Raw genomic sequence first — 55,555 nt, 5'->3', positions numbered from 1 at the left:
CATCTGATAGTGATGCTGGGGACGCACATCGACCGAGGGGTCCCCCACGAGCACGCATCACTTCATCCGAGCACGGCTGCCGTGGGTGGTGGCCGGGATCATCCTCGTGGCGCTGAGCCTGCGCGGGCCCATCATCGCGCCCACGCCCGTGATCACGAACATCCAGGCGGACATCGGCCTCTCGTCGGTCGCGGCGGGGCTGCTCACGGGACTCCCGGTGTTCCTCTTCGCCGTGGTCACCCCGGCGGCCTCCACGGTCATCCGACGTGCGGGCCCCGAGGCTGCCGTCCTGCTCTGCCTCATCGGTGTCCTAATGGGCACCGTCATCCGTTCCCTCGGCTCCACGCCCCTGCTGTTGGTGGGCACCGTGGTCATCGGGGCGTCGATCACGATCGGCAACATCGTGATCCCGGTCATCATCCGCCGCGACGTCCCCTGGCGCCAGGTCTCCGTGGTCACCGCCGCCTACTCCGCGGCCCTCAACGTGGGGTCCATGATCACCGCGCTCGGCACCGCGCCGCTCGCCGCCGCCCTAGGGTGGCGCTGGGCCATCACGGCCTGGGGCGTCCTGGCGCTCGCCGGCATCGGCTACTGGCTCCTGCTTTCACGACGCCGCTCCGGCAGCCCCGGCGACGACGCCGCCTCAGCCGCCCACACGCCGTCGTCCCCCGACGCCCCCGGCCGCGGCGCGGCCCCCAACCCCCACGCGCCGTCGGCCCCCGAAACCTCAGAGGCCCCCGCGGAGATGCTGCCGCCAGCGGAACCCGACACCGCTCACGCGACGGGGCGTGTGCGGCGCATCGGCTGGTTGCTCGCGCTGGCGTTCTGCGGGCAGGCCATGGCCTACTACTCGGTGACGGCGTGGCTACCCGCGCTGCTCGCGGACACGCGGGGGTTGAGCTTGGCGAGTTCCGGGGCCTCGGCGTCGCTGTTCCAGGTGGCCGCCGTCATCGGGGCGTTCGGCGTGCCCCTCCTGGCCGCACGGGCGCCCGCGTGGGTTCCGGTGGCACTGATCGGAGCGCTGTGGATCACCCTACCCATTGGCCTGATGCTCGCGCCGGGGTGGTTCATCGCGTGGTCACTCATCGGCGGGGCGACCCAGGGCGGCGGTTTCACGGCGATCTTCTCAATCGTCGCCCGCGTGGCCCGCTCCTCCGCCGAGGCGGCGCGGATGTCCGCGCGGGTGCAGGGCATCGGCTACCTCGCGGCCACGATCGGGCCACCCCTGGCCGGAGGTTTGAACACCGCGACCGGGGCGTGGACGGCGCCCCTGCTGTTGGTGCTCGCCGCGACCGTGGTGTTCACGGTGGGCGGGGTGTTGGCGGCGTTCAGTGCGCGGTCGTGAACACCACGACATGACAGCGCGCGTTCCACGGCAGTTGATGTTACGGATACAGGACTGGGGCCCACTCACGAATGAGTGGGCCCCAGCCATCAGGTCCTGGATCTAGAACCTACGGAACGAGGTCTCAGCGACCCGGGTGGGTGGTGCCGTCCACGTTGGTGGTCCCGGTGTCGCGGCGACGATCCGTGGTGTGGTCGACGTGGCGATCGTTGTGGACGCTTCGCCGCCTCTCGCGGGCAACAGTGTGCTCTCTTTATATTCGGGAATAATCGGAGGCGAGTCCGAGAGCTTGATTCTCCTGGCCGGGGCCCGCCGGAACACCGGCGCGTACTGCATCACCCAGGTGAAGCGGCGATTTCCTTAGATTTTCCCGGATACACGCGGGCGAAGAGGATGAATCGGGAATAAATATACGATTTCGTCCTCGCGCCCCCAGCACCGATGATCGAGGAATGCAGAGGGCATTCCCCTACCCCCCTCCGTAACCTCACCCGCCCCGGACCAGCGCGCCCCCTTCCCCGGGTAGTTTCAAGATCAGTCGCCCCGGGAGGAGCTCACATGTCCCAGCGCATCGCCATCATCGGCGCAGGACTCGGCGGTCTGACCCTTGCCATCGATCTGCAGCGCAAGGGGTTGGACGTCCGGATCTACGAACAGACCGCTGTCCTGCGGGAGGTCGGCGCCGCCGTCCCCCACCACGGCCAGGCTGCGAACCAGTCCATCGAGGACGCGATCGTCCTATCCGACCTACTCTCCAGCACGACCGACTGGGACCATGCGCGTGCCGAGTACGAGCGGCGTCGTCGTTTCCGTACCCGCAAGATCGTGGACGCGTCCGTCACCGTGGGTGAAATGCTCCACCTGCCCGACGGCGCTCGCGCCCGGGAACGCAACACTCGCCTGGCCTCGCCGGACGCCTTAGACCGGGACCTGGACTGGATCCATTCGTTCCGTGCCGATGAGCAGGTCCCGGAAGCCCCGGCCGTGGGTGGGTGATCAGGAAGGGCGTCGCGCCCAGCGCGGCGCCCGCTCCGGCCGCGGTCCTACGCCCACCGCCAACGCCGGGAGCGCACTGAGCCACGGCACCCGCCGCACGACCTTCACGATCCACGACGGCGGCCGCAGGTCCCTGCCCCGGATCGCCGGCATGATCAGTGCCGCGTGCAGGATTCGCTGCATGCCCTGGATGACCACCGTGGGCACCATGCGGCGTCGCTGGATCCGCGCCAACCCACGCGCCTCCGCCCGCCCGGATGCACCGCCAGAACGCAGCAACGGAGCCAGAATGCGGGCCGCAGCCACCGCGTCCTGCACCGCCAGATTGATCCCGACGCCGCCCACCGGCGACATCGCGTGTGCAGCGTCCCCGATGCACAGGACCCCCGGGGCGTGCCAGCGGCGCAGCCGGTCCAGGCGCACGTCGAGGTGCTTCACGTCCGCCGTGGACCCGATCCCGGTCACCCCGGCGGCCGCCTCCGGGAGGAGCTGCGCGGCGTCGGCCCGGAAGGTGTCGAGACCGCGGGCGCGCACGGCGTCGTCGGCACCCTTGGGGCCCAGCTGCGCGACCTGGATGTAGCCGTCGCGCGGGATGCCGATGGCCACCCGCCCCTTCTCCCACGTCACCCCGGTGACCTCGTGCTCCGGGAGGTCCACGTGGGTGACCCTGGAATGCGGAATGGCCTCGAAACGATCGAAGAGACCGAGATCGTCGAGCAGGGCCAAAGTGGTGGGATGCACGGTGTCCCCGCGGAAGTCGCGGAGGAAGTCCGCGTGCTTCTCCAACACCGTGACCGCCACACCCGCACGCGCCAGTAGGAGACCCAGCACCAGGCCGGCCGGACCGCCGCCGACGATGGCGCACGTGGTGCGAACGGTGGGCGGCTCCGCGGGCGTCGTCACCCCGCCAGCGCCTTCACGAATCCCCAGAACGTTTCCGCGCTCGCGGTCAGATTGTGCGCGAAGGCCTCCAGGTCCTCACTCGAGTCCCGGCGGTAGTTCACGCAGAACTCGTAGCCGTCCGTATGGGTCGTGTACGTGACACCGAAGCCCTCGGGTGTGGTGGGCGCGAACGCGTAGCGCACGATCGGGTCCGGACCGCCGATGGACGTGGTGGACAGGAAGTCGTGGCGCATGGCCGCGATCCCCGGGGAGTCGAAGAACTCGGACAGCTCCCCCGTCTTCCGGGCCATCATGGCGAGTCCCAACAGGTGGCGATCCACACCGCGGGCGTTCTTGCAGGCCTTGACCCAACCACGATGTGCGTCCAGGGCCTCCGTGAACAGCTCCTCGGTCGCCTCACCGGCGAGGAGGGCGCGGGCGAATGCGGTGGCCTGCGGGGTCACGGGGCGGAGGCACTCGGTGCGTCCCGCCTGGAACTCACGCATGTCCACCGATTCATATACACCGCGCGCCGTCCCGTACGTCGCAAGCTGGGCGAGCAACATGATGAATTGCTGAGCGGCGTCGTCGCTGATCTTGAACGGGAGTTCGGCGCGGTGCAGCCGCGGCACGAACACCCGGTGCACGCCCAGCAGCGCGGCCTCCGTGCGGTATTGGGCGACCCGCGCCACGAGTTCGTCACGCAACTGCGGCTCGAGCTCCCACGTAATCGCGGCGGGTTGCGGGGCGTCCGGCAGCGCGGCCTCGTCCGGGATCGTCACGTCCTGCATGGCTCCCGCGACGGCCAGGATCGTGGCCCCGTCCACGGTGCTGTGTTCCACGTGCATGGCCAGCCACGGATCCTCGAGGCACACCTCGTACGTGATCGGTTTGTAGGCCCACGCTTGCCCCACCTCGAACGCGCAGCGCTCCAGGTGCTCCACGACCTCGGCCCGCGCCCCCACGACATTGACCAGGAACACCATGCGGCTGATCCGGTCGTAGATCTCCGCGTTGTGCTCGTTCGAAGTCAACTTCTCCAACAGGGGCGCGGCCGTCTCACTGCCCAGGTAGGACAGCGCCCCGAACGGCAGCTCGGTCTCCCGCGGTTCATCCCGCTCCACGACCGCGCGCAGCCCCGCGGCCACCGTGCGCAGCGGCAGCGGTTGCCGGTCCTGGGTGCTGATCGTCAGCGCGTACAGCCGGCCGCGGTGGATCACGCCGATCTCCTCCGCTGCCTCGGCCGACCCCGACGACGCCGTTCGCTCCGGTCTGCGGATCTCGTCCCGTTCCGCGCGAGGATGCCGCACTCCGCCCGTGAGACATTCCCACTGGGACATACTCACGTCGTTACCGCGGGGGTCCACCTCCTGCGGGGTCTCCCCGCGCACCTGCCGTAGATGCACCCACGCCGCCCGGTAGACGAGTTCGGCCGCCCGGCCCAGCCCCGGGGCGCCGAAGTCCCCCGTGATCTGGAATCCCACGTTGGTGGTCAGCGGCAGGGGTGTGCGCACGCTCAGATATCCGTCCAGCCACTCCCGGGACAACCAACTGCGCCCCTCGGCGTCCTCCGCACGGGCGAACTCCTCGAGTGCCGCTTGTAACCGCGAGCCCTCCCCGGTCCGGAACGCTTCCGCATCACGCCGGGTCCGCTCGAGCGCCGCGCCGTCCACGAGGGGTTCGACGGCGTTCAGCATCCGCTGCAGCGTCTCTTCCAGCGGGGGCACGGGAAGGGGTTTGACACTCATGAGGCATCCTTTCGGTCGCGGGAACAGGAGGGTCGGGTCAAGGGGAGGGTCGGCGCGACGGCGCCCGTGCGGATCCGCCGCGGTGTTCCATGGGGCCGAGGTCTACAGCTCCCCGTAGCGGGCCAGCGCGCGGGCCAGCCGCTGCACGCCCTCGTGGATTACGTCCGGGGCATGGGTCACGAAGGACAACCGCATGGTGGACTCGTCCGGGTCGTGCGCATAGAAGGAGGCACCCGGGACGAAGGCCACGCCTTCCTCCACCGCGAACGGTAGCAATCGGGCGGTGTCGATCCCGTGCCCCAGGCGGACCCACAGGAACATGCCTCCGTCCGGGCGGGTGATGTGAGCGTCCCGCGGGAGGACGGCCTCGAGTTCCGCGTACATGGCCCGCGCCCGCTCGGCGTAGACGGGACGTACGCGCTCGAGGTGCGCCTCGACGTCGGCGGTTGCAAGATACCGCGCCACGGCCAACTGGTCCGGCACGGGCGACTGCAGCCCGATCGCCTGCTTGGCCACAGTGAGCGTGAACTGGATGGGCCCCTCGGAGCGCATCCACCCGATCCGCACCCCCGGGGCGATGATCTTGGACACCGAGTTCAGCAGGATCGTCTGCGCGGACATCCCCGGAAGGGATGCGATGGGGGCCATGGGTTCGCCCGTGTAACACAGCTCGCCGTACGGGTCGTCCTCCACGAGCGCGGTGCCGGTGCGCAGTAGGACGTCCGCGACGGCGCGGCGTCGTTCCACGGGCATGCAGATCCCGGACGGGTTCTGGAAGGACGGGATCAGGTAGACGAAGGTGGGGTTGTGCTCGGCGATGAGCCGCTCGAGCTCCTCCGGCACCACGCCGTGCTCGTCCGTGGGGACGCCCACCATGTGCGCACCGTTGAGATCGAAGGCCTGCACAGCCGCCAGGTAGGTGGGCCGTTCCACGAGGATCACGTCCCCCGGGTTGACGAGCGCCTGGGCCACCACGAACAACCCCTCCTGAGAGCCCGTGGTCACCTGGACCTGGTCCGCAGTGGTGGGCAGGTGCCTGCTGACCCGACGCGCCGCTTGCTCGCGAAGTTCCAGCTCACCCTCGCTCGAGGCGTACTGCAGCGCGCGTGCGGGGTGGTTCGCGAATACCCACTCGTAGGCGGCCTTGATGTCATCGACCTCGAAGTACGCGGGATCCGGGACACCACCGGCGAACGAGATCACACCCTCCTTGGACACCACCTCCAACAGGTCGCGCACGGGGGAGGAATCCACCCCGCGCAGACGGTCGGCGATACGGAACGAGAAGGGCTCGAGGGTGCTCATGCGGCCAGTATCCCACCGGCCCCGGAACGGTGAGGGTCCGGGATCACTCACCCAGGGGCGTGCGCGCGCACCAAGCTCTCAGGAGGGCGAGCACGTGACGGTCGAACGCGGCGTCGGCATCCGCGTCGGGGAAGACCGGACGGCTCATCTCGATGGCGATCCATCCATGGACGCCCGCCCAGAGTGTGGCACCGATGACCTCCACGGGGAGGTCATGGAAGATCCCCTTGTCGATGGCCCCGCGGACCAGCCGGTACATGGGTTGCATGGCCGTGTTCGCGAACTCCGCGCGGCTGGATCCCCCGGTGGAACCGTCCCTGCGGGCGCCGATGCAGTCCCCCGCCTTGCCCAGGATCACGTTGTACAGCGCCGGGAACTCCAGGGCCCAGCGTCTGCCGGAGCGGGCGAGTGCGCGCATGTCCGCCACGGCTTCGCCGGTGCGCACGGCCATCTCGTGCGCGCTGAGGTAGCTCACGATCGCTTCCTCCCGCACGGCATCGATCAGGGCGTCCCTGCTGCCGAACATGGTGTAGATCGCGGTGGTGGAGCAGCCGTGCTTGGCGGCCAGTGGCCGGAGGGAAACGGACTCGACACCACCGGCCAGGATCTGTTCGGCGGTGTTCTTGATCAGTGCTTTGCGAGTGGTCTCGTCAAATTTTCGGGGTCGGGCCACACGTGCGATCGTACTGGTCAGAGCCTTGTTAGTGCATTAATTATCTAGAATTGTGGGCATCTTAGGGGACAACTGTATCCCAGTTCGCGACCCCTCGAGGTGCCCCGTGATTCATCCCTCGTGAGCCGAACGACGATTGCGCCGGATCCGCTTGACGACCCACCACACCAGGAACAGCAGGACCGCGATCACCACGATGCGTGAGAACACCCCGGCGTACTGTTCCGCGATGTGCCAGTTCTCTCCCAGGAAGTACCCGGCGAGCACGAAAATGGTGTTCCAGATCAGGGACCCGGCCGCGCTGAGCACCACGAACAGCCCGAACGACATCCGCTCGATCCCCGCAGGAACGGAGATCAGGGATCTGAAGATGGGGATCATCCTCCCGAAGAACACGGCGGCCTTGCCGTGGCGGTCGAACCACTCCTCGGTGCGATCCAGGTCATGCAGATCCACGAGCGGCATCTTGTCCACGATCACGCGCAGGCGGCGTCGTCCCAGTGCGGCGCCGATCCAGTACAGCGCGATCGCGCCCACGACCGACCCCAGCGTGGTCCAGAAGATGGCCCCGCCCAGGCTGAAATTGCCCTGGCTGGCCGTGAAACCGGCGAGCGGGAGGATCACCTCGGACGGCAGCGGCGGGAACAGGTTCTCCAGGGCCACGAGCAGTCCGGCGCCGGGAGCGCCGATGGCTTCCATGACGTCCACCACCCACCCCGCGATACCGGAGAGCTGAGCACTCTCGTCGGCTGATGTGGCGGCCAGGATGGCAGGCAGGGACATGAAGGTGTTCTCCGCACGTGGTCGTCAGGGGTGTGTCCGCCATGCTACGGGAGGAATCTTGGGGTCCGCTTGGAGCTATCGGGGCGGTGCGCGATTGAATGGGGCCATGCGTCTGTGGTCAGTTCACCCGTCCCTGCTGGACCGTCGTGCTCTGGTGGCGTGCTGGCGGGAGGGTCTGCTCGCCCAGAAGGTCCTGCTCGGTCAGACCAAGGGCTACACGCGCCACCCCCAGCTGCAGCGCTTCCGCGCCACGAGCGATCCGGTCCTGTCCGTGGCCACGTACCTGCACGGCGTCGCCGACGAGGCCGACCGCCGCGGCTACAACTTCGACCGCACCCGCCTGGCCCGGGAGGCGAGCACACAGCCCATCACGCTCACCGTGACCACCGGTCAGCTGCGCTACGAGTTCGAGTTTTTGCTGCGCAAGGTCCTCGACCGCGACCCCGAGTGGGCGCGATCCGCACTGGACGGCATCGATCCCGACGCTGCTCCCCACCACCCGTTGTTCGTCCCGGTTCCCGGGCCGGTCGCCGAGTGGGAGCGCGTGAAGTAACCGGTTCGGTCCACCGGCGGCCTCGCGGACCGGTGCGGTGGTATGGCGTGGGGCATCGCACAAGCAGCCCTGTGGCGTCCTCGTCGGGACCGGTTCGATGGTTTCGACGGTGAGGCGAGGGGCGACGCATAGCCGGCGCAGCGGCGTCGTCGTCCGGGCCACCGTGGTGTCCGAAATCCGCTAGCGCCCGGCGCCCGGGCGTGGGACCGTGGGACGCATGCCCCCTCAAGACTCCTCGTTCGACGAGCGCTACCGGGCTGTCGAGTCCCGGGACGGGCGCTTCGACGGGCAGTTCGTGACCGCGGTGCGCACCACCGGGATCTACTGCCGCCCGAGCTGCCCCGCGCGCACGCCCCACCGCGAGAACGTGCGCTTCTACCGCACGAGCGCGGCCGCCCACGCCGCCGGGTACCGCGCCTGCAAACGCTGTGTCCCGGAAGCCGTGCCGGGGTCCCCGGAATGGGATCTGCGCGGGGACGTGGTGGGGCGCGCCATGCGGCTCATCACCGAGGGGGTCGTGGACCGCGAGGGCGTGCTGGGACTCGCGCGGCGCGTGGGATATTCCACGCGCCACCTCACCCGCGTGCTGACCGAGGAACTCGGCGCCGGACCGCTCGCGCTCGCCCGCGCCCACCGGGCCCAGACGGCGCGCGCCCTATTAACGCAGACGGACCTGCCGGTCGCGGAGACCGCGTTCGCCGCGGGATTCTCGAGCATCCGACAGTGCAACGAGGTGATCCGCGAGGTGTACGACATGACCCCGCAGCAATTGCGGGCGCGCAGCACGAGCACCGGCCCCTCGGGACACGGCGCGGCGAGTGAGCCGGGCGAGATGGACCTCGCGTTGAGCTATCGCGAGCCCCTGGACGTGCGCGGGCTGTTCGTGTGGTTCGCTGTCCATGCGGTGGACGGCGTGGAGGTCGGGACCCCCACCTCCTACACCCGCGCGCTGAGCCTGCCCGGCGGCCCGGCCTGGCTGCGCGTGTACGAGCGCGCGGGGCGGTTGCGGTTGCGCACGCGAGTCACGGATCTCGCGGACCTGCCCGTGCTGATCGCCCGGGTGCGTCGGCTCTTCGACCTGGACGCCGATCCGGAGGCAGTGGCCGCCGCGCTGTCCCGCGTCCCGGTGTTGCGCCCGCTGGTCGAGGCCGCCCCGGGGCTGCGGGTCGCCGGTTCCGCGGACCCGCACGAGACGTTGATCCGCACGCTCATCGGTCAGCAGATCTCCCTGGCCGCGGCCCGCACCGTGTTGGGTGCCCGCGCGCGGGACATGGGAGAGCCCGCGCCCTCCTTCGCCACGGGCATCCGGTACATGTTCCCGACCGCAGCGGCCATCGCCGAGCACGGCGTCCAGTTCCTGGGCGGGCCGGCCGCGCGGGTCCGGGCGGTCCTGGGTGCTGCCCGCGCGCTCGCCTCGGGTGATTTGCAGTTGTCCCCCGGCGACGACGCCACTCAGCAACGCGCCGCGCTCCTCACCCTCCCCGGGGTGGGGCCATGGACCGCGGACCACGTGCGCATGCGGGTCACCGGGGACCCGGACGTGTTCCTGATCGACGACGGGGCCATGCGCGCCGGTGCCCGACGGCTCGGGCTCCCGGACACCAAACCCGCACTCGTGGACTGGGCAGGGGCCGCTGCCCCATGGCGCAGTTACGCCACCACCCATCTGTGGGGTCCGCTGACCCCTCCCGCTTCCTTCTCGGAAAGTGTGCAGTCATGACATATGTCGTTGAGAGCATTGACACCCCTGATGGTTCCTTCACGGCAGTGGCCCGGGAGGACGGAACCGTCGTGGCCTCCGGATGGACACGCTCGACCGAGCAGCTACTCGCACGGATCTGCCCGGCCTTCCGTCCGGAGGAAGCGCAATCCGGTGACGTGCCCGCACTGGAGGCGGTCCGCGCGTTCTACGACGGCAACCTCGACTCCGTCATGACCGTGCCCGTGGACCTGCACGGCACCGAGGGCCAGCAGGCCGGGTGGGCCGCGCTGCGCCGCATCCGCCCCGGGTCCCCCCTGACCTACACCGAGTTCGCGCGGGAGCTCGGCAATCCCCGGGCCGTTCGGGCGGCGGCGTCGGTGTGCGCCCGCAATCCCGTGGCGCTGTTCGTCCCGTGCCACCGGGTGCTGCGTTCGGACGGTTCCATGGGTGGGTTCGCGTGGGGCGAGGCGATCAAGCGTGATCTGCTGCGGCGAGAGGCACGCTCCGCGGCATGACAGACTGGACGGGTGGAACGGGAGAACACCGAGCAACGCATGACCTGCAGCGTGGTCATCCCCGTTCGTAACGACTCTTCCTACCTGGAGCGCTGCCTCCGGGCCCTGCGTGAGCAGACCCGCACCCCGGACGAGATCGTCGTGGTGGACAACGGTTCCACCGATGATCTCTCGACAGTCCTGGACCGCCACCCCGAAGTACACCGAGTGTGGGAACCCGTCCCCGGAGTGGCCGTCTCCGCGGCCGCGGGCTACGACGCCGCCCGCGGGGACCTCATCCTGCGCTGTGACGCGGACAGCCTCCCCTCCCCCGGCTGGGTCGAGCGACACACCGCGGTGCTGTCACGGGCCCTGCGGGATCCGCAGGGGAAGGCCACCGTGGCGGTGTCCGGGATCGCGCGGTTCGGACCGCGGTACGAGTTGGCCGGACGCATCCTGGGTGCGGCATACATCACGGCCTACCGCCTGGTGGCCGGCACGGCGCTGGGCCACTGGGCCTTATGGGGGTCCAACATGGCCTTCACCCGGGCGTGGTGGCAGCATGTCCGGGAAGAGGTGCACCGGGATCCACGGGTACACGACGATTTCGACCTCAGCTTCCGCGTCCGTCGCGATCAGCGCGTGATCATGGACCCGGGCAATGTCGCGATCGTGTCCTGGCGGGCCTTGGTCTCCCCCGCTCGGATCCGCCGGCAGCTGCGCATGGCCATGGCCACCGTGTTCCTCAACTGGCGCGGTGAACGACCGTGGGTGCGTATCCGGCGACGCGTTCTCTCCGGCCACCTGGGTCGTGGGGGCAGCCGATGACGTCCGAGCAGACGCACAGCGTGGGCGGCGTGGTCGCATCGGCCATGTGCTTCACGGCGATCATCGGGGCGGGTTACTACGCATTGGACGGGCGCCGGGTGGACATGGCCGTCCTACTGCTCGCGGGACTCGGACAGGTGATCGCGTTTCTGTGGTTCCGCACCCAGTACGCGCGGGCCGTGTGCTCGCTCATCATGCTCACCGCCGCCATGAGCGCGGCCGAACAGCTCTACAGCAGGATCTGGTGGTGGGACATCCTCATCCACTTCGTGACGCTGTACGCCCTGGTGTGGATGGTATGGAATCGCGTTCTGACCCACCACCCCCGGGTGCGGGGCCGGGTGCGCGATCGTCCCGCGATGCGGTTCACGTGGTGCGCGGTGGCCGGCTTCGTGATCGCTGTGGTGTGGGAGGTCATGGAACTGTTGGGGTTCCTGTTCGCGACACCGGACATCCACATCCCACCCCTGGACACGCTGGGGGACATCGTCATGGGGGTGCTGGGGGCTGCCTGCGTGGGCTTCCACAGGGAACCGCACTGAGCGTCGTCGTCCCCGGCGGGCCGCGAACGGTCGCGTGCGGTGAGTCCCGACCCCCCAAGTGCCGGGACTCATCGCACGCTTGCGGCGTCGGCGAACAGTATGGAGCCCCGCTGGGGAGCGGGGCGTTCGATCCGGACGCGCGGTCACCCGCCGTTTGCTGGACCAAGGCGGGGGCCGGGGTGCAGTGCTCGGGCGACCGGGCTTAATCATAGTTGTTCACATTTTAGTTGTCCACAATTAGATAGAGACACCAGTTGCCCTTCGCGGCCGCGGCGCGGTACCGGGCCGGTCACGCCCAGCGCGGACGACGTGGCACGGTACCGGGCCGCGGTGGAATTCTGGGACGCATGACCCACGAACACGCTCCCCACCGCACGCCCAAGACCGCTGCAGGCTGGGACGAGCGCTACGGCGCCACGCACATCTGGAGCGGCGAGCCCAACGGTGCCCTGATGGCGCTCACGTCGGACCTCGCTCCCGGCACGGCGCTGGACGTGGGTTGCGGTGAGGGCGCCGACGCCGTGTGGCTGGCCCGACGTGGCTGGACGGTGACGGGGCTGGACGTCTCACGCGTCGCCGTCGACCGCGCTCGGGCCGCGGCAGAAGCCGCGGGGGTCGAGATCACGTGGCTCGTTGAAGGGTTCGGCGAGCGCCCCCTCGGCCCGTTCGACCTGGTGTCCGCCCAATACCCCGCGGTGCCCAAGCGGGGCGACGACGCAGCGGTGCGCGCGTTCGCGGACGCCGTGACACCGGGCGGGCGGCTGGTGTTCGTGCATCACGAGCTGGATGAGACACCTCACGGTTTCGACCCCACCGACTACGTGATGCCCGAGGACGTGGTGACGTATCTGACCGGGCAGGGATGGCAGATCGAGACGAACGAGATCCGCGAGCGACGCCTGGAACGCGGTGCCGGGTCCGGCCACTCGCGGGACCGGATGGTCGTGGCGCGGCGGGGCGCGTGAACACCTCCGGCGTGGATCGCGCCTCGGTGGGGCTGCGCTCGCAGCGTGGTCCCGTCCTGCTGGCCGTAATGCTCTCCACGGCTCTGGTGGCCCTGGACGCCACGATCCTGGCGACCGCGGTGCCGAGCATCGTGGGTTCCCTGGGTAACTTCGCCCAGTTCCCGTGGCTGTTCTCGAGCTACATGTTGGCGCAGGCGGTGAGTGTGCCGATCTTCTCCAAGCTCTCGGACATGTACGGGCGCAAACCCGTGATCCTCACCGGCGTGGGGCTGTTCCTGGTCTCCTCCGTGCTCGCGGGATGCGCGTGGAGCATGCCGTCGCTCATCGTCTTCCGGGTGATCCAGGGATTGGGTGCGGGAGCCGTGGCGCCCATGGGCATGACGATCGTGGGGGACATCTACACCGTGGCCGAGCGCGCCGCCGTGCAGGGGTACGTGGCCGGGGTGTGGGCGGTCTCTTCGGTCGTGGGGCCCACATTGGGTGGGCTGCTGTCCCAGTTCTTGAGTTGGCGGTGGGTCTTCTTCGTCAACATCCCGGTGGCCCTCGTGGCGGGGTGGCTGTTGCTGCGCAGCTATCACGAGAAGATCGAGCGCGAGGAGCACCGGGTGGACTTCACCGGTGCCGCGGTGCTCGCGATCGCCCTGTCCGCCCTCATCCTCGGCGCACTGGAGGGCGGCAACGCGTGGGAGTGGCTTTCGGTACCCACCCTGGTGTGCGGCGTCGTCGGCGTCGTGGGGCTGGCGATCTTCGTGGCCGTCGAGCGTCGCGCGAGCGAACCGATCATCGACCTCGCGCTGGTACGACGCCGCGTGGTCGCAAGCACCACCCTGGTCTCCCTGGGGATCGGCGCGCTGCTGGTGGGGATGACGAGCTACGTTCCCACCTATTTGGAGCGCACGGCCGGGGCCACACCGATCGCGGCGGGAGCGGCCGTGGCCGCCGTGAGCATCGGCTGGTCCGTGGCTGCGTCCACGGCGGGGCGGATCTACATGCGGTGGGGCTTCCGGCGCACCATGTTTCTGGGCGGTGCGATCGCGACCGTGGGAGCGGCCCTGACCGCCGCGCTGTCGCCGTGGCCGAGCGTGATCGATATGGCCGTGTGCGCGTTTATCATCGGGCTGGGGCTCGGTTACACCGCGGCGCCGTCGCTGATCATGGCCCAGTCCTCGGTGGAGTGGAACCAGCGCGGGTCGGTGACGGGTCTCAACATGTTCGCCCGCTCCGCCGGCTCAGCCGTGGGGGTGGCGATCTACGGCGCCATCGCCACCAACCTCATCCGTGCCGGTGGCGGTGAGGGCGATCCCGCCACCGTGATCCACGCCTCCGGATGGGTCTTTGTGGCGGCGGCGGGTACCGCCGTACTCATGGCCACCGCGACACTCGCCGTCCCGCGGGACGAGCCTGACTCGGTGAAGTGAGCCGCGGGTACCGGCGGGTCGGTGGGGCGTCCACACGGGCCCGGTACGCCGTCGCCGCCGGGGTTCGCACGACGTCGGCACCCCGGGACCCATGGTGGCCTCGGCGCCCGGGGGTGCGACGTCGCCCCCGGGTTTGCCACGCAGCAGCGACGTACCCGCTCCGTATGCCACCTTCTCCCCCACCACCCCTCCCTCCCCTACCCTGGCCCCATGACCTCCTCCATCCGTCACCGCTTCACCGGCCACATCGCCGGGGTCGGCACGTCCTCCGGCACGCGGCTAGTTCTGGGGTGCTGGTCCCACACGCCGCAGGGCCCGTTCGCGGACGTCATGGTCGCCCACCCGGACGGACGCCGCGAACTGCTGGCACCCAACGACTGGGTCGCGCATTTCGTGTCCGACACCTACACCTTCGACACCGTCACCCGCGTCCCCGTGAACGTGCAGCGCACGGGCTTCTCCCGCGCCTCCCGGTGGACGGTCACCGCGGGGCCGCTTACATGGCACTTCAGCGTGGGGCCGCGAGCGCCCCTGGGGTACCTGCTGCAGGCGGTCCCCCGACCGATCAGCACCTCGCTGCCCTTCGCCCGGCTCACCGATCAGGTGGCCCACCGCGTGATGCCCGGCGTGCGCACCCTGGGTACGGCCGGCAACGACCGCACCGAGTGGTACGCCGCCTACGACCTCCACACCATCACCCACTCCCGCGCCACCTGGGACGACCAGGACCTGGGCTGCCTCACGGACATGACCCCGGCCCCGGACTTCGGTTTCAGCTCCACCCCGCGCCGGCCCAGCCTCACCGCCCTGACCAGCACCGTCCGGGTGCCCGACGCCGCTGCGGTCACCTCCCCTGCGCGGACCCCGGAACTCGGGTGAGCGCCGTCGACGAACCGGCAGAACTGCGTCGACTGAGACCGGAGGACGCGCTGGCGCTACAAGCGCTGCTCGAGGCGACCCCCGATTACACCCGCCGGATCAGTGGACACGCGCCCCTCCCCGGCGACGCCGCCGAGATCCTTTCCGCGCTCCCGCCCGGCCTCGCACGCGAACAGAAGTACGACGTCGGGCTGTTCCGCGGGCCTGCTCTGGTAGCCATGGCCGACGTCATCCGCAATTTCCCCGAGGAGCATCACGCTCACATCGGTCTGCTTCTCGTGCGGCAGGACCACCAGGGAGAGGGCCTGGGGCGGGCGATGCATGATGCCGTCACGAACCTCGTGAGCGGCTGGCCCGAGGTGACCACACTGCGCCTGGGGATCGTGGAGACCAACGCGGCGAGCGCCGTCGGCTTCTGGAAGGCTCGGGGATACGAGCCCACGGGCGAGACCGCGCCGTACGAGAACGACGAGGTGCGCAGCCGTGTGACCTTGTGGGAACGACCGGTACACCCGACCCCGCCATCCCATGAGAGGACCGCCACATGACCCGGAACTGGTTCGAGCAGGGCGGAGGGAACTACGCCGCGCACCGCCCCGATTACCCCGCGGAGCTGGGCGCGGAACTGGCACGGATCGCCCCGCGGCGGGGCACCGCGGTGGACGTGGGCTGTGGGACAGGCCAGCTCACGGGCTTGCTGGCCGAGCACTTCACGCACGTGATCGGCGTGGACCCTGGTGAGGATCAACTCGCTCATGCCGCCCCCGCACGCGGCGTCGACTACGCGCACGGGACGGCGGAGGATCTGCCCGTGGCCGACGGCCGCGCCGATCTCGTGACCGCGGCCCAGGCCGCACACTGGTTCGACCTGCCGGCCTTCTACACGCAGGCACGCCGCATCGCGGCCCCCGGCGCCGTCCTCGCACTCATCAGCTACGGCGTGGTGGAGGTGGAGCCGGGCCTGCGGGAACGTTTCGAGCGGTTCTACTGGCGCGAGATCGGTCCGTTCTGGCCGCCCGAGCGCCGCCTCGTGGAGACCGGGTACCGGGACATCGACTTCCCCTTCCCGCAGGTCCCGGTGGCCGCGCTGTCCATCCGGCGATCCTGGCCGCTCGATGCCCTCCTGGGCTACTTGGGCACGTAGTCTGCGGTGCGCAACGCCGCGGAGTCCGGGCACGACGACGTTCTGCGCCATTACGCCGCCGACCTCACCGAGGCGTGGGGCGAACCGTCCCGGCCGCGCGACGTCGTCTGGCCCATCACCGTGCGGGCGGGCAGGCTGGACGGGGAGTCCCGATAGGTGCCGCCCGTGCGCTTGGACCGGGTCTCCCGCAGCACCACGTTGTGCCGGCGCACCTGCTCCTCAGCGTCGCGCGACCCGCGCCTCGAGTCCCGCCTTCACCGAGGGCCACTCGTGCTCGAGCACCGAGTACACCACGGTGTCCCGCAGCGCGCCGTTGCGCTCCAACCGGTCCGCGCGCAGCACACCGTCCAGCCGAGCACCGAGGCGCTCGATCGCTGCCCGGGACTGCTGATTGGCCCAGCTCGTCTCATAACGCACGCACCGGCACCCGAGCTCCTCGAACGCGTGGGTCATGAGCAGCAGCTTGGACTCCGCATTCGTCCCCGTCCGGTGGGTGGACGCCCGGTTCCACGTGTGGCCCACGCTCACGCGCGGCACACCCCACTGCGGGTCGTAGAACGTGGTCATCCCGAGCACGACGTCGTCGGCCTGCCGCACGGTCACGAAGGGCAGCATGAATCCCTCGTCCTGCCACGTGAGCCACTTTTCCACGGCCGCGGCCATGCCGTCCGGGTCCGCCACGCTCGTGTACCAGCGCTCCCACATGCGCCCGTCCTCGGTGGCCTCGATCAGCCCGTCCAGGTGCTCGCGGCTGAGGGGTTCCAGGCGGACCAACCGCCCGCGCAATGTCACCGGTGTCCACGTCATGGGATCACTGTCTCACGACGACGCCGCGCGGCCCGCGGGTGCAGCCCCTGACGGGTTCACAACCCCGCAGGACAGCGACTGCCTCCCTACAGGTGTATGCCCACCCCCAAGGGTGCTGACAGTATGGGAGAACCACGTCGCACTCCATGACCGCGGCGTGCGTCAGCTTCGTAGGAGGATCGTCATGTCCGCACGCGATAACAACGCCCCCCAGGTCCCGGGAGTTCCCGGGACCGGTGAGCCGACCATCGAGGAACCCACCGCTCCCCGTCAGCCGCTTCCGCCCAAGCCCGATCAGGGTGCCCCCGAGCGGGTCACGCCCACGGGTGCGCCCACCGATGCCCCGATGTCCGCGATGGCCCAGCAGGGTGAGTACCTCACCACCGCGCACGGCGCGCGCCTGACGAACTCCGACCAGTCCCTCAAGGCCGGGGCCCGCGGTCCCGTGCTGCTGCAGGACCACCACTTCCGGGAGAAGATCTCCCACTTCGACCACGAGCGCATCCCGGAGCGCGTGGTGCACGCCCGCGGCGCGGGTGCCCATGGCACGTTCCGCGGCTACGGCTCGGCCACCAAGCTCAGCCGCGCGGGCCTGTTTGCCAAGGACAAGGAAACCTCGGTGTTCGTGCGGTTCTCCACCGTGCTGGGCTCCCGCGGTTCGGGCGATCTGGCCCGTGACACCCGCGGTTTCGCCGTCAAGTTCTACACGGACGAGGGCACCTGGGACCTCGTGGGCAACAACATGCCGGTGTTCTTCATCCAGGACGCCATCAAGTTCCCGGACGTCATCCACGCCGGTAAGCCCCACCCGGATCGCGAGATCCCCCAGGCCCAGTCCGCCCACGACACGTTCTGGGACTTCGTGTCCCTGCACACCGAGGCCCAGCACCACACCATCTGGAACATGTCCGACCGCGGCATCCCGCGCTCGTTCCGCATGATGGAGGGCTTCGGCGTCCACACGTTCCGTCTGGTGGCCGAGGACGGCTCCACCGTGCTGGTCAAGTTCCACTGGAAGCCGCGTCTGGGCGTGCACTCCGTGGCGTGGGAAGAGGCCCAGCTGATCAACGGTGCGGACCCGGACTTCCACCGCAGGGACCTAGCGGACGCCATCGAGGCCGGGGCGTTCCCGCAGTGGGAGCTGGGCGTGCAGGTCTTCGAGGACAACGAGGAGCAGAGCTTCCAGGGCATCGACCTGCTCGATCCCACCAAGCTCGTGCCGGAAGAGCTGGTTCCCGTGCAACCCGTGGGTCTGATGACCCTGGACCGCAACCCCTCCAACTACTTCGCGGAGACGGAGCAGGTGGCGTTCAATCCGAACAACCTGGTCCCGGGCATCGACGTGACCAACGACCCCTTGCTGCAGGGGCGTCTGTTCTCCTACCTGGACACCCAGATCACCCGCCTGGGCGGACCCAACTGGAACCAGCTGCCCATCAACCGCCCGCACGCGGCGGTCAACGACATGCTGCGTGACGGTTTCCACCAGAGTGCGGTGCACTCGGGTGTGGCCCCCTACCGGCCCAACTCGCTGGACGGCGGCAACCCGGCGGAGACTCCCGAGGACGAGCACGCGTTCATCGACTACCCGGCCCCGGTCCCCACGTCCGTCAAGGAGCGCGTGCGGCCCCAGTCCTTTGAGGACCACTTCAGCCAGCCACGCCTGTTCTGGCTCTCGCTGAGCGAGGTGGAGCGCGAGCACACCGCGCAGGCCTACGCGTTCGAGCTCGGCAAGTGCTGGGACGAGAACATCCGCACCCGTCAGCTGCGCCACCTGTTCGCGATCGACCCCGCGCTGGGCAAGACCGTGGCCCAGGCGCTGGGGCTGCCCGAGCAGGAGCCCACCGAGGCTCCCGCCCAGGACGTCCAGGCCTCCCCGGCCCTCACCCAGGTGGGCGAGACGTGGCCCGTCGAAGGCCGCCAGGTGGGCATTCTCGTGGGTCCGGACACGGACGCCGACCAGCTCGCCACGCTCGTCTCCGAGATCGACGGCGCGGACATGGTCCCGCTCGTCATCGCACCCCAGGGCGGTGAGGTGGCCCCGGGCATCGTGGCGCACCGCACCCTGCTCACGGCACGGTCCATCGAGTTCGACGCCGTGGTGGTCGCCACCGCCGGCGCTCCTGTGAACCCCGTGGCCGGTGGCCTGGACGCGAAGGCCGGTGCACCCAGCCCGGGTGACATCGACCCCCGCGTGAGCCTGCTGCTCAACGAGATGTGGCGCCACGCCAAGGCGATCGCCGCGTTCGGCCCCGGCACGGACGTGCTGGACGCCCTGCAGATCGCCCAGACGCCTGGCGTCGTGAGCGCGGACTCCGCCAAGGACGTGCTGAGCACCGTGGTGGAACTGCTCGGCAGCCACCGGGTCTGGGAACGTTTCCCGACCATGGGTATGTTGGCCTAATGAATAGGAAGTAGTCGTACTATTTCCGCCGATTGCCCGCGGACCGCTCCACCGCGGTCCGCGGGCAATCCCCGTCTTCAGAGACACCCCACCCGCGCCGAGCACCCACCTTCCCGAGCGGAGAACACCATCATGACGACCGTCCCCACCCGAACCGTGGCCCCGACCGCTCGCGGACCCGTGAGCACGGCCCTCCTGGAGATCCTGACCGGCCCGGAGGAGACCCCGGCGAGCGGGTACGCGGCGCTGTCCGAAGCGACGGCCACTGCGGTTAACGCGTCGCAGGACGTCCTCGCGGACGAGGACCTGCAGCTGTCCCTGTTCCTGCTCTACCTGTTGCACTACGGGCCCGCGGAATTCGTGACCGCGGACCGCGAGTGGGATCCCGAGCTGCTGCGCGTGCGCACAGTGCTCGAGACCGGTTTCGAGGCTGAGCTGCGCCGTCGCGTGCCCCTCCCCGATCCCCTGCCCGGCGACTCCGCGCAGCTCGTGGACACGATGTTCGCGATGACCGGCGGGGACGCCAAGCCCACCCTGGCCACGTGGCTCGCCCGGCACCCGAGCGAGGAGATCCTGAGCGAGTTCCTGGTCCACCGCTCCATCTACACGCTGCGCGAGGCGGACCCCCACTCGTGGGGCATCGCCCGGTTGCGGGGCCGCGCGAAGGCAGCGCTCGTGGAGATCCAGTCGGACGAGTACGGCGGGGGCCGTCCCGAGCGCGTGCACGCCACGATCTTCGCGCAGACCATGCGAGGTTTCGGCCTGGACGACACCCTGGACCACTACCTGGACCTCGTGCCCGCCCCCACGCTCGCGTCTATGAACCTCATGAGCCTGTTCGGACTGCACCGCCGGTTGCGCGGGGCCATCGCGGGTCACCTCGCGGCGTTCGAGATGACGTCCTCGATCCCCAACAAGTACTACGGTCGGGCGTTCCGCAAGCTCGGCTACGACGCGGACGTCACCTGGTACTACGACGAGCACGTGGAGGCCGACGCCGTTCACGAACAGATCGCCGCGCGTGACCTCGCCGGGGCGCTCGCCCAGGACGAGCCCGAGCTGCTCGAGGACGTCCTGTTCGGCGCGGCCGCGTGCCTGTTCGTGGACGGGCTCATGGGTGATCACATGCTCGAGTGCTGGTCGGACGGGCGGACCTCCCTGCGCGGGAACATGCCGGGACTGCAGACCGTGGGTTCCGAGGCCGCGGCCGCCGAGCGGGTGGCCCTGTGAGCGAGCAGGATCCACGCACCACGGACGACGGGAGCCCCGTCCTCTCGGTGGCGCACGACGCCGAGGATCCCGTGGTGATCACCCCGTGCCCGGACGGACCGCTCTTGGTGCGCGGTGACGTGCTGATCGCCCCGGAACCGGGGGCCGAGCCGCAGAAGCCGCCGCGGCGCGTCGTCGCGCTGTGCCGGTGCAACATGTCGTCGATCGCGCCGTTCTGCGACGGTTCGCATAAGCTCGCGAACTTCCGCACCCGCCCGCCGCGGTACAACATCGGCAACCCCCGCGAGGATCCCGGCGAGGAGGACTGAGCCGGACATCAGAGACCTGAATACGCGATCGGCCCGTGGCATGTGCCACGGGCCGATCGCGTAGTGGTTCAGGTCAGTTCTCGGTGGCGGGCTCGTCGCCCTTGTTGTCCGTCATGGCGCCCACGCCCTCGTCGGCGGGTTCGGCGTCCGCCTGGGTCTCCCGACCTAGGGCCGCACTCTCTTCCTGGGGGCTCATCTTGATGGATTCCTCGCCCGCGTTGGCGGGATTCTTCTCTGCCACGTGCTGTCCTTTCGTCGGACGTCTCGGTCGGCGGAATCGCTGACCCTCCCATCCTCGTCAGCGTACTGACGATTGACAAGGGAAGACGTCCCCCGGCCGATGTCAAGCGGATGTCATCGCACTACACGTTGTGACGCACGGCGCAACATTCCTTGGGTGAGCGCCCGCCCGGTTCCTAGGCTGAGTCACCTCACCCCTTCCACTGCACAGGAGTCGCACCGTGCGTACATTGATCTTGCTCGCCCTGGTGGGTTTCGGGGCGCAACTCGTGGACGGTTCGCTCGGTATGGCCTACGGCGTGACCTCATCCACCCTGCTGTTGGCCGTGGGTCTGACCCCCGCCTCGGTGTCCGCGACAGTGCACCTCGCGGAGGTGGGCACCACCCTGGCCTCCGGGCTCTCGCACTGGCGCTTCGGCAACATCGATTGGCGCGTCGTGGGCTTCATGGCGGTTCCCGGCGGGATCGCCGCGTTCGCGGGCGCCCATCTGCTGACCCTCTCCGGGGAGGCCGCCGCACCGGTGATGTCCGTGATCCTGTTGCTGCTGGGCTGCTACGTGGTGTGGCGGTTCTTGCGGCTCGGCGGGCGGCGCCCGAACTTCACGGGCAAGGTGCGCGGATTCTTCCTGATCCCCCTGGCCACGGTCGCGGGCTTCATGGACGCGATCGGCGGCGGTGGGTGGGGCCCCGTGGGCACCCCCACCCTGCTGGCCTCCGGCAAGATCGCCCCGCGCAAGGTCATCGGATCCATCGACACGTCCGAGTTCGTGGTCAGTCTGGGTGCCTCCGTGGGGTTCCTGATGGCACTCGGCAGCCAGGGCATCGACTTCGGCATGGTCCTGGCTCTGCTGATCGGCGGTGTGGTGGCCGCGCCGATCGCCGCGTGGCTCGTGCGTTGGCTCGCCCCGCGCATCCTCGCCGTCGGCGCCGGCGGACTCATCATCTTCACGAACACGCGTACCCTGTTGCGCCTGGACGCCGTGCAGGCGCGCCTCCCCGGCGACGCCGCGTACTACGCGATCCTCGGCGTGCTCGCCCTGCTGTGGATCGTCGCGGTCGTCTGGGTCGTGCGCCGCGAACTCGCCGACCGCCGCTCCGCGACCCTGCGCACCGAGGTGCGCGTCCCCGAGAACGTCTGAGGGCGACGTCGCGCCGAGGGGACGTGACGTCCCCCTCGGCGCCGTGGGGCTCGTGGCTCCCGCCCGTGCGTCACGTCAGGGCCTCAGTGGGCCGCAGGACGCCGGGGACGTGCCGTGCGCTCTCATCGGGCGCAGTGCGACGCGCTCGTCAATCCTCCACCACGGTCACGGTGACCTCGATGTTGCCGCGCGTGGCGTTGGAATAGGGGCAGACCTGGTGCGCGGCGTCCGCGAGCTCCTGGGCCGCGTCGTGCTCGAGTTCGGGGATGATCACTTCCAACTGCACGGCCAGGGTGAACCCGCCTGCGCCGTTGTCGCCGATCTGCACGCGGGCACCCACGGCGGAATCCCCGAGCGAGACCTTCTGCTGGCGGGCGACCATCTGCAGGGCGGAGTGGAAGCAGGCCGCGTACCCGGCGGCGAAAAGCTGCTCGGGATTGGCACCGTTCCCGGATCCCCCCATCTCCTTGGGCACGGCCAGGTCAAACTGCAGCGACCCGTCCTTGGTGGCGACGCTGCCGTTGCGGCCCGCGCCCTGGGCAAGCGCTTCCGCGGTGTACATAGCCTTCATGATGATTCCTCGTCCTTTCCGTGGCCGGTGAGCCCCGGCCCTGAACGCCGGGTGGTACGACCGCAATCGATGGTAGGTCGCGGTATTTAGATTGTCCACAATCTAGACGTTCACTTTTCATGCGGGACGGGCCGGTGAGGGCCACCCGGAATCCCCCGTTACCTTTTTCGTGGCGCCTGAGTTCGAGAGGATGAGGGCGTAGGTAGCCAGCCGGTCCCGGCATGATTGTTGCCCCCAGTCGACCATGATCCGGGGGTGTAGTCACCGGGACCGGTCCTGGTTCACACGGACCGCTGAAGCGCCCTGGGTTTGGTTCCGAGATTCCTGAAGAAGGCCTCGGCTTTTTTCGCAGCGGAGCTCGACCGCCCCACGACGAGATGATCCGATTCATGGACATGAACACTCCGCCAAGGGTGAGGATCACCGCCCGGACCTGGTGAAACGTGACTTCACTGCCGCCCCGCACCAGCTGTGGGTCGCAGACATCACCTACGTGCGCCTCATGTCGGGATTCTGCTACGTCGCATTCATTACTGATGTCTGTACAAGACGGAGATCATCTAATCCAGGGGCGTGTGGGACTCGGCAACGGCGGTGGAGATCGCGATACTGGAGTGGGTCCACTGGTGGAACACCGCTCGACTTCACGAGTCCCTGGCCTACCGGACTCCGGCCGAGGTCGAAGCTGCTTGCACCGAGATCGAGGCGACCGCACCCGTGGTGCCCTAACCTCGGAACGAAACCCAAGGCGCTTCAGTTCTCGCAGGCGAAGATCTCCCACCACAAGATCCCGCGCCATGTGCACGTGGTGGAGGAGTTGCCCATGACCGAGCGGATCACGATCTCGGCCCAGACCGTGCGCGCGGCGCAGGCCCCCGCGCGTCAGGGTTCAACCTTGGTTCTGCGCGATGCAACCGGCGGGGAGGTGGAACTCCCGGACGAGGTCCAGAGGACACTCCTCCATGCACTCACGGCCATTGCCGAGCACGGTTCGGTCAGCATTGCTCAGATGCCCGACGAGCTGACAAGTACGGTGGCCGCGGACATCCTGGGGGTCTCTCGCCCCACCCTTCTCCGTTGGACCCGCGAGGGGCTGATCGAATCCTTCAAGATCGGATCACATACGCGCTTCCGTCGTTCCGATGTCCTCCGATTGCGGGAACAGCGGGAAACGGAACGTCGCGACGCCTTCGAGAAACTCCGGGCACTCGACGCGGCAGACGATGTCGAGCTTTTCGAGGACTGAGATCATGCGTTCGTGAGCGACACGTGGGGTACCCCTGTTTTCAACCGGGGTGCCCCACGTGATGTCACGAGATTTGGACCATGACGCAAAGAGTTTTCGTCGATGCCAACGTCCTCTTCAGCAAGACCCTGATGGATTGGCTCTTCTTGTTGCGCCTTAAAACCCCGCGATGTTCCAGGTCCACAGCACGGAGGACGTCTTCGCGGAGGCCATCGCGAACATGCGCAAGAAATGCCCTACAGCTCCGGGACATAGAACCGCCCAGCGGGCGCAGCTGATACGCAAGAACATGGATGAGGTCCTGTAGGGCTTCCCGTCCGATCTCGACTTCACCGGTACGGATGGCCACGATTACCACGTCTCCGCAGGGGCCGTTTTCGGAGGCGCAGACATCATCCTCACGCCCGACACCTACGTGCGGCCCGGGGAGCCGGTGACCTACGAGGGCACGCAGGCGCTGCGCCGCTTCTTCGGGATCGAACGCGACTGACCTCCAGCACACTAGAGGCCCACGCGCCATGCTCTGACGACGGCGGGGTAGCAGTCCTCGCGACATCGACCCGTCGCACGACGGGCCGCTGCGGTGCCGCCTCTCAGTACTCCGTCCGCAACCACTCGTCGAAGCGCTGCGAGGTGACGAACGCGTCCTGTGGGATCAGGCCACCGTGGGCGATCGCCCGGCCGAGCAGCGGCGCTTCCTTCAGCACACTGGGCGTGCGGCCCGCGAGGTCACCGCCGGCCGCGAGGATGCGGCGCGCGAAGTTCGCCATGGTGTCCACCTCCGGGCCGCGCACCGCGAGGATCTCGTGACGTGCCTCGCGATGGGCGGTGGCGACCTCGGCGACGAACCGTGCGACCTCCTCGCGCCGCGCGGGCGCCATGAGAAGGGTGGGCACCAGGGCCACCGGGCCGCGGGCGACCAGGCCGGTGGTTGCGGGAATGAAATCGAACCACTGGGTCGAGCGCACCGTGGTGGAGGGGATCCCCGCCTGCTGGTACACGCTCTCCTGCGCGGCCTTGCCCTTGTAGTAGCCGAAACCGCCGTTGACCCGCGGATCCACGGCACCCGCGATGGACAGGCACACGACTCGGCCCACGCCCTGCTCGCGCGCCGCCTTAACGGTCTGGGACGCGGCCCGCGTGAAGAACGGGACGGACTTGCGGGCACCGAACGTCTTGATGTGCAAAGCGTCCACGACCACGTCCACACCCGCCAAGGCCTGCAACAACCCCCGACCGGCCACGACGTCCACCCCCGTGCGGCGGCTCGCCCGCACCACGATGTGGCCGTCGGCCTCGAGAAGGTCGGCGACGTCGGACCCGAAACTCCCGCTGGCACCCAGCACGGCAATCTTCATGGGGCCAGCGTAGGCGTAGAGCGTGCAAGGTTCACAGGGTCTTGAACAGCTCCAGGGCGTGGGCGCGGGAAGCCTTGAGGTCCACGATGGATTCCACGCCCTCCTGCCGCCCGTTCCAGCGGTCCACGTACACGAAGTCCGGGTCGAACTTCTTCTGCTGGGTCTCGGGGTTGAAGATCCGGAAGTAGGGCGCGGCGTCGGTCCCGGAACCGGCCACCCACTGCCAGTTGTGAGGGTTCGAGGCGGGGTCCGCGTCCACGAGGGTGTCCCAGAACCACTGCTCCCCCAGCCGCCAGTCGATCAGCAGGTTCTTGGCCAATAGAGACGCGGTCACCATGCGCACCCGGTTCTGCATGGTCCCGGTCTCCCATAGTTCGTGCATGCCCGCGTCCACCAGGGGGATCCCCGTGCGCCCGCGCTGCCACGCGGCGAGCGCGTCGTCGTCCAGCGGAGGCCATGGGAAGCGCTCGAATTTGGGGTTGATGGGGCGGGTTGCCATGTCCGGGTGGATGTAGAGGTTGTACCAGGCGTACTCCCGCCATCCCAGTTCGGTGAGGAACTTCCCCGGGTTCTCCGCGCCGGACAGCGCCCTGTACCACACGGTGTGCGGGCTGATCTCCCCCCAGCGCAGGTGCGGAGACAGGCCCGACGTCGCCGGTTTCGCCGGGACGTCCCGGTCCTGCGTGTAGGTGGGCAGGCGCTCGTCGAGGAAGTCGTCGAGGCGGTCGTGGGCCGCGCGCTCGCCCACGGTCCACGTGCGGGCCAGCCCTGCCGACCAGTCCGGCGCGGTAGGTAGGAGCCCCCAGTCCTCGAGGGCGTCGGAGGCAGGGGTGGGCTCGGCGGGCACCACGGACGACGGCGCCGGATACGGTTCACGCGGCGGCGGCCCGCTCGTGCACGCGCGCCAGAACGGGGTGAACACTCGGTAGGGGTCACCGGCCTGCGTGGTGATGGCCCACGGTTCGAACATCAGGTTCCCGGCGTAGGAGTGCGCCTCCACCCCGTTCTCCCCAGCCCAGTCCTTGAGCCCGGCGTCCACCGCGCGCTCGGGCCCGCCGTAGCGCCGGTTCCACAGCACACGGTCCGCACCGGTTTCGCGGACGACGTCGCGCACGACCTCCCCCGCCGCCCCTCGCCGCAGGGTCAGAGGCGTCCCCAGGGCGGCGAGATCCGCCGCCAGCGACGTGAGGGAGTGATGCAGCCACCACTTCGCTGCACCCCCGAGGGGCCGGATGCCCGGGGATTCCTCGTCCAGCACGTAGAGGCACACCACAGGCTCACCGTGAGACACCGCCTCGTGCAGGGCGGGGTGGTCGGTGACCCGCAGGTCGTCGCGGAACAGCACCACGGTGGTCATGCGAACTCCTCGATGGGACGTGCGTGGGACGTGCCGGATTCCAGGCCGGTCAAGGGACACCTGTCAGCCTGGCACACCCACCGCTGAGGAGGGACCGGGCACCGGCCTGTGTGGCATCGGCGCCGTGCGCAACACGTCCGACCCCCTCCCACCCCGCGACGCCGTGTGGCTGATCGTGGCACTGGCCGCGCCGGCCCTGGGGCTGCTGCGCACCACGATCGCCCTGAGCGTCGGGCCTACGGCAACAGCCCGCCGTAGCGCCGGTTCCACGGCACGCGGTCCGCACCGGTTGTGCGGACGACGTCACGCACGGACTCCCCGGCCGTCCAGCACTGCGCGGGGCCCGGAGCCTGCTCCCCGTCAATCTACAGCCCCGGCACAGGCACACCCCACGCGCAGCACAGGCCGGTCGGACCGTGGATCCAGCCCGGCTCCGTAGCGTCGGGGGGTCGACGCGCCACTGAACGCCTTCCGAAGGAGCATGTAATGAACCCGATCCGTCGACGCCGCGGCATCCGCACCTACCCGGCCACCTCCGAGACCTGCGTTATGCAGTCGCAGAACACCGACCGCGACCACGCGGGCCGCCACCACCCCGGGCACCGCGACACCGGCGGCCCTGACACCGGCCACCCCCGCGATGAGGGTCACGACGCCTCCGGGGCCCTCCCCGCAACCGCAGCCGGCACGTTCGAGGGACGGGTCCTGGACCGCCCCCACGAGGACGTGGAGGACCAGGGCCTCGCTTTCGACCTCGGAACGCTGATCGACCGCCGCCGCGCGCTCGGCATCTTCGGGGCCGGCGCGAGCGTCTTCGCACTGGCGGCGTGCACGGGCACCACGACGTCGAGCTCGTCCAGTTCCGCCTCCGCGACGGCATCGGCGTCCGAGACCGCGAGCGCCACGCCATCGCCCTCCAAGACCTACGACGAGGAGATGCCGCAGGAGACCGCTGGGCCCTACCCCGGTGACGGCTCCAACGGTGCGGACGCGCTGGACGTCTCCGGGGTGGAGCGCAGCAACATCACCGCGAGCATCGACGGCGGCGCCGCGGTGGACGGCGTAGCCATGACCCTGACGATGAACATCGTGGACATGGTCAAGGACAACGGTCCCATGACGGGCGCGGCCGTGTACGTGTGGCACTGCGACCCGGACGGCAACTACTCCATGTACTCGGAGGGCGTGGAGGACGAGACGTACCTGCGCGGCGTCCAGGTGGTGGGCGACGACGGCAAGGTCACCTTCACGTCGATCGTCCCGGGCTGCTACGCGGGCCGCTGGCCGCACATCCACTTCGAGGTCTTCCCGGACATCGGCTCGATCACGGACGCCACCAACGCGGTGCTGACCTCGCAGATCGCGCTGTCGGAGGAGATGGCCAACACGGTCTACAAGGACTCCCGCTACCCGGACTCCGCCACGAGCATGTCCCAGGTCACCCTGGAGACGGACAACGTCTTCTCGGACGGGGTGGACATGCAGATGCCGAAGGTCTCGGGCAGCGTGGCAAAGGGGTACACGGTGACGATCGACGTCCCCATCGACACGAGCACCGAGCCCACGGCCGCCGCAGCACCGGGCGGCGCGGGCGGTCCCGGCGGCGTCCCGGGCCAGTAATTCCGTCGAACGAGTGATCCCGCAGGTCCCGCCGCGGACGACGCCGCCGCACCGCCGGTTCCCCGGCACCCGTGCGCCGGGGCGCGGGGCCGTGTGGAGCGGCGTCGTCCACGGGTCAGGTGTCGCCGCCCGGGCGTGGGAGCCTGCCGGGGCGGGGACTCAGGGCAGCAGCCCGTAGACGATCCCGCTCACGGCCACGATGCCGGCCACGGTGACGAACACGTTGGAGATCTTCCCGCGGTAGGGCTCCAGCCCGGGGAGCCTGCGGATGGCGTACATGGGCATGAGGTAGAGGATCACGGCGATCACGGGCCCGGCGAGGGACTCGATGAGCGAGAGGATGCTGGGGTTGGCGATCGCCACGAACCACGTGGTCACGAAGATGAACACGGCCACGGCCGTCCGCAGGGCCTTGTCGCTGATTTTCGTGCCGTCCCGGTCCACCATGGAGCGCACGATGCCGGTGGCACCCTCCGCCGCACCCATGTAGTGGCCGAAGAACGAAGAGGCGATCGCCGCGAGCGCCACGGCCGGGCCGAGGTAGGCGATGAACGGGCTGTCGTGCTCGTTGGCCAGGTAGGAGAGCACGGGCAGGTTCTGGTCCTTGGCGGCCTGCAGCCCGTGGGGGCCCAGGGCAAGCACGCAGGACCACACGAAGCCCATGGTGAAGACCACCAGCAGCAGGGTGCTGCGCTTGAGCACCACCGAGGCGCGCTCGCTCGCACGGGAGCCGTACTCGTGCTTCATGGCCACCGAGAACTGGGAGATGGCCGGGGAGTGGTTGAACGCGAAGACGAGCACCGGGATGACCAGCCACTGGGTGATGATCAGCATGATCCGCTGACCGGTGAGCATGACCGCCATCATCGGTACCACCAGCAGACCGGAGCAGCCAGCGCGGCGGTGGCTGCGGTCACCGAGGATCCTCCGGCCGGTGTGGACGTACGGTCGTGGTCATGCTCCGGCACCAGGGTCTCCGTGCTGTTGGGGGAAGGGTAGAGCGGAAGGATGCGGACACCCTGTGAGCCGGGCCATAGCTATACGCGACGTGCCCTCGTTGTTCCACAACCCCGCCGTGGTGGGCGCCTCCCGTACCATGGTGGGCATGGATCCCGAGTTCCGCCTGGACACGCAGCTGTGCTTCGCGCTGTACACTGCCTCGCGCAAGGTGACCAGCGCGTACCGTGAACCTCTCAAGGCCATCGGGCTGACCTACCCGCAGTACCTGGTGATGCTCGTGCTATGGGAGCAGGACCACCGCTCGGTCCGCCAGCTGGGCGAGACCCTCGCCCTGGACAGCGGCACCCTCTCCCCGCTGCTGCGCCGCGTGGAGGCGGCGGGCTTCGTGACCCGCCGCCGCAGCGAGCAGGACGAACGCTCGGTGGTCATCTCTCTCACGGACGCCGGGCGTGCCCTGCAGGAACCGGCCGCGGGGATGCAGCGCGAGCTGCTGGACGAGCTGGACATGTCCCCAAGGGACAGGAAGACCCTGCACATGCTGGCCCAGAAGCTGTGCCACGTACTGTGACGGCTTCCGGGTGCACCCGTGCAGGGTCGCTCAGCCCGCACTGAGGATCACAGCACGCCGTACTCCTCCAGCAGCTCTCCCACCTCGCCCTGTTCGAGGCGCTTGCGGAGCCGGCGGCGGATGGGCTCGGGCCCGGGGACCCGCACCTTCTCGCCGTCACGCAACCGGGTCAGGGCGTCGAGCAGGACGCGCACGTCGTAGGTGCTGCCCCACGTCTCGGGAACTCCGCGCTCCACGCCCATGAGCTGGTACACGGCCTCCATGCCGGTGCGCACCGAGTACTCGGTGGTGAAGATGCAGTCGCGGCCGGTCTCGGCGAACTGGCCGATGAACGCGAAGTTGCGGGCACCCTCGGGCACCACCCGGGGGCGGTCCCCCGCGTGGCGGGGCATGAAGAAGCTGGTCACGTACGGCATCATCACGGGAACCGTCTTGGCGCCCGTGGCCGCGAGCTCCGGGATCTCCTCCACGGGAACGCCCATGTGGTAGAGCCACTCCTGGGTGATCTCCTCGCCCGTGCACTCGGCCATGGTCTTCTTCACGAAGTCACCGGGAGTGTCCACGAACAGCGAGTAGACCCACACCACGACCTGGTCCTTCGGCTGCTTCTTGAAGTGCGGCTGGCGGTTCACGGTCCAGCTGAGCAGCCATGAGGAGTCCTCCGCCGTGACGATCCCGCCCGTGACCACCCGGCCGCTGAACGGGTCCCGCTGCGCGATCTTGCGGATGTACTCGGGGATCCGCTCGTCCAAGGTGGTGACGGTGGCGGACTCCCACTTGGTCTCGTCGATCGATGAGCAGAACACCTCGGGGCGCCCGAACGACGGGTCCTTGGCGGCGATCCGCTTCCACAGGTCCCAGGCCGAGGCGGGGCCGCGGTCTAGCGTGGCGGCCGTGGCGTGGTCGCCGTCGTTCGAGTTGTCCACGAGGGATCCGATGGTGGTGAACACGAGGTCGTGCTCACCCAGTTCCTGGGTCTCGGTGGAGCCCTCGCGCACCCAGTGGATCGCGGTGGCACGGATCTCGCCGTTGCGGTGGGCGAAGTCGATGTCGCGGACATCGGTGTCGTACTGGAAGGTGACACCGCGCTCGGTGAGGTAGGAGATCAGGGGCAGCACGAAGGACTCGTACTGGTTGTACTTGGTGAACTTCAGCGCGGAGAAGTCCGGCAGCCCGCCGATGTGGTGCACGAAGCGGTGAAGGTAGAGCTTGAACTCCAGCGCGGAGTGCCACTCCTCGAACGCGAACATGGTGCGCCAGTACATCCAGAACGGGGAAGCCAAAAACTCCTTGCTCATGACTTCCTGGATCTGCTTGCCCTCCATCTCCTCACGCGTGGCCAGGAAGATGTGCAGGAGGTCCTTCTGGGCGCGCTGAGGGAGGTCGAACTTGCCCTCGTGGCCCGCGTCCTGGCCCTGCTTCACGGTGGCGCGGCGCAGGGAGTAGTTGGGGTCGTCCCGGTTGAGCCACGCGAACTCGTCCAGCACGGACGCGCCCTCGATCTCCAGGGACGGCACGGAGCGCATCATGTCCCACAGGCACTCCATGTGGTTCTCGAGCTCACGCCCGCCGCGGATCACGAACCCCTTCTCGGGCACGTCCAGCCCATCCAGGGCACCGCCGGGCAACCGGCCCTTCTCCACCACCGTCACGTTCTCGCCGGGCACGCCGGCGTCCCGGACCAAGAACACTGCCGCCGCGAGTCCGGCGAGACCGGATCCCACGATCCACGCGCGGGTGTCCTGTGCGTGCTCCGCCGGGCGGGGCCGCATGAAGGCCTCGTAGTTGCCTGCTGTGAACTGCATATCGTTCCTCCTTCCGCGGGGGCGTCACCTTGGCGCTCCCTGCGTTCATAATTGAGCATACTCAATTTTGAGTGCAATACAATTATTCGGTGGAGAAAATTCAGAACCCGACGCCCCGCCGCAGAGCACGCCCCCTGGAACACGTGGCCGCCCGCGTGAGCCCGCGCGGCCCCGGGCGCCGCGAGATCGCCAAGGCGCAGAAACGCGCCCGCATCCTGGCCGCCGCCCGCTCGCTCATGAGCGAGAAGGGCTACGCGCAGATGTCCATGAGCGAGGTCGCCTCCCGCGCGGACGTGGCCGCGGGCACCGTGTTCCAGTACGCCGCCACCAAGGCGGAGCTGCTGATGATGGTCACCGAGAACATCTGGGCGGACCACATCAACGACACCCTGGACGCCACCCCCGACCCCGGCCACCGCTCCCCCGCTGCGGTGGTGGACGCCATCATGAACTCTCTCGACCCCATCTTCGACATGGCCGTCCACTGGCCCGAGACCACCGTGTGGATCGCTCGCGAGATCCTCTTCGGGGAGGACCTCCCCCACCGCCGCGAGGTGCTGGGGCTGGTGGAGAAGCTCGAGAACCACATCGCTCGGATGCTCGCGGGCTGCCGTTCCGCCGCGCACGCCGGTACTACACCTCTGGACGTGGGCGCGCGGATGATCGTGACCAGCGGGCTCGCGGAGCTCAACCGCGCCCGCCAGGGCCGCGCCGAGCTGCGCCTGGTGCTCGAGCGAATGCGGGAGATCGTCGCCCTCGTGGCCGCGGGCGTGGACAGTGCACTTCCTCCCGCGCACGATGCCGCTGCCCCCGCCTTCCCGGCGACCGCCCGGTAGTCCGTACCCGGGAAGGCGAGGTTGCGCGCGGACCCGGCGGTGCGGCGTCGCCGTACGGGCGTGGAAGGACCCCGGCTCGCAGATGGGCGGGGGCTCTTGGGGCGCAGGGATCAGCTGCGGGGCAGGGTGATCAGCGCGGTGTGGTCGTCCAGCGGCGGGCGGTGGCGGCCGCCGCCCCGGACGAACAGCGCGTAGCCCACGCCCAGGAGCACGAGCCACACGACGCCCACGATCAGCGCCACGCGGGTGTCCGGGAACCAGCCGAGCAGCACGATCATGAGCCACACCCACACGGTGGCGAAGGTAGCGATCGAGGCGCTGATGAGGAACACGTCCTCGGGGATCACAGCGTTGAGCACCACGCCGATGCCCAGGGCGATGCTCATGACCACCACGGTGAGCCACGGGACGCCGTTGCGGGAGACCCTGGTGAAGGCCCAGGGCGCCTGGCCGTGCTCCGCGAGGCCGAAGAGCATGCGGCCCGCACCGGAGGAGTCGGCGTTGATGGCGGAGATGGCTACCACGATCATCTCGAAGACGAACGTCCACCCCGTCACGAATCCGGCGAAGGGCCCCAGGTAACGAACGGCGTACTGCCCGAAGGAACCCGGCACGGGGTGACGGACCGCCATCTCACCGAGTGCTCGCATGACCATGTACACGGCCGCGCCCGCCAGGAGGTAGGCGAGGATCACCGCGGGTCCGGCCTTCTGGATGGCCGTCGCGAAACCGTAGAACAGTCCCGTGCCGATCGCCGATCCCAGGGCGATGAACTGGATGTGGCGCATGGTCAGCCCACGGGACAGGGCCGGGCCTCGCTCGCCCGCACCATCGGAACGCCCGACGGGTGGAACGGTGGTGGTCCTACGCATGATCTTCTCTCGAGTTCTCGTCGTTGAGTGCGCCCCACCGTGCCGTCATGGCGTCGTGGACGAGTGTGGTGATCAGTCGAGCGGCGGTGCGCGCGGCGCGCCCGTCCGCATCGAGTGCCGGTAGCAGTTCGACCATGTCCATCAGCGCAAGTTTCTCGCTGCGGGCCACGCGCCGACAGATCTGCCGGATGACCTCACGCCCCTCGCCCACTGCGCGCTCGTGCTCATGGGCGAAGGGCGCGCCACCGGGCCCGACGGCGTGTTCGTGCCCGAGCTGCACGAGCCGTTGCGCCCCCCGCCCGGGCCAGAAGTATGCCGCTGCGAACATGCTTACGGTGCTGGAAGGCTCCGGCATCGTGGCGTACGCCCTGAACGTCGCGCAGCAGGAGCTCGCCGCGGCCGTGGACATCCCCGTGGTGCTGGGCAACGACACCGTGGGCTCCAACGGCAACTTCCACGGCACCCCCGTGGCCTACGTGCTGGACTTCATGGCCATCCCCATCGCGGACCTGGCGTCCATGTCCGGGCGCCACACGGACCGCATACTGGACCCGGCCCGCTCCCACGGCCTGCCCCCGTTCCTCGCGGAGGACCCGGGCACGGACTCCGGGATGATGATCGCCCAGTACACCCAGGCCGGACTGGTCTCGGACATGAAGCGCCTCGCGGTGCCGGCCTCGGTGGACTCGATCCCCAGCTCGGCCATGCAGGAGGACCACGTGTCCATGGGCTGGCACGCCGCTCGCAAGCTGCGCCAGGCCGTGCTGAACCTGCGCCGCGTGCTCGCCATCGAGCTGCTCACCTCCACCCGCGCGATCGCCCTGCGCGCGCCCCTGGAACCGGGCGCGGCGGCGTCGGCGGTCATTGCGGACCTGGACGGCCGCGTGGGCGCGCCCGGCGAGGACCGCTTCATGGCACCGGAGATCGAGGCCGCCGAGGAGTACGTGGCCTCGGGGCGCCTGGTGCGCACGGTCGAGTCCGCGGTGGGCCCGCTGAACTGACCGGCACGCGCGGAGGCGGGGCACGACGTCGCCCGCGTGCCTCCCCCACGCACGGCCAGTACGTAGGGTGAGGGACGCCGCGTTTGCGGGGAGGTTCTGCCCCTGAATATCGCGTTGTCGGGGGGCAGAACCTCTCCCTGCGCGTCGCGCCACCCACCCCGAACGCCCGGCCCTTTCCCCTCTTCAGAGCGAGTTGTATCGTGGCTCACACGCGTGAAGGGAGCGCCCATGCCCGTCTACGAGTTCCGGTGCGAGGCCTGCGGGCCGTTCGACGCCCACCACGCCATGGCGCAGGTGCCGCGTTCCCAGGTCTGCCCCGCGTGCGGCGCGGACGCACGGCGCGTGTTCTCCGCCGTGGGCCTGTCCCGCGCGAACTCTGCCCGGGCACGCGTGATTGACGACGCTGCCCGCACGGCTGACGCGCCAGACGTCGTCCGATCCCTGCCCCGCCAGCCCGGCGCCCCCGGCGCGGCCCCGGCCGTGACCCGGGACCCCCGGCACGCGAAGCTGCCGCGGCCGTAGCTTCCCCGCACTGCCGCGCGGGAACCGCCCGCGGGGCTCTCCAGAAAGGTCACGAACCATGCCAGAAGTGATTTTCCCGCTGGACTCGACCAAGCCCTTCACCGAGCAGAAGCTGACCGGCCACAACCGCTGGCACCCGGACATCCCGCCCGTGGCCACGCTCAAACGTGGCGAGAGCTACCGCATTGACTGCCGCGAGTGGTTCGACGGCGCCATCAAGAACGACGACTCCGCGGACGACATCCGGGACGCACCCCTGAACCGGGTGCATGCACTGTCCGGGCCGTTCCGGATCGAGGGTGCAGAGCCCGGTGACCTGCTGATCGTGGACATCCTGGACGTGGGGCCCATTCCGCAGGAGGAGGGGCCGCTGGCCGGGCAGGGCTGGGGCTACACCGGGATCTTCGCGCAGAAGAACGGTGGCAGCTTCCTGGTGGACCAGTTCCCGGACGCCTACAAGGCCGTGTGGGACTTCCGCGGCGGCGAGTGCACGTCCCGGCACATCCCCGGCGTGAAGTTCACGGGCATGGTGCACCCGGGCCTGATGGGCACCGCTCCGTCCGCGGACCTGCTGAAGACCTGGAACAAGCGCGAGGGCGATCTGATCGCCACCGATCCGCAGCGCGTGCCCCCGCTGGCTCTGCCACCCGAACCCGACGCCGCGATCCTGGGTTCGCTGACCGGCACCGACTTCGACCGCGTGGCCGGCGAGGGCGCCCGCACGGCTCCCCCGCGCGAGAACGGCGGCAACCAGGACATCAAGAACTTCACCAAGGGCTCGCGCGTGTTCTACCCGGTGTACGTGTCCGGGGCGAACCTCTCCATGGGGGACCTGCACTTCTCCCAGGGGGACGGTGAGATCACGTTCTGCGGCGGCATCGAGATGGGCGGGTTCATCGACATCCACGTGGACGTGATCAAGGGCGGCATGGACACCTACGGCGTGAGCGAGAACGCCATCTTCATGCCCGGGCGCAACGGTCCCGTGTACTCGGAGTGGCTGGCGTTCTCGGGCACGTCCGTGACACTCGACGGCGAGCAGCGCTACCTGGACTCCCACCTGTCCTACCAGCGCGCGATCCTGCACGCGATCGACTACCTCGCCAAGTTCGGCTGGTCCAAGGAGCAGGCGTACCTGCTGCTGGGCGCCGCCCCCATCGAAGGTCGCTTCTCCGGGGTGGTGGACATCCCCAACTCGTGCGCCACGGTGTACCTGCCCACGGAGATCTTCGACGTGGACATCCGCCCCTCTGCCAGCGGCCCCACGCAGGTGGATCCGGGCATGGGCGCGCCGCGGGCGATGAACCAGGGCTGATCCGCGCGGTTCGCCGCTCCTGATCCGCCCCGACGACATCTGGGGCGGGAAGTGCCCGGCTTCCATGCCACCGGACAGTCATTTCCCGCCTCAGATGCACGACGCCGCCGGGAGACTCCCGCGCGCCTCATGCCGCGGCGTCGAGCTCCCGCAGCACCTCGGCAGGAAGGTGCACTCCCGCCGCCTCCACGTTCTCGCGGAGGTGGTCCGGGCTGGCCGTACCCGAGATGACGAGTGACTGCGGCGAGCGCGCCAGGACCCACGCGAGTCCCACCTGGTTGGGGGTCACCCCCAGCTGCTCTGCAATCTCGCGCGCGGGGGTCCTCGATGACGAGCCCGGGCTGCATGTCCATGCGCTGCAGGTAGACCACGTCCAGGTGGTCGGTGCCGAGCGAGCGCAGGTTCTCGTGGACGGCGTTGCGCAGCTCGGAGGGCTTCTGGGCGGCCGTCATGGGCGCGGGTCCTTCGGGGAGCGGCCGGGCACCCACCTTGCTCGCGTAGAACACGGCGTCCCGGTCCGCCCCGGACGACGCCGCCCGCGTTGGGCTCCCCAGGCCGTAGCCCATGCGCGCGACGTCGCGCGAGACGATGCCCACACACCCGGCCTTCTCAGCGGGCGCGCCCTGGTAGGTGGTTACGAGCGGGTCTCCTCGGTCTGCCCCGGATCCGCGGCCGGATCCTGCGGCTCCTCCAGCGGCCAGCCGTGCGCGGCGAGCATCGCGCGGATGCGCTCCATCTCCTCCGGCTTGGGCTCGTCCTCCGTGGCCCGGTGGATCGCAGCGCGGGCGTCCGCCTCGGAGAGGGAGGTGCCCTCAGTGCGGGCGTCCGTTGCGAGCTGCTCGGCGATCGCGGCCATGTCCTCGTCGTTGAGCTGCGGGCGCAGCACCGCCAGGACCGGGAGGTAGTCCTGCGCGGGCACGCCGTGGGGGTAGTCCGCGCGCAGCCAGTTCATGGCGCGGGCCACGTAGCCCGGCTGCCGGACGGGGGCATCCGGACCCGGCCCGGCGAGGGGCCAGCCGGCGCGCGCGAGGGTGGCGGCGACGTCGGCGAGCTGCTCCGCGGACGCGGAGGCGGCCACGAGCGTGTCATGGCTGGGGAGCTCGAGGGCCTCCAGGAGACGCTCCGCGCGGCGGGAGCCCACCGTGCGCACGAGCAGCTCCGCCAGAACGGGGCGCGCGTCCTCGGGGACACCCTGGGGATAGGCGGCTTGGAGGTGCTCCAGCGCCGCGTCGAAGGTCATCATCCAAACACCGAGATCCCTAGGTAGTGGTCCAAGCTCTTCCGGGTGATCCACAGGACCCCGATCACCACGGCGGCGAGCACGATGACAAAGCACAGCACGGCGCCCGCGAGCGCCACGGCGTTCCTGCGCGCCGTGCCGTCCGGGCCCGGCGGCAGGGTGGCGCGGCTCCACAGGGCGATGCCCACCGTGAACAGCGCGGGCAGTCCGGCGCCGAAGCAGAGCCCGGCCAGCAACACGGCGAGGGCAGATTCCGCCATCTGGGCGGTCATGAGCGAGCCACCTCCTGGGTGTCGGCCCGGTCCGGGTCACCGGGGGCCACGGAGTGGGTGTTCTCGTCCCACTCGGCATTGACGTTGTGCCGGTCCACCTTCTGGTGCCGGGACCGCGCGAAGATCACGGCGGAGGCCACCGCCAGCAGCAGGAAGATCACCACGGCGCCGGACAGCCCGCCCACGGCCCGGGCGATGATGAAGCACACCGCACCCACCACGGCCGCGGCGGGGAGGGTGAGCAGCCAGCCCACCACCATGCGCCCGGCCACGCCCCAGCGCACCCGTGCCCCGGGCTTGCCGACGCCCGAACCGAGGATGGATCCGGTGGCCACGTGCGTCGTCGACAGCGCCATGCCGAAGTGGCTGGAGGTGAGGATGATCGCGGCCGAGGAAGCCTCCGCGGCCATGCCCTGCGGCGGTTCGATCTCCACGAGTCCCTTGCCCAGGGTGCGGATCACGCGCCAGCCGCCCAGGTAGGTGCCGAGCGCGATGGCCACGGCGCACGTGACGATGATCCACGGCGGCAGCCCGTTGTCCTCGATTCCCTGGACGCTCAGGTTCCCGTGGGCGATCAGGGCGAGGGCAATCACGCCCATGGTCTTCTGCGCGTCACCCGTGCCGTGCGCGAGAGACACCATCGACGCTGTTCCCACCTGTCCCCAGCGGAAGCCGCGGTCCTTGTGGCGGTTCGAGGCGGCGCGGCTGATGAGGTAGACGAGCGCCGTCCCCACCGCGGCCACGCACCCAGCGATGAACGGGGCGAGGGCGGCGGGGACGAGGATTTTCTGGACCACACCGGACCAGTTGACCCCGGCGACGCCGAGCGAGGCCAGGCCGGCGCCGATCAGCCCGCCGAACAGCGCGTGCGACGAGCTGGAGGGCAGACCGAACAGCCAGGTGGCCAGGTTCCAGAGGATGCCGCCGATGAGTCCGGAGAAGATCAGCACCAGCGCGAGAGTGGGGTCCAGTCCGTGAACCAGTCCGCCGTCCGAGGTCTGGATGAGCAGGACGTCCTTGGTCACCGTGGTGGCCACCTCCACGGAGAGGAACGCCCCCACCAGGTTCAGCACCGCGGACAGTGCAACCGCCGTCCTGGGTGAGAGCGCACCGGTGGCGATGGATGTTGCCATGGCGTTGCCGGTGTCGTGGAATCCGTTGGTGAAGTCGAAAGCCAGTGCGGTCACGACCACCAGGCCCAGGATCACCAGTTCAACTGTCATGCCTCCAGGATGACGCCCCCCTGTCCCGCGCACCAAAACCGCCCCCGGGGCGGCACTGGGACAGCACCGGGGTGCATGCGTCCGGCACGATCCGCCGCAGGGAAACATCGCCCAGCGCGTCTGAGACCGGGCCCATAATGCGTTCATGACCTCTGACTCCCACCGTGATCCGGACCCCGGCGAGACCTGGCACGAACGCTCCCCGGCCACGGGAACCGGCGAGCTGCCCATCCTCAGCCCGCGCCCGGATCCGCAGACCCACCGGGGCTACGCCCACGGCACGGATCCGCGGCGGTGGCGGATCCTGGCCGTGCTGCTCGTGGCCATCTTCATGTCCCTGGTGGCCGTGAGCATCATCAACGTGGGGCTGCCCTCCATCCAGGAGGGACTGGGCGCCTCCGAGTCCCAGCTGCAGTGGATCCTCTCCGGCTACGCGCTGACCTTCGGTGTGGTCCTGGTGGCGGGCGGCCGCGCCGGGGACGTGTTCGGGCGTGGGTTCCTGTGGATGCTCGGGGTGGCCATCTTCACGCTGTCCTCGATCGCCGCGGGCCTGGCACCGGATCCCACCATGCTGATCGTGGCCCGCTTCGTGCAGGGTGTGGGCTCTGGGCTGCTCAACCCGCAGGGTGTGGCCATGATCCAGCAGTACTTCAAGGGCGCAGAGCGCGGGAAGGCGTTCGGAATGCTGGGCAGCGCTGTGGGTGTCTCCGTGGCCATCGGCCCGGTCCTGGGAGGTCTGCTGATCCAGACGGGCGGCGCGGCCGAGGGCTGGCGGTGGCTGTTCATGGTGAACGTCCCCGTGGGCGTCGTCGCGCTCGTGCTCGCGTTCCTCTGGTTCCCCCGCCCGCTGCTGCGCGGGCCCGAGGGCACCACCATCCGCCACGCCCTGCGGGAGATGGACCCCACGGGTGCGGTGCTCCTGGGCATCGCGCTGCTCGCCACCCTGCTCCCGTTCATCGAGGCCGGCTCCCCCGGCACGAGCCCGTGGGTGTGGGCCCTGCTCGCGGTCGCCGCCATGTTCCTGGCCCTGTGGATCGCGTGGGAGAAGCACTTCAAGGCCTCTGGGCACCAGCCCATGGTGGACCTGGACATCTTCAGGGTCAGCAGTTTCCTCAACGGCACCCTGCTGATCTCGCTGTATTTCCTGGGCATCACGAGCGTGTGGGTGCTTGTCACCCTCTACATGCAGAAGGGGCTCGGCCACACCGCGCTGGCCGCCGGTTGCGTGGGCCTGCTCAATGCCTTCGCGAGCGCGGTGGCCTCCAACCTGGCCGGCAGCCGCGTGAACCGGATGGGCCGCAAGATCGTGGTGCTCGGCATGCTCAGCGTGGTCGTGGGCCTGCTGCTGAGCATGGCGGTGATCCTGCTGCACGACCCTTGGCACATCAGCGAGTGGTGGCTCGTGCTCACCCTGGGCTTCGTGGGTTTCGGCCAGGGCGCCGTGGTGAGCCCCAACCAGACACTCACGCTCGCGGAGGTGCCACTCGAGTACGCGGGCAGCGCCGGTGGCGTGATGCAGACCGGCCAGCGCGTGGGCACCGCCGTGGGCATCGCCATGATCACCGCGGTGGCGTACGGAGTGATCGCCGGCCAGGGCTGGTCCGTGGGCATCGCGGCGGGACTGGGCGTTGTGGTGCTCGTGGTGCTCGTCGCCCTGGCCGTGGCCCTGCGGGACATGCGCCACCGCGCCCGGAAGTACTCTCGCGCCTGAGTCACGGCGCGCACACCACGGCACCTCCGGAGTGCTCGCCCCCCCGGTGGGCCCACGCTCCGCACTGTTCCGGTGGTACGACGACGCCGCCGCGCCCTCCCTGCCTCGGCCCCCGGCGTGCGGGGTCCATGGAACGCAGAGGTGGCGCGGCGGTGTCGTGAGCGGGGGCTCTGAGCGGGTCAGCCCTTCTTGAGGGTGATCTGCCAGCTGGCATCGCCTTTCTCCACGAAGTCGGTGACCTCGTGGCCGTCCGTGGCCGCCCACTGCGGAACGGCCTCGGTGGCCTGGGTGCAGTCGAAGTCGATCACCAGGTGCTCACCGGTCTGAAGGGTCTGCATGACATCCTTGGCCTCGATCAACGGGAACGGGCACACGGCACCGAGCGAGTCCAGGGCATAATAGCCGTCCCCCAGGCCCGTGAGCTTCTTCGACGGTGCACCTGCCGGGTCCTTGACCATGAGCGCGGCGGGTGCCGCGGCGAAGCCCGAGAACACGTTCGCACCCGAGGTGCGGGGAGCCCCCGCGGTGGGAGCGGCGTCGATCGAGTTGTCGTCCGGTGCGGTGGCGCCCACCGTGTGGTCCAGGCTCTGAGCAGTGGAGTAGGTGCCGTCTTCGCCGGTGGCGGGCTGCGTAACGGTGGGCTTGAGCCAGATCCTGGTGGCCACGGCCACGCCGAGGGCGATGAACAGCAGCGCGACCCAGCCCTGGAACGTGAACAGGCTGGTCTGGACCATGCCGTTGCCCACTGTGCAGCCACCGGCCAGGGCCGCACCCACACCCATGAGCAGACCGCCCGCGATGGAGCGCACCGTGGTGGTGGCGTCCGGCACGCGCACGCGGAACTCACCCGTGGACTTGGCGGCGATGAACGAGCCCACCAGGATGCCGAGCACGAGCATCACACCCCAGTCCAGCTTCCCGTCCGCTCCGGTGACCAGGAAGTTCAGCAGGTTGGCGGTGGGGGTGGTGATGCCCAGACCGTCGTTGCGGCCGGTCGCGGCGGACAGCGGCCACGCGATGACGCCGATCAGACCCACGAGCGCGCCGGCAGTGTAGACGTGCAGGGGCTTCTTCCATGCGGGACGGCCGTTCAGCCGTGCGGGCTTCACGGTGTTCTTCTCGCGGTTGAGGAAGTGGCGCACCATCACACCGGTGACCGCTGCCAGGACGATCACGAACAGCCACGGGGAGACGCCCAGGGCACTGGGGATGGTGGTGAGCCCGGTGTCCCACTGCTTCATGCCGGAGTTGAAGCCCTTGAGCACGCCGGTCTTCATGGCGGACGCGGACAGCGCGTACATGGCCAGCGCGATCCACGAGCCCACGAGGCCCTCGCCGGAGCGGTACCACGTGCCGGAGGCGCACCCGCCGGCCAGGATGATGCCGATGCCGAACATGAATCCGCCCACGATGACCGCGAGGGGCGCGAAGGAGGGGTAGTTGGGGGAGATGACGCCGGCGGAGGTCAGGGCGGTGAGACCGATGGCGTGCACGGAGATCACCACGAGCAGCGCGGCGAAGGTCCGCCACGACTTCTGCAGGAAGATGTCCCGCAGCATGCCGGTGACGCAGAAGCGGCCGCGCTGCAAGACGATGCCCAGCAGCGCACCGATGACAAGTCCGGTGAGGATCATAGGTGAGTACCAGTTTCCCGCGCACCGGGAAGAGGGCGCGTTCGGAAGAAGGGAGGATGAGATGAGGGATCGAAAAAGACTCCGTATACTCAACTCCTCACCGGGGGCAACGTCCAGGTTGTCGTCACAAAGTGTCACACTTCCTGGAAACGCCCCAAAGTACCTACTCGTGAGGTATTAGCGACATTGCGTCACGTTGCCCGGCGCGATACCGCCCGCAGCGCCCCGACGGCACCCTCCCCCGCCCGACTCACGGACATGGGCACCTGCCCGAAGACCTCCCGCGGGATCGGGGTCCGGCACAGCTGCGCGGTCCGCTCCGCGTCCCAGTCCACGAGCACGAACCACTCATCGCCCTCCCGCACGACTTCCCGCACAGCGCCCGTGGCGCACAGCTCCTGCCGCTGGGACAGGTAGGCCCAGATGGTGTCCCCCGCCGTCATGGTTCGGTAGCCCGTGCGCAGGCACCACCGATCCGCGGGCTGCGAGCGCCCGATCGCCTCCCACACCGCCGTGGCGTCCTCGCGGGTGCGCCAGTCGGCGGGCATGTGCGGCCCGTGAGCGGCCGGGTTGACGGGAAGCAACCAGTGGGTCTCCGCGGCCATTCACGCGCCTCGCGATTCGGTCGTGGCGTTCGACGACGCGTCCCGCCCGGTCCCGGCGTCACACTCGGCGGCATCGCCGGAGGCTCGCCCGGCGTCGGCGTCGCGCTCCTCCGGCGACGACGCTCCCAGCAGCGCGTCGTACCCCTCCCGGAAGGTGGGGTAGCGCCACCGGGATCGAGGAACCAGGGAGTGCACGAGCGCCCCGTCGATGATCTTGCCGAGCGGCCCCTCTCCCGCGGGTGAGTTGTCCGGGGGCACCTCGCCACCCAGCCGCGCCGCGAGGTGCGTGACGACGTCACCCAGCTGAGCGGCGTCATGATCCACGGCGTGCAGCAACCGCGGCGGCTCGGGAGCGTCGAGCACGGTGGAGAGGACCGTGACGAGATCGTCCCGGTGGATCCTGTTGGTCACGCGCCGGTGGGTGACAGGCGTGGCCGTGCGGACCCGCTCGATCAGGGACGTGCGGCCGGGCCCGTAGATCCCCGCGGGGCGCACGATGACCAGGTCCGGGAAGAGATCGGCAGCGAGCTCCTCCGCGGCGAGCAACACGTGGGCAGTGGCGCGCTGAGGGTCGGGCGGGGTGGCCTCGGTGACGACCTCACCGTCGGTGCCGCCCAGGACGCCCGTGGAGGACACGAGCACCACGCGCGGCGCGGCGTCGGACGGCAGGGCCAGGTGCAACCCGCGCAGCGCACCCAGGTAGGTGCGTTCGTAGGCGGTCGCGTCGCGGCCGTCGGCGGTGAGGGTGACCACCACGGCGTCGGCCGCGGGAAGGACGGCCTCCCCCGGGTCGGTGAGGTCCAGAGAGACCGGCTCGATGGGCTCGGGCAGCGCGTCCGCGCGGCGCCGCACGCCCACCGCGCGCACTCCGCGTTCGGCGAGGCGCAATCCCAGGGCGGTCCCCACGTCCCCGCAGCCGGCCAGGAGCACTGTTGCAGCGGAATCATTCATGGCACCAGCCTGTCATGTCCGCGCGACGGCGCGTGGCCCGGCTCGGTAAGGGAAAGGAACGGTGCCATGACCGAGCAGAACCCGATCCATCACCCCCCTTATTATTTGCCCCCCCGGCATCTACGGTGGAGGTACCCAGCCCTGCTTCACCACCACGTGCTCAGCAGAGCAGAACGGAGATCACACCATGATCATGAAGACCCTGCACGACGCCGGTATCCGCTCCGAGTACGCCTACACCGCAGGCATGGGCTCGATCGCCCTGTCCTTCGTGTCGTGGGGAATCTCGCGTCTCAAGAGCGACGACTCCAAGGCCCAGTCGGACCGCTGGGGCATCTTCGTGGGCCACTGGGCGCCCACCTTCATGAGCGTGGGCCTGGCTCTCGCCCAGTACGAGCAGACCCTCGAGAACAAGAAGAAGTAGCCACCGACCCCGCAGCCACTCGGCGCAGAAGAACCGCCCCGCACCTTCGTGGTGCGGGGCGGTTCGTCTGTCAGCGGCTGCCCGGTGCGGTGCTCAGTGCCCGTAGCCCTGGGACTGCTCCTCCGTGCCGGCCTGCTCCTCGAAGAACTCCTGCTGCTCCTGGGTGTTCGCCTGCTCGGCGGCCTTCTGGCGCTGCTCGTCGGTGTCCACCTGGCTGACCGACTCGGTGTTCTCGTCCTGCGGGTTCTTGCCCATGGCTGCGCTCCTTCGCGGTTGCGTGGTGCGCCGCCCCGAGCTCCGCGGCCCGGACGACGGCGCCGTGCCCCGAGCATCCTCACCTCACCGGGTCGTGTCAATGGGGGCGATGCCGCCCGTTCGTCACGGAGCGTCCGCGAGCGCGCGCTGCACCCACGCCGTCACGGGCCCAGGGGCCCACGCACCCACACCGTGGATCTCCCCCACGGGTCGGGCACCCCGCAGGGCGTTGGTCACGAACACCTCCGACGCCCCAGCGATGTCCGTGAGAGTGATGTCTTGTTCACGGACCTCGTACCCGGCGGCCCGCAGGGTCGGGAGCACCCGGGCGCGCATCACCCCGGGCAGGATCCGGCCGTCAACGGGCGGGGTGGTGACCACACCACCGCGCACCACGAACACATTTGCACGCCCGGTCTCCAGCACCGTGCCACCCTGGTCCACCAGCAGCGGGTCACACACCGGGGACCACGGACCGGGTGTCGGGTTCAGGGCGCGGCGGTCCGCCCACTTGTGGCGGCCCCACCCGCCGGGCACCACCACCGGGTGCAGCACCCACGGATCCACGGGAGGGGCCGCGCCGGGAGGGTTCAGCGGGGCGTGGGTCATCTCGAGACACAGACTCCCATCGTCCGGAACTGCCGTGACCCGCAGCCGGTGCGGGCCATCCAATCCGGCAGCACGCTGGCGGACCTGCTCTGCGAGCGCGCCCGGCAGCTCATGGGAGAAGCACGCCCGCACGCTGCTCCCGAGCCTTGCCAGGTGCTCCACCAGCTGCTCGGGGCGCCCCTCGCGGACGAGCATCGTGGTGAAGACCCCCAGGGAGGGGTCGGGGGTCGAGCGGATCACGGGCGCGTCCCGCAGCGAGGCTGCCGCGCGCGACAGTGCCCCACCGCCTCCCACACACGCCGGGGTCGCCACCTCCGAGGACTCCGCGTGCTCACGCCACTCCCGGGACAGCTCGGACCCGAAGCGGGCGCCGACCGCATCCAGCAGCGGGGCGGCCTTCACGAGGGTCTCGAACGCCTCCCCGTCCGGGTCCGAGTCAGCAACGATCCCGCCGCCCACACCCAGGCGCACCGTGGCGCCCGAGAACTCGAACGTACGGATGGCCACGTTCATGGCCAGCCCCGCCACGGGACTCGCGTACCCGATCCCACCGGTGTAGACGCCCCGCGCGGTGGTCTCCAGGGCGTTGATGATCTCGGTGGCCCTGACCTTCGGCGCCCCCGTGCACGAACCGGGCGGGAACGTGGAGCGCAGGAGGGCGGCGTCGTCGAGCCCGGGGCGCAGCGTGCCGTGGACATCCGCGACCAGGTGGTGGACGCCCGTGTGCGGCTCCACGCGCGGCACGGCGGGGCTCAGGACGGAGCCGGGGACGCACACGCGGGAGAGGTCGTTGCGCATGAGGTCCACGATCATCACGTTCTCGGCGCGGTTCTTGGCGGAGGCGTGCAGCTCGCGGGGGTCCGAGTCCGCGGGCGCGGTGCCCTTGATCGGGGACGTGAGCACGGCGGTGCCCGTCCGACGCAGGTAGAGCTCGGGCGAGAAGCTGGCCACCGCGCCGCCCGGCACGCGCAAGAACCCGGCGAAACGCGGCCGCAGCCGCTCGTACCCGGCACAGAACAGGTCCAGTGGGTCACCGTCGAATGTCGCTGTGAGCTCTCGGCAGATGTTGGCCTGGAAGATGTCCCCGTCCCGGATGTGCGCCAGCGCGCGCCGCACCGCCTTGGCGTGGGCCGCGCCGGTCACGGCGGCCTCGAACGGCCCGCACCGGTACGAGCGCGGCGCGGACGCCCCGGATGAGGACGCCGGGCCGGCCCCGAGCGCCCGCTCCACCGCCGCGATCGTCTCGGCCACCCGGGCAGGGTTCGCACCGGGCAGGGACTCACAGAACCAGCGGTCCGCCGCGCTGTCGTGCACCAGGACGTGGTCGTAGCGCGCCAGGTGGTGCTCCGGCAGACCGCCCGAGTGCGGAGGTGCGGGCGGGAGCGACTCCAGGCGACGCGAGAGCTGGTACCCCAGATAGCCGAGCCACCCGCCGCCGAAGCGGGCGGGATCGGCGGCGGGTGGCTCGGCGCAGGGGCGAGCCAGAACGCAGAGATCGTGCCGGTTCCCGCCCGCGCTGGGCGGGGCGGCACGCGCCACGGCGGGAGGATCGTCGTCGTCCGCGGAACCCAGAGCGGCGAACGGGTCCTCGTCCGCACCGAGTACGCGCGCGGGCCGGATGCCGATCACCGCGTCCCCGTGCATCCAGTCCCCGAGCAGCGCCGCGAGACCGGGTTCAGCATGCAGCGCGCGCAGCATCTGCACGGGTCTCACGCGATGCGGCAGAGGGTGTCGGGGCACGGTTTCCTCTCGTGGGGCGCCGGGGAGCAGCTCGGACGCGGCCATGATATGGAGAGGAACCGCCACGCAGAGCAGCGGAGCGGTTCCTCGACGACGGCCACAGTGCCGCGCAGCCACGCGGCGAGGACGTCACTCAGATCTTGACGACCATCTTGCCCTTGTTCGCGCCCTTCATCATGTCCAGGAACGCGTCCACGGCGTGGTCGATGCCCTCCACCACGGTCTCATCGTGGGTGACCTTGCCCGAGGTGAACCACTCACCCATCCGCTGGCGGTACTCCTGGGCGACGTCAGTGTGGTCACCCATGGTGAAGCCCTCCAGCATGAGGGAGTTCTTGATGATGTTGCCCATGTTGTCCGGGCCGCAGGGGCGCTCGGTGGAGTTGTACTGGCTGATCGCGCCGCACACGGCCACACGGCCGTGACGGTTGAGCACGTCCAGAGCCGCCTCCAGGTGGTCGCCGCCCACGTTGTCGTAGTACACGTCCACGCCATCCTCACCCACAGCATCGGCCAGCTGCTCACGGATGGGGGCATCCTTGTAGTTGAGCACCTTGTCGAAGCCGTACTTCTCGGTGAGCATCCGGGCCTTCTCGTCCGAGCCGGCGGAACCGATCACGTAGGAGGCGCCCAGCAGCTTGGCGATCTGACCCGCGGTGGAGCCCACGGCGCCGGCGGCACCGGAAACGAACACGCGGTCCCCCTCCTTCAGCCCGGCGATGCGGGTGAGCCCGGTGTACGCAGTCATCCCTGTCATGCCCAGCACGCCCAGGTACACGGACAGCTCGGCGTTGGGCAGCTCTTCGACCTTGGTGAACTCCTTGGCAGATCCCTGGGCGAGGTCGCGCCAGCCGTACTGGTGCAGCACGGGGGTGCCTTCGGGGAGATCCTCGGAGCGGGACTCGACCACGCGGCCGATGGCGCCGCCGGTCATGGTCTCGTTCAGGGCGAACGGCGGGACGTAGCTCTTCTCGTCCCGCATGCGCCCGCGCATGTACGGGTCCACGGACATGAACTCGTTGCGCACGCGCACCTCTCCGTCCTGCAGCTCCGGCAGGTCCACGGTGACGGTGCGGAAGTTCTCGTGCTCGGGCCACCCCTCGGGGCGGGAGACGAGCTGAATTTGGGTGCTGGTGGAATCGGTAGTAGCCATGTCGCCATGGTGGCATGCACAAACGTTTGCCACAGCAAGGATTCGCGCCCAGCGGACGCTACCCCCTGTTGCTCGTCGCATGGGGCAGCCCAGGAGTAATTTACGCACCCCACGGTGATCGCCGACGCCGCACGGACCGGCTCCCGGAGGCGCCCCGCGCGCGGCTCAGCCCTGACGAGCCTTCATGCGCCGATTCTTCCTGTTGATCACATCGGTCTTGCCCCGGCGGCGGACCACCTGCGAGCCGGGGATCTGCTTGAGGGAGCGGAGCGAGGTGCGAGCCTTCACGGAAACTCATGGTTGCGAACAATTCTCATTCAGGAGAGCATCACGGAGCATCGGTAGCCACAACCCGCTGCACCGGTTCGCTCCGCTGGGTCGCCAGGGGGAGATTCAGCGTGACGGTGGTGCCTTCCCCCTCCACCGACTCCAGGGCCACGGACCCCCCGTGCTGCTCCACGATGGTGCGCATGATCACGAGCCCCAGTCCCGTTCCGGGCACCTGCTGGGCCGTGGCGTTGGAGGCCCGGGTGAAGCTCGTGAAGAGGGACCCCACCTCTTTCTCGGGAATGCCCATCCCGGTGTCCGTGCACGTCAGGCGGACTCCCGTGCCATCGGGCGTGCCTTCCAGCGTCAGCGAGACGGCACCGTGGGGCGGGGTGAACTTGATGGCGTTACCCACCACGTTGGTGACGGCCCGCTCCAGACGGTCCCGGTCCCCGAACACGGGCCACGAACCGTCCGTGTCCACGTGGACGGTCACCTCGCCCGCCGCGGCCTGGGGAACGAGATTGGTGACCACCCCGGACACGCACTCTGCGAGGTCCATCACACGGTGGCGCGCCGAGCGGTTCTCCTGGTCCTGGTCCAGCTTGTTGATCAGCAGCAGGTCCTCGATCAGCAGCCGCAGCCGTTCCGTGTTGCGCCGCACCACTTCCAGCACGCGGGCCTGTTCCGGGCCAACACTGCCGAAGTCCCCGTCCTGGAGCATCTCCACATAGCCGCTGATGGACGTGAGCGGGGTTCGCAGCTCGTGGTTGGTGGTGGAGACGAACACGGATTTCTGGCGGTTGAGCTCCGTGAGCTGCTCCAGGGTGCGCTCCCGCTGCTCCACCACGTCCCGGGCCTCGCGGGTGAAGGCGTTGAAGGACGCGGCGAGATCCACCACCTCCAGAGCGCCGTGGGAGGTTTCCGCGACGGCGTCGTGATCGCCCGCGCGCTGCCTCGCCACCGTGCACTGCAGCGCGAGCAGCGGCGCCCCGAGGGCGCGGTCCGCGCGGCCCAGGGCGAGGAACGCCACCGCGATCGACAGCATCGCGGCAGTCACCACGGCGGCCGCGGCCAGAGTCATGGACCGGTTCAGATCCGCTCTGCGCTGCTCCCGCAGGCGGGAGGCGTCCGCCCGGACGTCCTCCAGTGTGCCGAGGGCCCGGTCCATGGCGGATGTCGTAGTGGGCAGGTCCAGAGATTTCCGCGGGGTGTCCCTCCCTGGTTCCCGAGTGAGGCCGAGCCACGTGTCCACGGACTCGTTCAAGGACCGCAGCTGCGGCAGCCGCCCGGCCGCCACCTCACCCAGGACGTCCTGGGCTGCAGTGAGGTCCGCAGTGGCCTCAGCGTACTCCCGCGCGAAAGCCTGGTCTCCGCTGACCGAGTAACCCCGCGCGGCCGTATGGGCGCGCAGCAGCGTGGCCTCCACCTGGTGCGTGGCATCCATCAGGGGTGTGATGGTGGTGCGCGTGGCGGCCACGTTCAGCTGCACCGTGTGCAGTCCCCACAGTGCGGTGGCGCCGGTGAAGAGCAGTGCGAGGCACAACAGGGCGAGCACCTGCAGGAGGATGGCGCGCACCCCGCGGTGGCGGACACCGTCCCGCACGCGGGTCACTACCGGGAAGCGGGCGCTCATCCGTCCACCTCCGTGAAACCCGAACGGGTCATGGTGCCCCACTGCTGGCGGCGCCCCAGCAGGGAGGCCACCCAGCCCTCCATGCGCCACCACGCCGTGAGCTGGCGGTAGCCCAGGTTCTCCAGGACCACCGCGCCCAGCGTGATGCCCAGGTCCCGCCAGCGGGGGTACTTGTGGTAGCTCAGCTCCTCGATCGTCACGGCCGCGAGGGTCACGATGATCGCGTACGCGTAGGCCACGAGCATGAACAACAGGAAGTACTGCCAGGACACGAGTCCCAGCGCGAAGCCCAGCGCGATCAGTACCAGCCCGGCGAGTTCCAGCAGCGGGGCGATCAGCTCGAAGAGCCAGTAGTACGGAACCGCCACGAGACCCAGCCGGCCGTAGCGGGGGTTGAACAGCATGTCCCGGTAGGCCCACAGGGTCTCCCACAGACCCCGGTGCCAGCGCGCCCGCTGCCGCCGCAGCACGGGCAGGGTGCTGGGGACCTCCGTCCAGCAGATGGGCTCCGTGAGGAAGGTGACGCGGTAGGGCCGGCGCTGCCTGCGGAGGGTCCGGTGCAGACGCATCACCAGTTCGAAGTCCTCACCGATGCTCGAGGCGTCCAGGCCTCCCACCGCCACGAGAGCATCCCGGCGGAAGACACCGAACGCGCCGCTGATGAGTAGCAGCGCGTTGATCCGGGACCAGCCTGCGCGTCCCAGGTGGAAGGCTCGCAGGTACTCCATCACCTGGATGTCCGCGAGCGGCGTGCCCGGCATGCGCACCTCCAGGACACGGCCGCCCTTCACGCGGCACCCGTTGACGGCGCGGATCACTCCCCCGGCGGCGACCGTGGAGATCGGGTCCTCGATGAAGGGCCGGGACACCGTCAGCAGCGCCCCGGGGTCCAGGATGGAGTCCGAGTCCACGAACAGCACCAGGTCCTCGCGGGCCAGGTTGATGCCCACGTTGATGGAGTCGGAGCGGCCCGAGTTGCGCTTGTGCACCACGGTCAGCCGGGTCCGCCCGTCCCGTGGGACGTGAATGCTGGCCGGTGCCTCCAGCACCGGAACGTCCTCGGGCATCTGCCGGGACACCGGCACCAGGTCGAAGGCCCGGCGCAGCACCTCGAAACCATTGTCGGTGCTGCCGTCGTCCACCACGATCACCTCGTGGCGCGGGTGCTGCAGCGACAGAAAGGACTCCACGGCCACGCGGATGCCGACCTCCTCGTTGTGCATGGGTGCCACCACGCTGATGCCGGGCATGGTGCGGGAGTGCATCAGCTCCTCCCGCCCCGCGAACGGGATCCGGCGGCGGTAGGCCACGAAGTCCACCGCCGCCAGGACGATCATCACCAGGTAGGACGTGTTGATCAGCAGGAAGTAGATCAGCACCGGCACCGCAATGAACGCCAGGATCCCGGCCACAGCGCCGCGCAGCAGCTCAAGCCACTCCACGGCCGGCTCCTCTCATGGCGCTCAGCTGCAGCGCGTAGTGGGCGGGGTGCACGGCAGGGGTGTCCCCGCCCAGGGCGCCCAGCAGCCGCTCCCGCCCGGCAGGGCCCAGTTCGGTGAGAGCCACCGCGGCCCGCTCCGCCAACCGGGGCCGGGTGTCCTCGACCAAGGGGCCCAGGGCCGCCACGGAGGCGGGCAGACCCAGCCGTTCGAGGGACTCCACGGCGGCGAGCGCCACACTCTCGTCCCGGTGGCGGGCGAGCTCGGACAGGACGGCGAGGTCCTGCGCTCCCCCCACCCATCCCAGGGCGCCGACGAAGGCGGTGAGGGCCCGGGGGTCGGTCTCCTGTGCCAGGCGCTCACGCACGACGGGAGCGGCACCTGGCACGGGGCGCACTCCGATCACAGTTGCCGCCACGTGGCGCACCGCCGGGTCCGGGTGCAGGGTGGCCTCCTCGATCACGGGTGCCGCTGCGTCGTCGAAGGCGCACAGGGACTCCACGGCCACCCAGCTGGGCAGTCCGCGGGGACGACGCCGCGGCGCCACCGCGCGCAGCACGGCGCGGGCCGCGGAGCCGTCGCCGAGCAGCGCCAGGGCACGGGCGGCGGCAACCACCACGTCCGCGGAACGGTCCTGGAGCAGGGGCAGGAGCCGGGGCGCGGACTCGCGAGCGCGCATCAGCCCGAGGGTCCAGGCGGCGTGGGCACGGCGCACCGCGCTGCGGGAGGAGAGCCCCGCGATGGCCCACTCGGCGCGTCCGTGGGCGTCGAGCACCCTGGCCAGAGCACGGGCGGGCTCCCCCCTGACCTTGGAGAGCATCGCGGAGACGGCGCGGTCCACCACCGGTACGCGGCGCCGGGGCACCGCGGTCAGGCGGCGCAGGGCGGAGGCGTCGTCGTCCTCACCGGACGCGACCTCGAGCATTGCGGGGCGCAACTCACCGAGCAGCTTCGCGTCTCGGCGTTCACGCCACTGCCGGCCTGCACGCGTTCCCAGGACGGTCGCGAGGAGCAGGGCCGCGGCCCATACCAGAGCCCACAGCACCCAGGACAGCAGCTGCGCGGAGACCACCGTGGGGGTCGCCACTACGGGTCACCGCCCCCGGCCGAGGAGGCTGTTCACACGGTGCAGCAGCTCACGGGGGCTGAAGGGCTTGGTGACGTACTCGTCCGCACCGGTGTTGTACCCGTCGTCCACGTCCGCGTCCCTGGCCCGGGCGGTCAGCAGGACCACTTTGAGGTGTTTCAGAGCCTCGGTGGCACGGATCTGGCGCAGCACGTCCAGTCCGCTGAGACCGGGCATCATGACGTCCAGCACCACGACGTCTGGGATGCCGTCCTCCAGCGCGCTCAGCGCAGCGGTGCCATCCTCCACCGCCCGGACCTCGTATCCCGCCTGCTGCAGTTTGAAGACCACGAGGTCGCGAATGTCGGGGTCGTCGTCCGCAACGAGGACGGACGGGTGTTCAGGGCTCACGAGGGCGCTCCGTGTGTCTGGGGGGATGGACACGCTCCGAATCCGCGGCAGCGGAGGAGATGAAGCCAAGAGTATTCGAAAACATGCAGGTTGGCGGGAGATGACGCTTGGTGCGGTGAAATCAGCCGCGGGGCTTCATCTCCTTCTCCACGACCCACTTGTGGTTGGTCATGGTCATGCCGTCCGCCTCGTAGTCCACCATGTAGACCGTCTGGGTGGTTGAGGAGGCAACGGTGCCCGTGGCGCCCTTCATGCCGGGCATGTGGTCCGCCTCGATGGTGACCTCGGTCCCGTCCGCGAGGCGCTCGGAACCGGCACCCTGGAGTTCCTCCTGGACGACCCACTTGTGGTTGGTGACCTCGGGTCCGCCGTCCGTGGGGGTGTAGTTCACGGCGTAGGCCACGGTCTTGTAAGCGCCCACCACAGTGGCCGGGGCGCCCTTCATGCCCTCCATGTGGTCGGCGGTCAGCGTGACCTGCGTGCCCACCGGGTAGGTGGGCTTCTCCGCGGCGGTGATGCCCTCCGGGGCGGGGCCACCGTCCATGGCGTGCATGTGCTCGTGCCCGCCCTGGCTCGCACTGGGCGTGCCACTCGCGGAGGACGACGTCGCCTGGCTCGTCGCGCTGGAGGTCGCGCTGGTCTCGTGGCCCTCGTGGGCGGACTGGTCCGCGGAATCGGAACCGGCGGAGCAGGCGGTGGCGGTCACCAGGATGGCGAGACCGGCGAGGGTGAGGGGAAGTCGACGCATGGGAAAGGATCCTTTCTGCGGGCCCGCCCGGGTTGCTGGACCCCGGTACGGGCGGGTTTCTGGTGGGAGTGCGCGGTGGCAGCGGGGCCCCGCTGCACTGGTTCCCTACAAGAGGGTACCGAGGGACGCGACGAAGCCGCCCAGCATGAACGCGCTGATGCCGTACGCCAGGGGGCGGTTGTCCATGGGGCCGCCGCCGGAGGCGTGGTGGGTGATGGCGTGGCCCTTGCCGCGGCGCAGCAGGGCCTTGTTCACCGGGTATGCCGCGAAGTACGCGATCACGAGGGACAGGGCCATGGAACCCCAGAACAGGGCGTCCAGCAGGCCGGCGTCCATGGCGCCGGGGACCAGCCACATGACGAGGTTGTCCACGACCTCCATGGTGAGGATGGAGACGGTGTCCGTGGCGGTGCTGGTGACGTTGCCCCACCCGAACACGGTGGCCAGGATCAGGCCGAGGATCTCGCCGATGGAGCAGCCGGTGAGGCAGTGGAGGGTGGCGCTGGCGGCCATGTCGGACATGTCGTGGCCTGCGTGGTTGGAGGGGGTGTGGTCGTGCAGTCGTGGCCCGAGAGGGAGTCCGAGTGATCGGTGGGGTGGGTGGTGGCGGGCGTGTTCATGCCATCGACTATATACCCTGGGGGGGTATTATTGATATGGATTTCTTTACATGCATTGATCGGGTGCTGGCACAGCCATCTCTACACTGGACAGGTCGCAGTCGGTTGCATGAACCTATTCATACCTCAAGGCGGTTTCACATGACATCCCCTGATACTCGCCCCACCGAAGTTCCCACGTGGCCGGAGCTCCTGAGGCCCGTTTTATCGGTCATGACATCCGGGGAAAACCTGCACCGCAAGGACATATTTGATCGCGCCGCCGAAGCCGCCGGATTGAGCGACTCCGCCAAGAGTGAACAGCTGAACACGGGCAGCCTCCGATATGAACAGCGCATGCAGTGGGTGTTGAGCCATTTATCCCGCGCAAACCTGGTGGATCGCCCTGCGCGGGGGTACTACCGGCTCAATGATGCGGGACGGGCATGGACCAAGGAACATCCGAGAGGCATGACATTCAGAGAGGCCAACCAATACTTCAAGCCGTTCTGGAGCCCGGAGGTCTCGAAGCAGCCGAACAGCACGACAACGCCAAAGGTGGCAGAGCTAGAACCCCTTGAAAAAATCGACGAAGGGATTAATCAGCTTACGGCCGAGACAGCGGAAGATCTCTTGGAACGCCTGCGCGGCACCCACCCCGATTTCTTTGAGGAGGCGGTTGTGCAGGTGCTTCTGAAAATGGGGTACGGCGGGGCGGACAAACGAGGGCGCCGCATTGGCGGGTCTGGAGACGGGGGTGTAGACGGGGTCATCGACCAGGACCCCCTGGGCCTCGATCAGATTTACATCCAGGCCAAGCGCTACGCAGAGAAGAACACCGTAGGCCGGGAGGCAATTCAGGCCTTCGTGGGCGCACTTCATGGCAAGGGCGCAACGAAGGGCATCTTTATCACCACAAGCACATTTACTGCGGGCGCGAAAGACTACGCCGCAGTAGTCCCCTCTCGCCCCGTCCTCATCGATGGCGAGCGCCTGGTGGCCTTGATGCTCAAGTACCGGGTGGGAGTGCAGGTGAGGCAGACCTTTGATGTCTTAGCCGTAGACGAGGATTTCTTCGAATAGCGATCCCCGCACATCCGCCGCCGCTGAGATGCAGCTCACGCCCGGCCTCCCGAACCTTTACTCACCGTAATAG

57 protein-coding genes and 2 pseudogenes are annotated in these 55,555 nt (G+C 69.4%); 27 read left to right on the top strand and 32 right to left on the bottom strand.

All coding sequences use genetic code 11. The annotated features are described in order from the left end of the window. Positions 1-88 precede the first annotated feature (88 nt). Together Q9R22_RS08175 and Q9R22_RS08170 are read left to right on the top strand one after the other, a co-directional pair. The gene (locus tag Q9R22_RS08175) at positions 89-1,345 is read left to right on the top strand and encodes an MFS transporter (protein ID WP_242670523.1); all 1,257 of its coding nucleotides are present in this window, start codon (positions 89-91) and stop codon (positions 1,343-1,345) included. Between the two features lie 558 nt (positions 1,346-1,903). Beyond that, a complete protein-coding gene (locus Q9R22_RS08170) occupies positions 1,904-2,341 on the top strand; it encodes an NAD(P)-binding protein (RefSeq protein ID WP_165489831.1) in 438 nt (145 codons plus the stop codon). Here Q9R22_RS08170 and Q9R22_RS08165 read toward each other — a convergent pair whose 3' ends face one another. The 5 genes from Q9R22_RS08165 to Q9R22_RS08145 form a co-directional block, all read right to left on the bottom strand. After that, on the bottom strand, positions 2,342-3,244 hold the full coding sequence (locus Q9R22_RS08165) for an FAD-dependent monooxygenase (protein ID WP_131333775.1): 903 nt from the start codon (positions 3,242-3,244) through the stop codon (positions 2,342-2,344). It lies immediately after the preceding gene. After that, entirely contained in the window at positions 3,241-4,971 is a 1,731-nt protein-coding gene (locus Q9R22_RS08160; protein WP_131333776.1) for a choline/carnitine O-acyltransferase, read from the bottom strand. Before Q9R22_RS08160 ends, Q9R22_RS08165 begins: the two co-directional genes overlap by 4 nt. 102 nt (positions 4,972-5,073) lie before the next feature. Beyond that, entirely contained in the window at positions 5,074-6,276 is a 1,203-nt protein-coding gene (locus Q9R22_RS08155) for a PLP-dependent aminotransferase family protein (RefSeq protein WP_131333777.1), read from the bottom strand. A 43-nt stretch (positions 6,277-6,319) separates the two neighbouring features. Continuing rightward, positions 6,320-6,949 (bottom strand): TetR/AcrR family transcriptional regulator, encoded by a 630-nt coding sequence (locus tag Q9R22_RS08150; RefSeq protein ID WP_311254155.1) that lies wholly within the window; start codon positions 6,947-6,949, stop codon positions 6,320-6,322. A gap of 111 nt (positions 6,950-7,060) precedes the next feature. Next, positions 7,061-7,732: a DedA family protein gene (locus Q9R22_RS08145; RefSeq protein ID WP_035965656.1), complete on the bottom strand. Its 672-nt coding sequence runs from the start codon at positions 7,730-7,732 to the stop codon at positions 7,061-7,063. Positions 7,733-7,838: 106 nt separating this feature from the next. Between Q9R22_RS08145 and Q9R22_RS08140 the strand changes: the two genes are divergently transcribed. The 10 genes from Q9R22_RS08140 to Q9R22_RS08095 all read left to right on the top strand — a co-directional run bounded on the left by Q9R22_RS08140 (position 7,839) and on the right by Q9R22_RS08095 (position 16,257). Next, positions 7,839-8,285, top strand: a complete 447-nt coding sequence (locus tag Q9R22_RS08140) for a pyrimidine dimer DNA glycosylase/endonuclease V (RefSeq protein WP_131333778.1) — start codon at positions 7,839-7,841, stop codon at positions 8,283-8,285. Between the two features lie 217 nt (positions 8,286-8,502). Further along, complete coding sequence (locus Q9R22_RS08135) at positions 8,503-10,005, top strand: DNA-3-methyladenine glycosylase 2 family protein (RefSeq protein ID WP_131333779.1); 1,503 nt, start codon at positions 8,503-8,505, stop codon at positions 10,003-10,005. Beyond that, positions 10,002-10,502, top strand: coding sequence for a methylated-DNA--[protein]-cysteine S-methyltransferase (locus Q9R22_RS08130; protein ID WP_131333780.1), 501 nt, complete (start codon positions 10,002-10,004; stop codon positions 10,500-10,502). Before Q9R22_RS08135 ends, Q9R22_RS08130 begins: the two co-directional genes overlap by 4 nt. Before the next feature lie 12 nt (positions 10,503-10,514). Next, positions 10,515-11,309 (top strand): glycosyltransferase family A protein, encoded by a 795-nt coding sequence (locus Q9R22_RS08125; protein WP_242670524.1) that lies wholly within the window; start codon positions 10,515-10,517, stop codon positions 11,307-11,309. Continuing rightward, on the top strand, positions 11,306-11,851 hold the full coding sequence (locus tag Q9R22_RS08120) for a hypothetical protein (RefSeq protein WP_311254154.1): 546 nt from the start codon (positions 11,306-11,308) through the stop codon (positions 11,849-11,851). The genes Q9R22_RS08125 and Q9R22_RS08120 overlap by 4 nt, the downstream gene beginning before the upstream one ends. A gap of 347 nt (positions 11,852-12,198) precedes the next feature. Further along, complete coding sequence (locus Q9R22_RS08115) at positions 12,199-12,816, top strand: methyltransferase domain-containing protein (RefSeq protein ID WP_311254153.1); 618 nt, start codon at positions 12,199-12,201, stop codon at positions 12,814-12,816. Continuing rightward, on the top strand, positions 12,813-14,234 hold the full coding sequence (locus tag Q9R22_RS08110; protein WP_311254152.1) for an MFS transporter: 1,422 nt from the start codon (positions 12,813-12,815) through the stop codon (positions 14,232-14,234). The genes Q9R22_RS08115 and Q9R22_RS08110 overlap by 4 nt, the downstream gene beginning before the upstream one ends. Before the next feature lie 210 nt (positions 14,235-14,444). Next, positions 14,445-15,113: a hypothetical protein gene (locus Q9R22_RS08105; protein ID WP_311254151.1), complete on the top strand. Its 669-nt coding sequence runs from the start codon at positions 14,445-14,447 to the stop codon at positions 15,111-15,113. Beyond that, positions 15,110-15,661 carry a GNAT family N-acetyltransferase gene (locus tag Q9R22_RS08100; RefSeq protein WP_311254150.1) on the top strand — a complete coding sequence of 184 codons (552 nt, stop codon included), beginning with the start codon at positions 15,110-15,112 and terminating at the stop codon, positions 15,659-15,661. Before Q9R22_RS08105 ends, Q9R22_RS08100 begins: the two co-directional genes overlap by 4 nt. After that, positions 15,658-16,257: a class I SAM-dependent methyltransferase gene (locus Q9R22_RS08095; protein ID WP_207387863.1), complete on the top strand. Its 600-nt coding sequence runs from the start codon at positions 15,658-15,660 to the stop codon at positions 16,255-16,257. Before Q9R22_RS08100 ends, Q9R22_RS08095 begins: the two co-directional genes overlap by 4 nt. 50 nt (positions 16,258-16,307) lie before the next feature. On the opposite strand, the gene Q9R22_RS08090 is transcribed toward Q9R22_RS08095, so the two are convergent. Together Q9R22_RS08090 and Q9R22_RS08085 are read right to left on the bottom strand one after the other, a co-directional pair. Next, the gene (locus Q9R22_RS08090; protein ID WP_207387864.1) at positions 16,308-16,469 is read right to left on the bottom strand and encodes a hypothetical protein; all 162 of its coding nucleotides are present in this window, start codon (positions 16,467-16,469) and stop codon (positions 16,308-16,310) included. 7 nt (positions 16,470-16,476) lie between these two features. Continuing rightward, on the bottom strand, positions 16,477-17,064 hold the full coding sequence (locus tag Q9R22_RS08085; RefSeq protein WP_131333785.1) for a GNAT family N-acetyltransferase: 588 nt from the start codon (positions 17,062-17,064) through the stop codon (positions 16,477-16,479). A gap of 184 nt (positions 17,065-17,248) precedes the next feature. Between Q9R22_RS08085 and Q9R22_RS08080 the strand changes: the two genes are divergently transcribed. The 3 genes from Q9R22_RS08080 to Q9R22_RS08070 all read left to right on the top strand — a co-directional run bounded on the left by Q9R22_RS08080 (position 17,249) and on the right by Q9R22_RS08070 (position 21,006). Continuing rightward, on the top strand, positions 17,249-19,468 hold the full coding sequence (locus Q9R22_RS08080; protein WP_131333786.1) for a catalase: 2,220 nt from the start codon (positions 17,249-17,251) through the stop codon (positions 19,466-19,468). Between the two features lie 132 nt (positions 19,469-19,600). Further along, positions 19,601-20,698: an iron-containing redox enzyme family protein gene (locus Q9R22_RS08075; RefSeq protein WP_131333787.1), complete on the top strand. Its 1,098-nt coding sequence runs from the start codon at positions 19,601-19,603 to the stop codon at positions 20,696-20,698. After that, positions 20,695-21,006: a CDGSH iron-sulfur domain-containing protein gene (locus Q9R22_RS08070; RefSeq protein ID WP_307723023.1), complete on the top strand. Its 312-nt coding sequence runs from the start codon at positions 20,695-20,697 to the stop codon at positions 21,004-21,006. The genes Q9R22_RS08075 and Q9R22_RS08070 overlap by 4 nt, the downstream gene beginning before the upstream one ends. A 73-nt stretch (positions 21,007-21,079) precedes the next feature. Here Q9R22_RS08070 and Q9R22_RS08065 read toward each other — a convergent pair whose 3' ends face one another. Then, positions 21,080-21,247, bottom strand: a complete 168-nt coding sequence (locus tag Q9R22_RS08065) for a hypothetical protein (protein WP_165489832.1) — start codon at positions 21,245-21,247, stop codon at positions 21,080-21,082. A gap of 220 nt (positions 21,248-21,467) precedes the next feature. Between Q9R22_RS08065 and Q9R22_RS08060 the strand changes: the two genes are divergently transcribed. After that, positions 21,468-22,385 (top strand): sulfite exporter TauE/SafE family protein, encoded by a 918-nt coding sequence (locus Q9R22_RS08060; protein WP_131333788.1) that lies wholly within the window; start codon positions 21,468-21,470, stop codon positions 22,383-22,385. A 148-nt stretch (positions 22,386-22,533) separates the two neighbouring features. On the opposite strand, the gene Q9R22_RS08055 is transcribed toward Q9R22_RS08060, so the two are convergent. Beyond that, positions 22,534-22,956, bottom strand: a complete 423-nt coding sequence (locus Q9R22_RS08055) for an organic hydroperoxide resistance protein (protein ID WP_035965673.1) — start codon at positions 22,954-22,956, stop codon at positions 22,534-22,536. A 430-nt stretch (positions 22,957-23,386) separates the two neighbouring features. Between Q9R22_RS08055 and Q9R22_RS08050 the strand changes: the two are divergent. Together Q9R22_RS08050 and Q9R22_RS08045 are read left to right on the top strand one after the other, a co-directional pair. Continuing rightward, positions 23,387-23,685, top strand: a pseudogene (locus tag Q9R22_RS08050) (integrase core domain-containing protein); the annotation flags it as partial. A gap of 94 nt (positions 23,686-23,779) precedes the next feature. Continuing rightward, a complete protein-coding gene (locus tag Q9R22_RS08045; RefSeq protein ID WP_131333790.1) occupies positions 23,780-24,202 on the top strand; it encodes a helix-turn-helix domain-containing protein in 423 nt (140 codons plus the stop codon). 593 nt (positions 24,203-24,795) lie between these two features. Here the strand turns inward: Q9R22_RS08045 and Q9R22_RS08040 are convergent. Together Q9R22_RS08040 and Q9R22_RS08035 are read right to left on the bottom strand one after the other, a co-directional pair. Continuing rightward, on the bottom strand, positions 24,796-25,560 hold the full coding sequence (locus tag Q9R22_RS08040; protein WP_131333791.1) for an SDR family oxidoreductase: 765 nt from the start codon (positions 25,558-25,560) through the stop codon (positions 24,796-24,798). A gap of 31 nt (positions 25,561-25,591) precedes the next feature. After that, a complete protein-coding gene (locus Q9R22_RS08035; RefSeq protein WP_131333792.1) occupies positions 25,592-26,917 on the bottom strand; it encodes a deoxyribodipyrimidine photo-lyase in 1,326 nt (441 codons plus the stop codon). A 486-nt stretch (positions 26,918-27,403) separates the two neighbouring features. Here Q9R22_RS08035 and Q9R22_RS08030 point away from each other — a divergent pair, with 486 nt between their 5' ends. After that, positions 27,404-28,537, top strand: coding sequence for a 3,4-dioxygenase subunit beta (locus tag Q9R22_RS08030; RefSeq protein WP_242670526.1), 1,134 nt, complete (start codon positions 27,404-27,406; stop codon positions 28,535-28,537). A gap of 159 nt (positions 28,538-28,696) precedes the next feature. Here Q9R22_RS08030 and Q9R22_RS08025 read toward each other — a convergent pair whose 3' ends face one another. Further along, positions 28,697-29,392: a hypothetical protein gene (locus Q9R22_RS08025; RefSeq protein ID WP_311254149.1), complete on the bottom strand. Its 696-nt coding sequence runs from the start codon at positions 29,390-29,392 to the stop codon at positions 28,697-28,699. A 241-nt stretch (positions 29,393-29,633) separates the two neighbouring features. Here Q9R22_RS08025 and Q9R22_RS08020 point away from each other — a divergent pair, with 241 nt between their 5' ends. Continuing rightward, the gene (locus tag Q9R22_RS08020) at positions 29,634-30,065 is read left to right on the top strand and encodes a MarR family winged helix-turn-helix transcriptional regulator (protein ID WP_131334015.1); all 432 of its coding nucleotides are present in this window, start codon (positions 29,634-29,636) and stop codon (positions 30,063-30,065) included. A gap of 47 nt (positions 30,066-30,112) precedes the next feature. On the opposite strand, the gene Q9R22_RS08015 is transcribed toward Q9R22_RS08020, so the two are convergent. After that, positions 30,113-31,870, bottom strand: coding sequence for an oleate hydratase (locus Q9R22_RS08015; protein ID WP_131333793.1), 1,758 nt, complete (start codon positions 31,868-31,870; stop codon positions 30,113-30,115). An 89-nt stretch (positions 31,871-31,959) separates the two neighbouring features. Between Q9R22_RS08015 and Q9R22_RS08010 the strand changes: the two genes are divergently transcribed. After that, positions 31,960-32,706: a TetR/AcrR family transcriptional regulator gene (locus tag Q9R22_RS08010; protein ID WP_242670527.1), complete on the top strand. Its 747-nt coding sequence runs from the start codon at positions 31,960-31,962 to the stop codon at positions 32,704-32,706. Positions 32,707-32,816: 110 nt separating this feature from the next. Here Q9R22_RS08010 and Q9R22_RS08005 read toward each other — a convergent pair whose 3' ends face one another. Next, entirely contained in the window at positions 32,817-33,578 is a 762-nt protein-coding gene (locus tag Q9R22_RS08005; RefSeq protein WP_131333794.1) for an amino acid permease, read from the bottom strand. Next, a complete protein-coding gene (locus Q9R22_RS08000) occupies positions 33,571-33,789 on the bottom strand; it encodes an arginase family protein (RefSeq protein WP_311254148.1) in 219 nt (72 codons plus the stop codon). The genes Q9R22_RS08005 and Q9R22_RS08000 overlap by 8 nt, the downstream gene beginning before the upstream one ends. Between Q9R22_RS08000 and Q9R22_RS07995 the strand changes: the two are divergent. From Q9R22_RS07995 to fmdA, 3 genes and pseudogenes are all read left to right on the top strand, one after another. Next, positions 33,769-34,579 (top strand): annotated as a pseudogene (locus Q9R22_RS07995) (aromatic amino acid lyase); the annotation flags it as partial. The gene Q9R22_RS08000 and the pseudogene Q9R22_RS07995 sit on opposite strands and share 21 nt — an antisense overlap. Before the next feature lie 228 nt (positions 34,580-34,807). Further along, positions 34,808-35,101 carry an FmdB family zinc ribbon protein gene (locus Q9R22_RS07990; RefSeq protein WP_131333796.1) on the top strand — a complete coding sequence of 98 codons (294 nt, stop codon included), beginning with the start codon at positions 34,808-34,810 and terminating at the stop codon, positions 35,099-35,101. A 58-nt stretch (positions 35,102-35,159) separates the two neighbouring features. Then, positions 35,160-36,416 carry a formamidase gene (fmdA, locus tag Q9R22_RS07985; protein ID WP_311254147.1) on the top strand — a complete coding sequence of 419 codons (1,257 nt, stop codon included), beginning with the start codon at positions 35,160-35,162 and terminating at the stop codon, positions 36,414-36,416. Between the two features lie 127 nt (positions 36,417-36,543). Here fmdA and Q9R22_RS07980 read toward each other — a convergent pair whose 3' ends face one another. The 4 genes from Q9R22_RS07980 to Q9R22_RS07965 all read right to left on the bottom strand — a co-directional run bounded on the left by Q9R22_RS07980 (position 36,544) and on the right by Q9R22_RS07965 (position 39,151). After that, entirely contained in the window at positions 36,544-36,723 is a 180-nt protein-coding gene (locus Q9R22_RS07980; protein WP_276401464.1) for an aldo/keto reductase, read from the bottom strand. Between the two features lie 327 nt (positions 36,724-37,050). After that, positions 37,051-37,659 carry a DUF3349 domain-containing protein gene (locus Q9R22_RS07975; protein ID WP_131333798.1) on the bottom strand — a complete coding sequence of 203 codons (609 nt, stop codon included), beginning with the start codon at positions 37,657-37,659 and terminating at the stop codon, positions 37,051-37,053. Further along, positions 37,656-37,928, bottom strand: a complete 273-nt coding sequence (locus tag Q9R22_RS07970; protein ID WP_131333799.1) for a hypothetical protein — start codon at positions 37,926-37,928, stop codon at positions 37,656-37,658. The genes Q9R22_RS07975 and Q9R22_RS07970 overlap by 4 nt, the downstream gene beginning before the upstream one ends. Further along, positions 37,925-39,151, bottom strand: a complete 1,227-nt coding sequence (locus Q9R22_RS07965) for an inorganic phosphate transporter (RefSeq protein ID WP_131333800.1) — start codon at positions 39,149-39,151, stop codon at positions 37,925-37,927. Before Q9R22_RS07965 ends, Q9R22_RS07970 begins: the two co-directional genes overlap by 4 nt. A gap of 145 nt (positions 39,152-39,296) precedes the next feature. Between Q9R22_RS07965 and Q9R22_RS07960 the strand changes: the two genes are divergently transcribed. Beyond that, complete coding sequence (locus tag Q9R22_RS07960; RefSeq protein WP_131333801.1) at positions 39,297-40,862, top strand: MFS transporter; 1,566 nt, start codon at positions 39,297-39,299, stop codon at positions 40,860-40,862. 179 nt (positions 40,863-41,041) lie between these two features. On the opposite strand, the gene Q9R22_RS07955 is transcribed toward Q9R22_RS07960, so the two are convergent. From Q9R22_RS07955 to Q9R22_RS07945, 3 genes are all read right to left on the bottom strand, one after another. Beyond that, positions 41,042-42,496 (bottom strand): YeeE/YedE thiosulfate transporter family protein, encoded by a 1,455-nt coding sequence (locus Q9R22_RS07955; protein WP_131333802.1) that lies wholly within the window; start codon positions 42,494-42,496, stop codon positions 41,042-41,044. 191 nt (positions 42,497-42,687) lie between these two features. Then, entirely contained in the window at positions 42,688-43,101 is a 414-nt protein-coding gene (locus Q9R22_RS07950; protein WP_131333803.1) for a hypothetical protein, read from the bottom strand. After that, positions 43,102-44,052 carry an NAD(P)H-binding protein gene (locus tag Q9R22_RS07945; RefSeq protein ID WP_131333804.1) on the bottom strand — a complete coding sequence of 317 codons (951 nt, stop codon included), beginning with the start codon at positions 44,050-44,052 and terminating at the stop codon, positions 43,102-43,104. It lies immediately after the preceding gene. Positions 44,053-44,239: 187 nt separating this feature from the next. Between Q9R22_RS07945 and Q9R22_RS07940 the strand changes: the two genes are divergently transcribed. Next, entirely contained in the window at positions 44,240-44,476 is a 237-nt protein-coding gene (locus Q9R22_RS07940) for a hypothetical protein (RefSeq protein WP_055085169.1), read from the top strand. Positions 44,477-44,569: 93 nt separating this feature from the next. Here the strand turns inward: Q9R22_RS07940 and Q9R22_RS07935 are convergent, their stop codons facing one another. The 10 genes from Q9R22_RS07935 to Q9R22_RS07890 all read right to left on the bottom strand — a co-directional run bounded on the left by Q9R22_RS07935 (position 44,570) and on the right by Q9R22_RS07890 (position 54,322). Beyond that, on the bottom strand, positions 44,570-44,731 hold the full coding sequence (locus Q9R22_RS07935; RefSeq protein WP_164497787.1) for a hypothetical protein: 162 nt from the start codon (positions 44,729-44,731) through the stop codon (positions 44,570-44,572). A 123-nt stretch (positions 44,732-44,854) separates the two neighbouring features. After that, positions 44,855-47,053, bottom strand: coding sequence for a bifunctional anthranilate synthase component I family protein/class IV aminotransferase (locus tag Q9R22_RS07930; RefSeq protein WP_311254146.1), 2,199 nt, complete (start codon positions 47,051-47,053; stop codon positions 44,855-44,857). A gap of 160 nt (positions 47,054-47,213) precedes the next feature. Then, on the bottom strand, positions 47,214-48,233 hold the full coding sequence (locus Q9R22_RS07925) for an NADP-dependent oxidoreductase (RefSeq protein WP_085106902.1): 1,020 nt from the start codon (positions 48,231-48,233) through the stop codon (positions 47,214-47,216). A 165-nt stretch (positions 48,234-48,398) separates the two neighbouring features. After that, positions 48,399-48,521 carry a ribosomal protein bL36 gene (locus tag Q9R22_RS07920; RefSeq protein WP_131333805.1) on the bottom strand — a complete coding sequence of 41 codons (123 nt, stop codon included), beginning with the start codon at positions 48,519-48,521 and terminating at the stop codon, positions 48,399-48,401. A 40-nt stretch (positions 48,522-48,561) separates the two neighbouring features. Then, entirely contained in the window at positions 48,562-50,136 is a 1,575-nt protein-coding gene (locus Q9R22_RS07915) for an ATP-binding protein (protein WP_131333806.1), read from the bottom strand. Then, positions 50,133-51,578 (bottom strand): glycosyltransferase, encoded by a 1,446-nt coding sequence (locus tag Q9R22_RS07910; protein ID WP_131333807.1) that lies wholly within the window; start codon positions 51,576-51,578, stop codon positions 50,133-50,135. The genes Q9R22_RS07915 and Q9R22_RS07910 overlap by 4 nt, the downstream gene beginning before the upstream one ends. Continuing rightward, positions 51,565-52,662, bottom strand: coding sequence for a HEAT repeat domain-containing protein (locus Q9R22_RS07905; RefSeq protein WP_131333808.1), 1,098 nt, complete (start codon positions 52,660-52,662; stop codon positions 51,565-51,567). The genes Q9R22_RS07910 and Q9R22_RS07905 overlap by 14 nt, the downstream gene beginning before the upstream one ends. Positions 52,663-52,668: 6 nt before the next feature. Beyond that, positions 52,669-53,052 (bottom strand): response regulator transcription factor, encoded by a 384-nt coding sequence (locus Q9R22_RS07900; RefSeq protein WP_098055578.1) that lies wholly within the window; start codon positions 53,050-53,052, stop codon positions 52,669-52,671. 121 nt (positions 53,053-53,173) lie between these two features. Further along, positions 53,174-53,800 carry a YdhK family protein gene (locus tag Q9R22_RS07895; protein WP_131333809.1) on the bottom strand — a complete coding sequence of 209 codons (627 nt, stop codon included), beginning with the start codon at positions 53,798-53,800 and terminating at the stop codon, positions 53,174-53,176. 105 nt (positions 53,801-53,905) lie between these two features. Then, positions 53,906-54,322: a DUF4396 domain-containing protein gene (locus Q9R22_RS07890; RefSeq protein ID WP_098055581.1), complete on the bottom strand. Its 417-nt coding sequence runs from the start codon at positions 54,320-54,322 to the stop codon at positions 53,906-53,908. Positions 54,323-54,561: 239 nt separating this feature from the next. On the opposite strand from Q9R22_RS07890, the gene Q9R22_RS07885 reads away from it, so the two are divergent. Beyond that, positions 54,562-55,482 (top strand): restriction endonuclease, encoded by a 921-nt coding sequence (locus Q9R22_RS07885; RefSeq protein ID WP_311254145.1) that lies wholly within the window; start codon positions 54,562-54,564, stop codon positions 55,480-55,482. The last annotated feature ends 73 nt before the right edge of the window (positions 55,483-55,555 follow it).

The sequence above is a fragment of the Kocuria sp. PD6 genome, assembly GCF_031844145.1.
GTDB classification, from domain to species: domain Bacteria; phylum Actinomycetota; class Actinomycetes; order Actinomycetales; family Micrococcaceae; genus Kocuria; species Kocuria marina.
This window is presented reverse-complemented; position numbering and strand designations above follow the sequence as displayed.

Excerpts from the sequence above, each read along its gene's own strand:
- Q9R22_RS08170 (WP_165489831.1), top strand. The coding sequence starts at position 1,904 with ATGTCCCAGCGCATCGCCATCATCGGCGCAGGACTCGGCGGTCTGACC.
- Q9R22_RS08160 (WP_131333776.1), bottom strand. The coding sequence starts at position 4,971 with ATGAGTGTCAAACCCCTTCCCGTGCCCCCGCTGGAAGAGACGCTGCAG.
- Q9R22_RS08155 (WP_131333777.1), bottom strand. The coding sequence starts at position 6,276 with ATGAGCACCCTCGAGCCCTTCTCGTTCCGTATCGCCGACCGTCTGCGC.
- Q9R22_RS08145 (WP_035965656.1), bottom strand. The coding sequence starts at position 7,732 with ATGTCCCTGCCTGCCATCCTGGCCGCCACATCAGCCGACGAGAGTGCT.
- Q9R22_RS08140 (WP_131333778.1), top strand. The coding sequence starts at position 7,839 with ATGCGTCTGTGGTCAGTTCACCCGTCCCTGCTGGACCGTCGTGCTCTG.
- Q9R22_RS08135 (WP_131333779.1), top strand. The coding sequence starts at position 8,503 with ATGCCCCCTCAAGACTCCTCGTTCGACGAGCGCTACCGGGCTGTCGAG.
- Q9R22_RS08130 (WP_131333780.1), top strand. The coding sequence starts at position 10,002 with ATGACATATGTCGTTGAGAGCATTGACACCCCTGATGGTTCCTTCACG.
- Q9R22_RS08120 (WP_311254154.1), top strand. The coding sequence starts at position 11,306 with ATGACGTCCGAGCAGACGCACAGCGTGGGCGGCGTGGTCGCATCGGCC.
- Q9R22_RS08115 (WP_311254153.1), top strand. The coding sequence starts at position 12,199 with ATGACCCACGAACACGCTCCCCACCGCACGCCCAAGACCGCTGCAGGC.
- Q9R22_RS08105 (WP_311254151.1), top strand. The coding sequence starts at position 14,445 with ATGACCTCCTCCATCCGTCACCGCTTCACCGGCCACATCGCCGGGGTC.
- Q9R22_RS08095 (WP_207387863.1), top strand. The coding sequence starts at position 15,658 with ATGACCCGGAACTGGTTCGAGCAGGGCGGAGGGAACTACGCCGCGCAC.
- Q9R22_RS08085 (WP_131333785.1), bottom strand. The coding sequence starts at position 17,064 with ATGACGTGGACACCGGTGACATTGCGCGGGCGGTTGGTCCGCCTGGAA.
- Q9R22_RS08080 (WP_131333786.1), top strand. The coding sequence starts at position 17,249 with ATGTCCGCACGCGATAACAACGCCCCCCAGGTCCCGGGAGTTCCCGGG.
- Q9R22_RS08075 (WP_131333787.1), top strand. The coding sequence starts at position 19,601 with ATGACGACCGTCCCCACCCGAACCGTGGCCCCGACCGCTCGCGGACCC.
- Q9R22_RS08055 (WP_035965673.1), bottom strand. The coding sequence starts at position 22,956 with ATGAAGGCTATGTACACCGCGGAAGCGCTTGCCCAGGGCGCGGGCCGC.
- Q9R22_RS08045 (WP_131333790.1), top strand. The coding sequence starts at position 23,780 with ATGACCGAGCGGATCACGATCTCGGCCCAGACCGTGCGCGCGGCGCAG.
- Q9R22_RS08040 (WP_131333791.1), bottom strand. The coding sequence starts at position 25,560 with ATGAAGATTGCCGTGCTGGGTGCCAGCGGGAGTTTCGGGTCCGACGTC.
- Q9R22_RS08035 (WP_131333792.1), bottom strand. The coding sequence starts at position 26,917 with ATGACCACCGTGGTGCTGTTCCGCGACGACCTGCGGGTCACCGACCAC.
- Q9R22_RS08030 (WP_242670526.1), top strand. The coding sequence starts at position 27,404 with ATGAACCCGATCCGTCGACGCCGCGGCATCCGCACCTACCCGGCCACC.
- Q9R22_RS08025 (WP_311254149.1), bottom strand. The coding sequence starts at position 29,392 with ATGCTCACCGGTCAGCGGATCATGCTGATCATCACCCAGTGGCTGGTC.
- Q9R22_RS08020 (WP_131334015.1), top strand. The coding sequence starts at position 29,634 with ATGGTGGGCATGGATCCCGAGTTCCGCCTGGACACGCAGCTGTGCTTC.
- Q9R22_RS08015 (WP_131333793.1), bottom strand. The coding sequence starts at position 31,870 with ATGCAGTTCACAGCAGGCAACTACGAGGCCTTCATGCGGCCCCGCCCG.
- Q9R22_RS08005 (WP_131333794.1), bottom strand. The coding sequence starts at position 33,578 with ATGCGTAGGACCACCACCGTTCCACCCGTCGGGCGTTCCGATGGTGCG.
- Q9R22_RS07990 (WP_131333796.1), top strand. The coding sequence starts at position 34,808 with ATGCCCGTCTACGAGTTCCGGTGCGAGGCCTGCGGGCCGTTCGACGCC.
- fmdA (WP_311254147.1), top strand. The coding sequence starts at position 35,160 with ATGCCAGAAGTGATTTTCCCGCTGGACTCGACCAAGCCCTTCACCGAG.
- Q9R22_RS07975 (WP_131333798.1), bottom strand. The coding sequence starts at position 37,659 with ATGATGACCTTCGACGCGGCGCTGGAGCACCTCCAAGCCGCCTATCCC.
- Q9R22_RS07970 (WP_131333799.1), bottom strand. The coding sequence starts at position 37,928 with ATGACCGCCCAGATGGCGGAATCTGCCCTCGCCGTGTTGCTGGCCGGG.
- Q9R22_RS07965 (WP_131333800.1), bottom strand. The coding sequence starts at position 39,151 with ATGACAGTTGAACTGGTGATCCTGGGCCTGGTGGTCGTGACCGCACTG.
- Q9R22_RS07960 (WP_131333801.1), top strand. The coding sequence starts at position 39,297 with ATGACCTCTGACTCCCACCGTGATCCGGACCCCGGCGAGACCTGGCAC.
- Q9R22_RS07955 (WP_131333802.1), bottom strand. The coding sequence starts at position 42,496 with ATGATCCTCACCGGACTTGTCATCGGTGCGCTGCTGGGCATCGTCTTG.
- Q9R22_RS07950 (WP_131333803.1), bottom strand. The coding sequence starts at position 43,101 with ATGGCCGCGGAGACCCACTGGTTGCTTCCCGTCAACCCGGCCGCTCAC.
- Q9R22_RS07945 (WP_131333804.1), bottom strand. The coding sequence starts at position 44,052 with ATGAATGATTCCGCTGCAACAGTGCTCCTGGCCGGCTGCGGGGACGTG.
- Q9R22_RS07940 (WP_055085169.1), top strand. The coding sequence starts at position 44,240 with ATGATCATGAAGACCCTGCACGACGCCGGTATCCGCTCCGAGTACGCC.
- Q9R22_RS07935 (WP_164497787.1), bottom strand. The coding sequence starts at position 44,731 with ATGGGCAAGAACCCGCAGGACGAGAACACCGAGTCGGTCAGCCAGGTG.
- Q9R22_RS07925 (WP_085106902.1), bottom strand. The coding sequence starts at position 48,233 with ATGGCTACTACCGATTCCACCAGCACCCAAATTCAGCTCGTCTCCCGC.
- Q9R22_RS07915 (WP_131333806.1), bottom strand. The coding sequence starts at position 50,136 with ATGAGCGCCCGCTTCCCGGTAGTGACCCGCGTGCGGGACGGTGTCCGC.
- Q9R22_RS07895 (WP_131333809.1), bottom strand. The coding sequence starts at position 53,800 with ATGCGTCGACTTCCCCTCACCCTCGCCGGTCTCGCCATCCTGGTGACC.
- Q9R22_RS07890 (WP_098055581.1), bottom strand. The coding sequence starts at position 54,322 with ATGTCCGACATGGCCGCCAGCGCCACCCTCCACTGCCTCACCGGCTGC.
- Q9R22_RS07885 (WP_311254145.1), top strand. The coding sequence starts at position 54,562 with ATGACATCCCCTGATACTCGCCCCACCGAAGTTCCCACGTGGCCGGAG.